Annotated in this window: 55 protein-coding genes, 1 tRNA gene, 1 pseudogene and 1 riboswitch (1 of these 58 running past the window's edge); of the genes and pseudogenes, 27 read left to right on the forward strand and 30 right to left on the reverse strand. The window is 66.4% G+C overall.

Going from position 1 to position 55586, the window contains the following annotated elements:
* Positions 1-84 precede the first annotated feature (84 nt).
* On the reverse strand, positions 85-1941 hold the full coding sequence (locus H8S47_RS10335) for an AsmA family protein (protein WP_187503793.1): 1857 nt from the start codon (positions 1939-1941) through the stop codon (positions 85-87).
* 209 nt (positions 1942-2150) lie between these two features.
* Positions 2151-2309, reverse strand: a complete 159-nt coding sequence (locus H8S47_RS10340) for a DUF1674 domain-containing protein (protein WP_107963485.1) — start codon at positions 2307-2309, stop codon at positions 2151-2153.
* Between the two features lie 104 nt (positions 2310-2413).
* Here H8S47_RS10340 and H8S47_RS10345 point away from each other — a divergent pair, with 104 nt between their 5' ends.
* The 6 genes from H8S47_RS10345 to H8S47_RS10370 all read left to right on the forward strand — a co-directional run bounded on the left by H8S47_RS10345 (position 2414) and on the right by H8S47_RS10370 (position 10006).
* The gene (locus H8S47_RS10345; protein WP_187503794.1) at positions 2414-3691 is read left to right on the forward strand and encodes an RsmB/NOP family class I SAM-dependent RNA methyltransferase; all 1278 of its coding nucleotides are present in this window, start codon (positions 2414-2416) and stop codon (positions 3689-3691) included.
* A gap of 172 nt (positions 3692-3863) precedes the next feature.
* Complete coding sequence (gene rpe, locus H8S47_RS10350) at positions 3864-4520, forward strand: ribulose-phosphate 3-epimerase (protein ID WP_187503795.1); 657 nt, start codon at positions 3864-3866, stop codon at positions 4518-4520.
* A gap of 17 nt (positions 4521-4537) precedes the next feature.
* Positions 4538-6253 carry a heparinase II/III family protein gene (locus H8S47_RS10355; RefSeq protein ID WP_328805491.1) on the forward strand — a complete coding sequence of 572 codons (1716 nt, stop codon included), beginning with the start codon at positions 4538-4540 and terminating at the stop codon, positions 6251-6253.
* Positions 6254-6446: 193 nt separating this feature from the next.
* Entirely contained in the window at positions 6447-8021 is a 1575-nt protein-coding gene (purH, locus tag H8S47_RS10360) for a bifunctional phosphoribosylaminoimidazolecarboxamide formyltransferase/IMP cyclohydrolase (protein ID WP_187503796.1), read from the forward strand.
* A 270-nt stretch (positions 8022-8291) separates the two neighbouring features.
* The gene (locus H8S47_RS10365) at positions 8292-8630 is read left to right on the forward strand and encodes a P-II family nitrogen regulator (protein ID WP_056053652.1); all 339 of its coding nucleotides are present in this window, start codon (positions 8292-8294) and stop codon (positions 8628-8630) included.
* 23 nt (positions 8631-8653) lie between these two features.
* Entirely contained in the window at positions 8654-10006 is a 1353-nt protein-coding gene (locus tag H8S47_RS10370; protein ID WP_235982775.1) for an ammonium transporter, read from the forward strand.
* A 724-nt stretch (positions 10007-10730) separates the two neighbouring features.
* Here H8S47_RS10370 and H8S47_RS10375 read toward each other — a convergent pair.
* The 3 genes from H8S47_RS10375 to recQ are packed head-to-tail and all read right to left on the reverse strand — an operon-like array spanning position 10731 to position 13320.
* On the reverse strand, positions 10731-11129 hold the full coding sequence (locus tag H8S47_RS10375; RefSeq protein WP_187503798.1) for a hypothetical protein: 399 nt from the start codon (positions 11127-11129) through the stop codon (positions 10731-10733).
* Positions 11126-11554 (reverse strand): protein tyrosine phosphatase family protein, encoded by a 429-nt coding sequence (locus H8S47_RS10380; protein WP_187503799.1) that lies wholly within the window; start codon positions 11552-11554, stop codon positions 11126-11128. The genes H8S47_RS10375 and H8S47_RS10380 overlap by 4 nt, the downstream gene beginning before the upstream one ends.
* Positions 11551-13320: a DNA helicase RecQ gene (gene recQ / locus H8S47_RS10385; RefSeq protein WP_187503800.1), complete on the reverse strand. Its 1770-nt coding sequence runs from the start codon at positions 13318-13320 to the stop codon at positions 11551-11553. The genes H8S47_RS10380 and recQ overlap by 4 nt, the downstream gene beginning before the upstream one ends.
* A 126-nt stretch (positions 13321-13446) precedes the next feature.
* On the opposite strand from recQ, the gene H8S47_RS10390 reads away from it, so the two are divergent.
* Both H8S47_RS10390 and H8S47_RS10395 read left to right on the forward strand, forming a co-directional pair.
* Complete coding sequence (locus H8S47_RS10390; RefSeq protein ID WP_187503801.1) at positions 13447-14421, forward strand: aspartyl protease family protein; 975 nt, start codon at positions 13447-13449, stop codon at positions 14419-14421.
* Between the two features lie 94 nt (positions 14422-14515).
* Entirely contained in the window at positions 14516-15589 is a 1074-nt protein-coding gene (locus H8S47_RS10395; protein ID WP_187503802.1) for a type I restriction endonuclease, read from the forward strand.
* A 735-nt stretch (positions 15590-16324) separates the two neighbouring features.
* On the opposite strand, the gene H8S47_RS10400 is transcribed toward H8S47_RS10395, so the two are convergent.
* Positions 16325-18154 (reverse strand): ABCB family ABC transporter ATP-binding protein/permease, encoded by a 1830-nt coding sequence (locus H8S47_RS10400; protein ID WP_187503803.1) that lies wholly within the window; start codon positions 18152-18154, stop codon positions 16325-16327.
* Between the two features lie 121 nt (positions 18155-18275).
* On the opposite strand from H8S47_RS10400, the gene H8S47_RS10405 reads away from it, so the two are divergent.
* On the forward strand, positions 18276-18506 hold the full coding sequence (locus tag H8S47_RS10405; RefSeq protein ID WP_187503804.1) for a hypothetical protein: 231 nt from the start codon (positions 18276-18278) through the stop codon (positions 18504-18506).
* Between the two features lie 73 nt (positions 18507-18579).
* On the opposite strand, the gene H8S47_RS10410 is transcribed toward H8S47_RS10405, so the two are convergent.
* The 5 genes from H8S47_RS10410 to crtY all read right to left on the reverse strand — a co-directional run bounded on the left by H8S47_RS10410 (position 18580) and on the right by crtY (position 23653).
* Complete coding sequence (locus H8S47_RS10410; RefSeq protein WP_187503805.1) at positions 18580-19527, reverse strand: phytoene/squalene synthase family protein; 948 nt, start codon at positions 19525-19527, stop codon at positions 18580-18582.
* Positions 19528-19696: 169 nt separating this feature from the next.
* Positions 19697-20278 (reverse strand): LOG family protein, encoded by a 582-nt coding sequence (locus tag H8S47_RS10415; RefSeq protein WP_187503806.1) that lies wholly within the window; start codon positions 20276-20278, stop codon positions 19697-19699.
* 104 nt (positions 20279-20382) lie between these two features.
* A complete protein-coding gene (locus tag H8S47_RS10420; RefSeq protein ID WP_187503807.1) occupies positions 20383-20658 on the reverse strand; it encodes a hypothetical protein in 276 nt (91 codons plus the stop codon).
* A gap of 356 nt (positions 20659-21014) precedes the next feature.
* Complete coding sequence (locus tag H8S47_RS10425) at positions 21015-22493, reverse strand: phytoene desaturase (protein ID WP_187503808.1); 1479 nt, start codon at positions 22491-22493, stop codon at positions 21015-21017.
* Positions 22490-23653 carry a lycopene beta-cyclase CrtY gene (gene crtY / locus H8S47_RS10430; RefSeq protein WP_187503809.1) on the reverse strand — a complete coding sequence of 388 codons (1164 nt, stop codon included), beginning with the start codon at positions 23651-23653 and terminating at the stop codon, positions 22490-22492. The genes H8S47_RS10425 and crtY overlap by 4 nt, the downstream gene beginning before the upstream one ends.
* 492 nt (positions 23654-24145) lie before the next feature.
* On the opposite strand from crtY, the gene H8S47_RS10435 reads away from it, so the two are divergent.
* A complete protein-coding gene (locus H8S47_RS10435) occupies positions 24146-24706 on the forward strand; it encodes a GNAT family N-acetyltransferase (protein ID WP_187503810.1) in 561 nt (186 codons plus the stop codon).
* Here H8S47_RS10435 and H8S47_RS10440 read toward each other — a convergent pair.
* A complete protein-coding gene (locus H8S47_RS10440) occupies positions 24690-24902 on the reverse strand; it encodes a hypothetical protein (protein ID WP_187503811.1) in 213 nt (70 codons plus the stop codon). The genes H8S47_RS10435 and H8S47_RS10440 overlap by 17 nt on opposite strands.
* Positions 24903-25086: 184 nt before the next feature.
* Complete coding sequence (locus H8S47_RS10445; RefSeq protein ID WP_187503812.1) at positions 25087-25377, reverse strand: hypothetical protein; 291 nt, start codon at positions 25375-25377, stop codon at positions 25087-25089.
* A gap of 188 nt (positions 25378-25565) precedes the next feature.
* On the opposite strand from H8S47_RS10445, the gene H8S47_RS10450 reads away from it, so the two are divergent.
* The 7 genes from H8S47_RS10450 to thiC all read left to right on the forward strand — a co-directional run bounded on the left by H8S47_RS10450 (position 25566) and on the right by thiC (position 33916).
* On the forward strand, positions 25566-26384 hold the full coding sequence (locus H8S47_RS10450; protein ID WP_187503813.1) for a sterol desaturase family protein: 819 nt from the start codon (positions 25566-25568) through the stop codon (positions 26382-26384).
* On the forward strand, positions 26326-26739 hold the full coding sequence (locus H8S47_RS10455) for a DUF2141 domain-containing protein (RefSeq protein WP_328805498.1): 414 nt from the start codon (positions 26326-26328) through the stop codon (positions 26737-26739). Before H8S47_RS10450 ends, H8S47_RS10455 begins: the two co-directional genes overlap by 59 nt.
* Before the next feature lie 69 nt (positions 26740-26808).
* Positions 26809-27672 (forward strand): MipA/OmpV family protein, encoded by an 864-nt coding sequence (locus tag H8S47_RS10460; RefSeq protein ID WP_187503814.1) that lies wholly within the window; start codon positions 26809-26811, stop codon positions 27670-27672.
* A gap of 660 nt (positions 27673-28332) precedes the next feature.
* The gene (locus tag H8S47_RS10465; RefSeq protein ID WP_187503815.1) at positions 28333-29352 is read left to right on the forward strand and encodes a ferritin-like domain-containing protein; all 1020 of its coding nucleotides are present in this window, start codon (positions 28333-28335) and stop codon (positions 29350-29352) included.
* Positions 29353-29429: 77 nt separating this feature from the next.
* Positions 29430-30446: a ferritin-like domain-containing protein gene (locus H8S47_RS10470; protein WP_187503816.1), complete on the forward strand. Its 1017-nt coding sequence runs from the start codon at positions 29430-29432 to the stop codon at positions 30444-30446.
* Positions 30447-30524: 78 nt separating this feature from the next.
* Complete coding sequence (locus H8S47_RS10475; RefSeq protein ID WP_235982777.1) at positions 30525-31403, forward strand: outer membrane protein; 879 nt, start codon at positions 30525-30527, stop codon at positions 31401-31403.
* Positions 31404-31835: 432 nt separating this feature from the next.
* A riboswitch (TPP riboswitch) is annotated at positions 31836-31945 on the forward strand.
* 39 nt (positions 31946-31984) lie between these two features.
* Entirely contained in the window at positions 31985-33916 is a 1932-nt protein-coding gene (thiC, locus tag H8S47_RS10480) for a phosphomethylpyrimidine synthase ThiC (RefSeq protein ID WP_187503817.1), read from the forward strand.
* Between the two features lie 3 nt (positions 33917-33919).
* Here the strand turns inward: thiC and H8S47_RS19230 are convergent.
* The 5 genes and pseudogenes from H8S47_RS19230 to H8S47_RS10505 all read right to left on the reverse strand — a co-directional run bounded on the left by H8S47_RS19230 (position 33920) and on the right by H8S47_RS10505 (position 35954).
* Positions 33920-34845: pseudogene (locus tag H8S47_RS19230) on the reverse strand (5'-nucleotidase).
* An 85-nt stretch (positions 34846-34930) separates the two neighbouring features.
* Positions 34931-35122, reverse strand: coding sequence for a type II toxin-antitoxin system RelE family toxin (locus H8S47_RS10490; RefSeq protein ID WP_187503860.1), 192 nt, complete (start codon positions 35120-35122; stop codon positions 34931-34933).
* 58 nt (positions 35123-35180) lie between these two features.
* Positions 35181-35399 (reverse strand): type II toxin-antitoxin system RelB family antitoxin, encoded by a 219-nt coding sequence (gene relB / locus H8S47_RS10495; protein WP_187503818.1) that lies wholly within the window; start codon positions 35397-35399, stop codon positions 35181-35183.
* 43 nt (positions 35400-35442) lie between these two features.
* A complete protein-coding gene (locus tag H8S47_RS18880) occupies positions 35443-35709 on the reverse strand; it encodes a Txe/YoeB family addiction module toxin (protein ID WP_328805493.1) in 267 nt (88 codons plus the stop codon).
* Positions 35706-35954: a type II toxin-antitoxin system Phd/YefM family antitoxin gene (locus H8S47_RS10505; protein WP_187503820.1), complete on the reverse strand. Its 249-nt coding sequence runs from the start codon at positions 35952-35954 to the stop codon at positions 35706-35708. Before H8S47_RS10505 ends, H8S47_RS18880 begins: the two co-directional genes overlap by 4 nt.
* A gap of 319 nt (positions 35955-36273) precedes the next feature.
* On the opposite strand from H8S47_RS10505, the gene H8S47_RS10510 reads away from it, so the two are divergent.
* On the forward strand, positions 36274-37170 hold the full coding sequence (locus H8S47_RS10510; protein ID WP_187503821.1) for a hypothetical protein: 897 nt from the start codon (positions 36274-36276) through the stop codon (positions 37168-37170).
* Between the two features lie 66 nt (positions 37171-37236).
* Here H8S47_RS10510 and H8S47_RS10515 read toward each other — a convergent pair whose 3' ends face one another.
* Both H8S47_RS10515 and ung read right to left on the reverse strand, forming a co-directional pair.
* Positions 37237-37536, reverse strand: coding sequence for an alkylphosphonate utilization protein (locus tag H8S47_RS10515; RefSeq protein ID WP_136188845.1), 300 nt, complete (start codon positions 37534-37536; stop codon positions 37237-37239).
* Positions 37533-38231: a uracil-DNA glycosylase gene (gene ung / locus H8S47_RS10520; protein WP_187503822.1), complete on the reverse strand. Its 699-nt coding sequence runs from the start codon at positions 38229-38231 to the stop codon at positions 37533-37535. The genes H8S47_RS10515 and ung overlap by 4 nt, the downstream gene beginning before the upstream one ends.
* Positions 38232-38428: 197 nt before the next feature.
* Here ung and aguB point away from each other — a divergent pair, with 197 nt between their 5' ends.
* Positions 38429-39277: an N-carbamoylputrescine amidase gene (gene aguB, locus H8S47_RS10525; RefSeq protein WP_187503823.1), complete on the forward strand. Its 849-nt coding sequence runs from the start codon at positions 38429-38431 to the stop codon at positions 39275-39277.
* 51 nt (positions 39278-39328) lie between these two features.
* Here aguB and H8S47_RS10530 read toward each other — a convergent pair whose 3' ends face one another.
* Positions 39329-40936, reverse strand: coding sequence for a peptide MFS transporter (locus H8S47_RS10530; RefSeq protein WP_187503824.1), 1608 nt, complete (start codon positions 40934-40936; stop codon positions 39329-39331).
* A 109-nt stretch (positions 40937-41045) separates the two neighbouring features.
* On the opposite strand from H8S47_RS10530, the gene H8S47_RS10535 reads away from it, so the two are divergent.
* Positions 41046-41621, forward strand: a complete 576-nt coding sequence (locus H8S47_RS10535) for a nitroreductase family protein (RefSeq protein ID WP_187503825.1) — start codon at positions 41046-41048, stop codon at positions 41619-41621.
* A gap of 37 nt (positions 41622-41658) precedes the next feature.
* Complete coding sequence (locus tag H8S47_RS10540; RefSeq protein ID WP_056053547.1) at positions 41659-42015, forward strand: GntR family transcriptional regulator; 357 nt, start codon at positions 41659-41661, stop codon at positions 42013-42015.
* Between the two features lie 222 nt (positions 42016-42237).
* Here the strand turns inward: H8S47_RS10540 and H8S47_RS10545 are convergent, their stop codons facing one another.
* Positions 42238-43056 (reverse strand): arylamine N-acetyltransferase family protein, encoded by an 819-nt coding sequence (locus H8S47_RS10545; RefSeq protein ID WP_187503826.1) that lies wholly within the window; start codon positions 43054-43056, stop codon positions 42238-42240.
* Positions 43057-43298: 242 nt separating this feature from the next.
* Positions 43299-45011, reverse strand: a complete 1713-nt coding sequence (locus H8S47_RS10550) for an acyl-CoA dehydrogenase (protein ID WP_187503827.1) — start codon at positions 45009-45011, stop codon at positions 43299-43301.
* A 46-nt stretch (positions 45012-45057) separates the two neighbouring features.
* Here H8S47_RS10550 and H8S47_RS10555 point away from each other — a divergent pair, with 46 nt between their 5' ends.
* Positions 45058-46062, forward strand: coding sequence for an L-threonylcarbamoyladenylate synthase (locus H8S47_RS10555; protein WP_187503828.1), 1005 nt, complete (start codon positions 45058-45060; stop codon positions 46060-46062).
* Between the two features lie 133 nt (positions 46063-46195).
* Here the strand turns inward: H8S47_RS10555 and msrA are convergent, their stop codons facing one another.
* On the reverse strand, positions 46196-46738 hold the full coding sequence (gene msrA, locus H8S47_RS10560) for a peptide-methionine (S)-S-oxide reductase MsrA (RefSeq protein ID WP_187503829.1): 543 nt from the start codon (positions 46736-46738) through the stop codon (positions 46196-46198).
* Positions 46739-46797: 59 nt separating this feature from the next.
* On the opposite strand from msrA, the gene galE reads away from it, so the two are divergent.
* Both galE and H8S47_RS10570 read left to right on the forward strand, forming a co-directional pair.
* Positions 46798-47796, forward strand: coding sequence for a UDP-glucose 4-epimerase GalE (gene galE, locus H8S47_RS10565; protein WP_187503830.1), 999 nt, complete (start codon positions 46798-46800; stop codon positions 47794-47796).
* A complete protein-coding gene (locus H8S47_RS10570) occupies positions 47793-48626 on the forward strand; it encodes an HpcH/HpaI aldolase/citrate lyase family protein (protein WP_187503831.1) in 834 nt (277 codons plus the stop codon). The genes galE and H8S47_RS10570 overlap by 4 nt, the downstream gene beginning before the upstream one ends.
* Here H8S47_RS10570 and H8S47_RS10575 read toward each other — a convergent pair.
* The 3 genes from H8S47_RS10575 to folK all read right to left on the reverse strand — a co-directional run bounded on the left by H8S47_RS10575 (position 48606) and on the right by folK (position 49883).
* A complete protein-coding gene (locus H8S47_RS10575; protein WP_187503832.1) occupies positions 48606-49100 on the reverse strand; it encodes a phosphatase PAP2 family protein in 495 nt (164 codons plus the stop codon). The genes H8S47_RS10570 and H8S47_RS10575 overlap by 21 nt on opposite strands.
* 179 nt (positions 49101-49279) lie before the next feature.
* A tRNA-Lys gene (locus tag H8S47_RS10580) sits at positions 49280-49355 on the reverse strand.
* A gap of 21 nt (positions 49356-49376) precedes the next feature.
* A complete protein-coding gene (gene folK, locus H8S47_RS10585; RefSeq protein ID WP_187503833.1) occupies positions 49377-49883 on the reverse strand; it encodes a 2-amino-4-hydroxy-6-hydroxymethyldihydropteridine diphosphokinase in 507 nt (168 codons plus the stop codon).
* Positions 49884-49905: 22 nt separating this feature from the next.
* Here folK and H8S47_RS10590 point away from each other — a divergent pair, with 22 nt between their 5' ends.
* Entirely contained in the window at positions 49906-50640 is a 735-nt protein-coding gene (locus H8S47_RS10590) for a uracil-DNA glycosylase (RefSeq protein WP_187503834.1), read from the forward strand.
* A 131-nt stretch (positions 50641-50771) separates the two neighbouring features.
* Here the strand turns inward: H8S47_RS10590 and H8S47_RS10595 are convergent, their stop codons facing one another.
* The gene (locus tag H8S47_RS10595; RefSeq protein WP_187503835.1) at positions 50772-51809 is read right to left on the reverse strand and encodes an MBL fold metallo-hydrolase; all 1038 of its coding nucleotides are present in this window, start codon (positions 51807-51809) and stop codon (positions 50772-50774) included.
* A 68-nt stretch (positions 51810-51877) separates the two neighbouring features.
* Here H8S47_RS10595 and H8S47_RS10600 point away from each other — a divergent pair, with 68 nt between their 5' ends.
* Positions 51878-52453, forward strand: a complete 576-nt coding sequence (locus H8S47_RS10600) for a DUF4337 domain-containing protein (protein ID WP_187503836.1) — start codon at positions 51878-51880, stop codon at positions 52451-52453.
* A 58-nt stretch (positions 52454-52511) separates the two neighbouring features.
* Here the strand turns inward: H8S47_RS10600 and H8S47_RS10605 are convergent, their stop codons facing one another.
* Positions 52512-53504, reverse strand: a complete 993-nt coding sequence (locus H8S47_RS10605; protein WP_187503837.1) for an aldo/keto reductase — start codon at positions 53502-53504, stop codon at positions 52512-52514.
* The gene (locus H8S47_RS10610) at positions 53479-54753 is read right to left on the reverse strand and encodes a dicarboxylate/amino acid:cation symporter (protein WP_187503838.1); all 1275 of its coding nucleotides are present in this window, start codon (positions 54751-54753) and stop codon (positions 53479-53481) included. Before H8S47_RS10610 ends, H8S47_RS10605 begins: the two co-directional genes overlap by 26 nt.
* A gap of 68 nt (positions 54754-54821) precedes the next feature.
* Here H8S47_RS10610 and glmM point away from each other — a divergent pair, with 68 nt between their 5' ends.
* Positions 54822-55586, forward strand: the 5' portion of a protein-coding gene (glmM, locus tag H8S47_RS10615; protein WP_187503861.1) for a phosphoglucosamine mutase. Its footprint extends 576 nt past the window's final position; 765 of the gene's 1341 nt are visible here — the first part of the coding sequence; the start codon lies at positions 54822-54824; its stop codon lies beyond the right edge, outside the window.

A 55586-nucleotide genomic window follows, 5' to 3' on the forward strand; every position in this document is an offset into this window, starting at 1 on the left:
GGATACGGAACAGCGGTTCCTCTTACCTCCCCCTCCGACTGGCAAGCGCCAGCCACCTCCCCCTGGCGGGGGAGGATCAAGAGGTCACCGCAACACGCGCCCCGCGAGCCCCGAACAATCCGCATCCCCCGCGACCGGCCCCTGCTTCCCCGAAATCGCCCGCCCGATCGCCTTGAAGATATTCCCCACCGACTTCACCTCCGGCGGGATCGTCACGGCCGGTCGCTCGATCGTCCCCGTCAGATACGCCGACCCCGGCAACCGCAGCAGCGCATGCTGTTTCGGCGTCCCGGTCAGTCGAATATCCAGCGTCTCCCCCGGAAACACCACGCTCCCGGCCCCGCGCAACTGGCTGGCGGTGGTATCGACGATCATCGGATCGACCCGCCCGCGCCCGCCCGTCACGTCCAGCTTCAACACCACGCATCGCAGACCCGCGCGCTCACCATCCTTCGCCAGCAACGCCCGCGCCGCATCGAACCCCAGCGCGGCGGCAATCCCCTGCGGCAACTGCCCATCGCGCGCGACGAACCCGATCGTCCCGTTCGACCGCCCGACCGCCGCGCGGATCGTCTCGCCCGGCCCCTTCAGCCGCACCCGCGCGCTGACGTTGCCGCTGAAATCGCCGCCGCCGCCCGCGATATCCTGAACGCTGCTCCCGCGCAGCCTGAGGTCGATATCGACCGTCGGCACTTTCCGGTCGCCGCGCTGGTCGACCGTCACCTTGCCCGTGACGTTGCCATGCGGCAGTCGCGCGACCAGATCGCCGAGCGTCAGAAGTTGATGATCGATCGCCAGCGTGCCCTTCGCGGACAGGATCGGCGACGAACCCTTGGCGCTGACGATCCGCCCAATCCGAAACCCCATCCGCGCGTCCGTCGTATCGATCTTGCCGATATCGATCCGCGTGTTGGGCACCAGCCGCGGGCCGATCCGACGTTCCAGCGCGGCACCCTCGGCCTTGCCCTCGTCCGAGGCGAGGTCGCCGAAGTCGAACTGGCGCGACACGATGTCGCCGTCGACCTTGCTGCGCCCCGCCTGCTTGTCGACCGACACGTGACCGGAAAAATCCGACCGCCCGACCACGCCCTTCAATTGCGTGATCGTCCATTTCGGCTGGTCGTGACGGACATGCGCTCTGAACGACACCGGCTGCGTCCGGAACAGCCCCGCCTCTATCACCGCGTCGATCAGCTTCAGATCGGACGCGCGTGCCGTGACGTCCAGCGTCATCGCATCGGTATCGAGCGGCTTGTCCATGAGGCCCTTGGCGGTCACCGACAGCTTTTCGCCATCGATCGAAGCGGTGAACGGCCAGGGTTTGCCATGAAACTTCTCGACCGACGGCCCCGCGACGCCGATCCGCACCGCAGCGCCGCGGATCGTCCCACTCCCGTCCGCCCGGACCCCATGCACCGGATCCGACGCGAACCGCGCCTTGACGAAGCGATCCTCCTTGTCGTCGCGATACTCGATCACGCTGTCGCTGATCGTCAGCCCCTCGAGATCGGTCGAACTGCCGCCGCCCTTCGGCTTGCCCGGCCGCTCCCAGTTGGTCCGACCGTTCTCGTCGCGCACCAGCACCAGATGCAGCCCGCGCGCCTTCACGTCGCGCGGCCCGAACGCACCTTTCAGCAGCGCGAGCCCCGAAAACGTTGCCTCGGCCTCACGCAGATCGACGAAATCGCCCTTGCCGGCCCAGTCGGCCTGCGGGATCCGTACGTTCGTGATCCGGATCGTCGGATTGAACCCGAACGCGTCGACCCGCTCGATCCCGCCGATCGTCACCGGCCGCCCGAACCGCGCGGTCAACTGCCGCTCGATCACGCCCTTCAGCGATCCCCACGGAAACGCGGCAAGCCCCACCAGCCCCAACACGAGCACGCTCGCGACAACGATGCCGGTGACTTTAACCCAGCGTTTCTCGAAGAATCCCCTCATCATAGCGGCGACGCGCCGCCGGGGAAATCGTTCCGCCTGCGTCAGGACCGCTGCCGCAGATTACGTCCGTTCGCCCTAGCCACTGCACCACCCCGGCGGAGGCCGGGGCCCAATTGGGCAACGTCGCTAACGACGGACAGCGCTACGTTACGACCACCTTGCCACTTGGGCCCCGGCCTCCGCCGGGGTGGTAAGGTGGGTCGAGCGCCTCAGAAATCGATCGCCATGCCCTTCAGCTCCCAATCGCCATAGCGCGTAGGATCGCGCGGCTCGGGGTCCTTGTCGGGCACGATCGCCTCGGGCTTCGGCACCGGCGTATTCTTCGCGAGATATTCGGGTGGCTTAACGTGATCGGGGCGCTGGCCCATCGCGGCTCTCCGGATTTGCGTGTTGGCGTCGTAACCGCCACATGGGCCCTGTCGCGCCGCTTTGCCACAAGCCGCGCAGCAAACCGAACGCGAAGGACCTTCATATGCCCGACTATACCCACGCCCCCGAGCCGCTCGGCGTCCCCACCCGCCGGGCCGCGCTCCGCCTGCTCGACGCCGTCCTGCGTCGCGGCGAGTCGCTCGAATCCGCACTGCCGGCCGCAACCCGCGCGATCCACGGCCCCGACCGCGGCCTCGCGCACGCGATCGCCGCCGAGACGCTCCGCCGCCTCCCCGATCTCGACGCGATGATCGATTCGGTCACCAAGACCAATCTGCCCGACGATGCCAAGGCGCGGATGGCGCTGCGGATCGCGCTGGTCCAGGTGCTGATCCTCGGCACCCCCTCGCACGCCGCGATCTCGACGGTGTTGCCGCTGGTCGACGGTGGCCCGCGCAAACTCGTCCACGGCGTGTTCGGTACGCTGTTCCGCGCCAACATGCTGCTCCCCGAAGTGCCGACGCTGCCAGCCCCAGTCGAACTGCGCTGGGAAGCGGCGTGGGGCGAGGAGATGGTCGACGCCGCCGGCCGCGCGATCGCGCAGGTGCCGCCGCTCGACCTGACGATCGCCGATCCGTCCGAGACCGAAGGCTGGCGCGAGAAACTCGGCGGCGAAAGTTTCATGCCCGGGCATCTCCGCCTCGGCGACCATGATTCGGTCCCCGACATGGCGGGCTTTAGCGACGGCGCCTGGTGGGTGCAGGACATCGCCGCCTCGCTCCCCGCGCGGTTACTGGGCAAAGGGGAGGGCCATGTTCTCGATCTCTGCGCGGCACCCGGCGGCAAGACGCTGCAACTCGCGAGCGCCGGTTGGACCGTCACCTCGGTCGACAACTCCCAGAGCCGCATCAAGCGCCTCCGCGAGAACTTGTATCGCACGCATCTGAAGGCCGAGGTCGTCAACGCCGACATCCTCGAATGGGCACCCACCGAGCCCGCCGATGCGATCCTGATCGACGCGCCGTGCAGCGCGACGGGCATCTTCCGCCGCCATCCCGACGTCCTCCACCGCGTCCGCCCCTCGATCATCGCCGAAACCGCCGCGTTGCAGGCGCGGATCTTCGCGCGGGCGGCGGACTGGGTGAAGCCCGGCGGCACCCTGGTGTACGCCACCTGCTCGCTGGAACCCTCCGAAGGCGAAGCGCAGCTCGACGCGTTCCTGTCCGCCCGCAGCGATTACACGATCGCCCCGGTCGACCAGTCCGAACTCCCCGCTGGCATCACGCCAACGGAAACCGGCACGATCCGCACGCTCCCCGGCATGCTGGCGGACCAAGGCGGCTGCGACGGCTTCTTCATTACGAGACTGAAGCGCACCTAAAAATCCTCCCCCGCAAGGGGGAGGTGGCTGGCACTCGCCAGACGGAGGGGGAGGGGGCGACACCGCAGGTTGCGTGTTCCTCCCCCTCCGTCGTCTTCGACGACACCTCCCCCTGGCGGGGGAGGATCAAGAGGCCCTTCGCACCAACCGAATCCCGCGCTAGGACAAAACCATGCAACCCGTCCGCATCGCCCCCTCGATCCTCTCCGCCGATTTCGCCAAGCTCGGCGAGGAAGTCCGCGCCATCGACGCGGCCGGCGCCGACTGGATCCACATCGACGTGATGGACGGCCATTTCGTCCCCAACATCTCGTTCGGCCCCGCGGTCATGAAGTCGGTCCGCGGCGTCACCACCAAGCCGTTCGACGTCCACCTCATGATTTCCCCCGTCGACGCGTATCTCGACGCGTTCGCGGAGGCCGGCGCCGACTGCATCACCGTGCATTACGAAGCCGGCCCGCACATCCACCGCTCGCTCCAGCACATCAAGAGCCTCGGCAAGCGCGCGGGCGTCGTCATCTGCCCCGGCACGCCGGCGAAGATGCTCGACTATCTGCTGGACATGGTCGACCTCGTGCTGGTGATGAGCGTCAACCCCGGCTTTGGCGGGCAGAGCTTCATCCCGAGCCAGCTCAAGAAGATCTCGGCGATCCGCACGATGATCGAAAAGAGCGGCCGCGCGATCGATCTCGAAGTCGATGGCGGCGTCGACGCCGAGTGGGCGAAACGCTGCATCGACGCTGGCGCCGACGCGCTGGTCGCCGGCACCTCGGTCTTCCGCGGCGGCCCCGATCACTACGCCGCCAACATCGCCGCGTTGCGGGGGTGAACGAGCCGCGTGATCTTGTGACCGATCCCGCCCCCGACGGGATCGACGAAGGCCGCCGCCTGATCCGGCTCGGCGGCGACAAGGGGCTGTCGCTCGCCGACCGCCTGGCCGAGCGCTTCCACCGCCTGACGTGGCGCACCCCGCTCCACACGCTGCGCCTCAAGGGCCGCTACCCGCTGAAGCTGATTGCGGTCCCCGACGACCCCATCCTCGGCGACATCCCGCGCGGTACGATGTTGCTCGAAGGCGTCCTCTCGTTCCGCGGCGAAGCGCGCGATATCGAGACGCTCGATCTCGCCAAGCCGCTCCCCAAGCCGTTCGCCGAATACCTTCACAGTTTCGCCTGGCTTCGCGACCTGTCGACCGTCGCTACGCGTGCGCGTGGCGCACCGATCGCCGAATACCTCATGGGCCTCTGGCTGACCGCGCACGCCGACACGCAGGGCGGGATCGCGTGGCGCCCGGACATGTGGGGTCGGCGCATCCTCGCCTGGACCGCGCATGCGCCACTGATCCTGTCGTCGTCCGACCAAATCTACCGCTCGAAGGTGCTCAACGCGCTCGCAAAGGGCGCCCTCCACCTCGACCGCAATGCCGACAAGGCGCCGGCGGGCGCCCCCCGCATCGCCGCGTGGTGCGGAGTCGTCGCGGCCGGGCTGCTAATCCCCGGCGGAGAACCAAGGCAGGCGTTCGGTGAAGCCGGCCTCCTCCGCGCGCTTGGCACGGGCCTGTTCGACGATGGCGGCTCGGTCTCGCGCAGCCCGGCGATGCTGCTCGATTCGATCCAGCTGCTGACGCTCCTCCAGGAAAGCTACGCCGCGCGGAGCGCCGAACTCCCCGAGACGGTCGCGGTCACGCTCACTCGGATGGTCGCGGCGCTGCTCGGTGTTGCGCACGCCGACCGCGGCCTGTCGAGCTGGCAGGGCGGGGGGCCCACCACCGAAACGCAGGTCGCCGCGGTCATCGAAGCCAGCGGCGTCCGCACCCGCCCGCTCCGCCAGGCGCGTGACTGGGGTTATCAACGCCTCGCCGCCGGTACCGCGGTGCTGATCGTCGACGCCGCCCCACCGCCAATCGCCCGCCTCGTCGAAGGCGGCTGCGCCTCGACGCTCGCGTTCGAATTCTCCGATGGCCCCGCGCGGATCGTCGTCAATTGCGGCGGCGCCCGCGCGGGCATCGCGCAACTCCCGCCCGCGATGGTCGAAGGCCTGCGCTCGACTGCCGCCCATTCCACGCTGACGATCGCCGACAGCAACTCGACCGCGATCCTCACCGACGGCACGCTCGGGCGCGGCGTCGGCGAAGTCGAACTGAGCCGCCAGGAATCGGACGCCGCCAGCCGGATCGAGGCGAGCCACGACGGCTATGTCCGCCGCTGGGGCTTCCTCCACCGCCGCCAGCTGATGCTCACCGGCGACGGCCGCGAACTCCGCGGCGAGGATGCGCTGCTGCCGCAAGGCCGCAAGCGCCGCACCGGTCTCTCTCTCTTCGCGATCCGCTTCCACCTCGGCGAAGGCGTGCAGGTTTCCCCCACGGCAGACGGGCTCGGCGCGATCCTCCGCTTGCCCGGCGGCCCCCTGTGGCAATTCCGCTGCCGCGGTGGCGCGCTGGTGGTCGAGGACAGCGTCTGGATCGACACCGACGGCCGCCCGGTCGCGACCCAGCAACTGATGATCACCGGCGAAGCGGCGGCCGGCGGCGCGAGCGTGAGCTGGGCCCTGAAAAAGGCCTGACCTCTTCCCCCCTCCCTGAAAGGGAGGGGCCGGGGGTGGGTAGGCCAGCTCGCGCTCCAACGGTTGGACCACGCGGAACCCGACCCACCCCCAACCCCTCTCTTCCAGGGAGGGGAGAAGCACACCCCTCTGTTCCCCAACGTCAACCAACGCTAAGGCACCGCCGCACGGCGACCCCCGACGAAAGACCCTCATGACCAGCATCCCGAACACCCTCCCCATTCGGCGCGCGCTCCTGTCCGTCTCCGACAAGACCGGGATCGTCGATCTCGGCAAGGCGCTCGCGGGCCACGGCGTCGAGCTCGTCTCCACCGGCGGCACCGCCACCGCCCTCCGCGCCGCGGGCCTCACCGTGCGCGACGTGAGCGAACTCACCGGCTTCCCCGAAATGATGGACGGCCGCGTCAAGACGCTCCACCCGATGGTCCACGGCGGCCTGCTCGCGGTCCGCGACGACGCCGGTCACGCCGCTTCGATGGCCGAGCACCAGATCGGCGCGATCGACCTCGTCATCGTCAACCTCTACCCGTTCGAGGCCACCGTCGCGAAGGGCGCCGACCGCGACACCGTGATCGAAAATATCGACATCGGCGGCCCCAGCATGGTCCGCTCGGCGGCCAAGAACCACGCCTATGTCGCGATCGTCACCGACCCCGCCGACTATGCACTCGTCTCGGGCGGCACCACGACGCTCGACGACCGCAAAAAACTCGCCGCGAAGGCCTTTGCCACCACCGCCGCCTATGACTCGGCGATCGCGACGTGGTTCGGCACCGTCGACCAGGCCGAGGAATTCCCCGCCACGCTGCCGATCACGCTCAAGCGCGGCGACACGCTTCGCTACGGCGAGAACCCGCACCAGTCCGCCGCCTTCTATACGGCAACCGGCAACGTCCGCGGCATCGGCCAAGCCCGCCAGCTCCAGGGCAAGGCGCTCAGCTACAACAACCTCAACGACGCCGACGCCGCACTCGAACTCATCGCCGAATTCCGCGACGCCGACCCCTCGGTCGTCATCGTCAAGCACGCCAACCCCTGCGGCGTCGCCACCGCCGCGACGCTCGCCGAGGCTTATGCCGCCGCGTTCGCCTGCGACACGGTCTCCGCATTCGGCGGCATCATCGCCGTCAACCGTACGCTCGACCCCGAGACCGCACGCGCGATCACCGGCATCTTCACCGAAGTCGTCGTCGCTCCCGATGCCGACGAGGAAGCGATCGCGCTGTTCGCCGCCAAGAAGAACCTCCGCCTGCTGCTGACCGGCGAATTGCCCGACCCGGCCCGCGCGGGCTTGACGGCAAAGTCGATCGCCGGCGGCTGGCTCGTCCAGGGCCGCGACAACGGCACGCCGGGTGAACTGAAGGTCGTCACCAAGCGCCAGCCGACCGAGCAGGAACTGATCGACTGCCGCTTCGCCTGGACCGTCGCCAAGCACACCAAGTCCAACGCGATCGTCTACGCCAAGGACGGCAGCACCGCAGGGATCGGCGCGGGCCAGATGAACCGCCTCGAATCCGCGCGCATTGCCGCGTGGAAGGCGAAGGACGCCGCGGAGAAGGCCGGCTGGTCGACCCCGCGCACGATCGGCTCGGCGGTCGCCTCCGACGCGTTCTTCCCGTTCGCCGACGGCTTGCTGGCGGCGGTCGAGGCCGGTGCGACGGCAGTGATCCAGCCCGGCGGCTCGATCCGCGACGCCGACGTCATCGCGGCTGCGGACGAAGCCGGCCTCGCAATGGTCTTCACCGGCATGCGCCACTTCCGCCACTGAGTTCGCCGCGCCGGACGCTCACTAACCGTTCCCCCGCGAAAGCGGGGCCCAGGACCACAAACGCCATCGCTAGTAACCCTGGCCTCCCGCCTCCGCGGGAGAACAGTGTGCATGGCAAGGCTGCCCATAAAACGGGCACCTCCACCGCACTGCACAAGTTTTAACCGCAAATCGCCTCTCTACCCGCTCCCCAAGCACACCTTACTCCTCCACGCCGCAACTGGCACGCACATTGCGAGGCATCTCCCGTAACAAGGGGGAAGGGCCGCGATGAAACTCGTCATTGCCATCATCAAGCCGTTCAAGCTGGACGAGGTGCGCGAAGCGCTCACCACGATCGGCGTGGCCGGCATGACGGTCACCGAGGTCAAGGGTTTCGGCCGTCAAAAGGGCCAGACCGAGATCTATCGGGGGGCCGAGTACAGCACCAACATGGTGCCCAAGATCAAGATCGAGGTGGTCTGCGCCGCCAGCCTGTCCGACCGCGTGGTCGAGGCGATCCAGGCATCGGCGAACACCGGCGCGATCGGCGACGGCAAGATCTTCGTGCTCGACGTCGGCCAGGCAGTGCGGATCCGCACCGGCGAAACCGACGATTCAGCGCTCTGAGGGGGGACATGATGAAGCTTGATATGAAGACAGCCGCCGTCGCGGCGCTAGGGTTCGGAGCCGCGATGATCGCCGCCGCACCCGCCTGGGCACAAGCCGCAGCCGCACCGGTGGTGGCGCCCGTCGTTGCTACCGTGAACAAGGGCGATACCGCCTGGATGATGACCTCGACGGTCCTCGTCCTGATGATGATCCTGCCCGGCCTCGCGCTGTTCTACGGCGGTCTCACGCGGTCGAAGAACATGCTGTCGACCATGACCCAGATCGGCGCCGTCGCGGCACTTGCGATGCTGATCTGGGTGATGTGGGGCTACACGCTGGCGTTCGGTCCGGACGTGAGCAACCCGCTGCTTAGCAACTTCATCGGCAGCTTCGACAAGGCGTTCCTGAAGGGCGTCACGCCCGCCTCGCAGGCGGCGACCTTCACCGCCGGCGTCGAGATCCCCGAATATGTCTTCATCTGTTTTCAGATGACCTTCGCCGCGATCACCATCGCGCTGGTCCTGGGCTCGGTCGTCGAGCGCATGAAATTCTCGGCGGTGATGGTGTTCGGCCTGATTTGGCTGACGATCGTCTACTTCCCGATCGCGCACATGGTTTGGGCATCGAGCGGTTATTTCTTCAAGGCGGGCGCACTCGATTTCGCCGGCGGCACCGTGGTCCACATCAACGCCGGCGTCTCGGCGCTGGTCGCGGCGCTGATCCTCGGCAAGCGCATCGGTTATCCGAAGGAGCCGATGGCGCCGCACTCGCTGGTCATGACCGGCATCGGCACCGGGCTGCTCTGGGTCGGCTGGTTCGGCTTCAACGCAGGGTCGGCGCTCGAGGCGAACGGCTCGGCCGCGCTCGCGATGCTCAACACCTTCGTCGCCACAGCCTCCGCTGCGCTGTTCTGGATGCTTGCCGAGAAGCTCTCGGGTCACAAGGGTTCGGCACTCGGCTTCTGCTCGGGCATCGTCGCCGGACTCGTCGCGGTGACGCCGGCTGCGGGCAACTCCGGCCCGTTCGGCGCGATCATCCTCGGCGCGATCGCCTCGCTGATCTGCTTCATGGCGGTCTCGAAGCTCAAGCCGATGCTCGGCTATGACGACTCGCTCGACGCCTTCGGGATCCACGGCATCGGCGGCATGGTCGGCGCGATCGGCACCGCGGTGGTCTACGCCCCGTCGCTCGGCGGGCCCGGGGCTGCGGACTATGCGATGGGCGCCAAGCTCTTCGTGCAGATCCAGGCGGTGATCGTGACGATCATCTGGGCCACGATCGGCACCACGATCGCGATCTACGTCGCCAAGGCCGTCACCGGCCTGCGGGTCTCGCCGGAAGTCGAGCACGAGGGTCTCGACATCGGCGAACACGGCGAGCGCGCCTACAACTGAACACCTGATCGGTAGCGGGCCGAGCGAGCCCGCACCCACGACGTTCCTCCTGCGGACAACCTTGGCTCGGTGTGGCAACACACCGGGCCTTTTTTTGCGTCGACCGAAGTGGGACTTCGATCGAATGTGAGGGGGGAACGCACCTCCTCTATTCTCCCGTGAAGGCGGGAGCCCAGGACCAAGCAAAGCGGCGAGATTTAAATTCCCCTCCCGCTTGCGGGAGGGGTTAGGGGAGGGGCCGACGTACGTACTGGCGTCCGGCCTATGGGGCTAACCCCTCCCCCGACCCCCCCCGCGAGCGGAAGGGGAGCAGAAGAGTGCTGTCTCCCCGCATCGGTCGGCACTCAAGTCCTGTGCGCCAGCACCTCCCCGGCGGAGGCCGGGGTCCAATTGGCAAGGTCGATGTAACGAGGAACAGTCCTCCGTTATCGCCGTCCCCCAATTAGGCCCCGGCCTTCGCCGGGGTGGTACGAACACCCGCTATAACTCGCGCAAACACCCCCACCCGTTCGTGCTGAGTAGCGACCGAGTAGCTCCGCAAGGAGCGTATCGAGGGCGCGTATCGAAGGACAGGTTCCGCGCACCAACCTGTCCTTCGATACGCCGCTTCGACAAGCTCAGCAGCTACTCAGGGCGAACGGGGTGGGTGGAACTGACCGGCGAGGGGGTAGGCCGGGCGAGAGGCGCGGGCGCACAAAAGCAGCGAACCCAGCGAAAGCCCCCGCTAAACCCGAACGCTTTTCGGCGCCAATCGCCGGATATCCAGCACATCGACCTGCGCCAGCATCACAGCCCCCAAGGCCCGGTCCCCGGTCTCCACCAGTATCCCCTCCTGCGTAGCCCGCACCGTCCGCCACGAAACCTCGCGCACGGCCAACCGCTTCCCGATCCGCTTCACCGCCGCCACGCGCCCATCGTCGGCAACGGCAAGCGCCCCCCGGCCATCCGCCCCGACCACAGCCCCCGCCACCGCGAACCCGGCAAGCTGCGCCTGCGCCGCCTCCGCTGCTTCCTCGGGCGTCTCGATCTTCACGACCCGCCGCATCCGCACGACCACCCAGCTCAAGGCGCCCAGCAACACCACCACGGCAGCCACGACGCCGCCGACGATCGCAGGCGTCATCGCGGCCCTGCGAGCGCGTCCAGCATCGGTCGGATCCCGCGCAGGTCATACCCGGCGTCCTCGGCCTGCGCGAGCAGCAGGTTCGGATTCCGCCCAGCCTTCGCCGCCGCCAGCGCCCACAAATTGCAGCTCCGCGTCCCCGACCGGCAATACGCCAGCACCGGCCCGTCCGAATCCGTCAGCGCCTGCGTCATCGCGTCGATCTGCGGATGCGAGAACCCCGCATGTGTCACCGGAATCGAGACGTACTTGAGCCCGGCCGCTTCCGCCGCCGCGCGGATCGCGTCACCCGAAGGCTGACCCGCATCCTCGTCGTCGGGCCGGTTGTTGACGATCGTCTTGAACCCCGCCGCCGCGATCTCCGCGACGTGCTCGACGCCGATCTGCGGCGCGACCGAAATACTTTCGTTGATGTGCCGTATCATGCGGACTCGCGGATCACCTGGAGGAAGGCATCCCCATAGGCGTCGAGTTTCCGCGCGCCAATGCCTGAAAGCACCGCGAGCGCCGCCCGCGACGCCGGCCGCTGCGCCGCCATGTCACGCAGCACCGAATCGTGGAAGATCACATACGGCGGAACGCCCGCCTCCTTCGCCAGATCGCGCCGCCGCACGCGCAGCGCCTCGAACAGCGGATCGTCGACCGGGTTCGGCGTAGCGCCAACCGCCCCCTTGCGCCGCCACTCGCGCTTCGGCGGCACGACGATCGACACCGCCGCCTCGCCCTTGAGGATAGCCTTCGCCGCCGGCCCGAACTCCAGCCCGCCATGCGGATTGGTCCTGAGCGCATCTTTCAGCATCAGCGCACGCGACACCGGCTTCAGCAACGCGACCTCGTCGCCATCGACGATCCCGTATACCGACAACGCCTCATGCCCGTTCATCAGGCTCCGCTCCGACGAAACGCCGGTCAGAATACTCTCGATATACCCTACCCCGAACATCTGCCCGGTCCGGAACACCGCCGACAGGAACTTCCGTGCCGTCTCGGTCGCATCCACCGCATCGACATTACCGAGGCAATTGTCGCAATTCCCGCAATCCTCCAGCCGCTCCTCGCCGAAATGCTTGAGCAGGATCCGCCGCCGGCACCCCGCCGTCTCGACCAGCCCGCCCATCGCGGTCAGCCGCTGGCGTTCGCCCGCCTGCCGCTCGGGCTCGACCTCGCCGATCCGCTGCCGCGCACGCGCGAAATCTTCCGCGCCCCAGAACAGGTGCGCGATCGCCGGATCGCCGTCACGCCCCGCGCGCCCGGTTTCCTGATAATAGGCCTCGATCGATTTCGGCAGCCCGGCATGGCACACGAACCGCACGTCGGGCTTGTCGATCCCCATCCCGAACGCGACCGTGGCGCAGATCACCATGTCCTCGCTCGCGACGAAATCGGCCTGGTTCTTCGCGCGCACCTGCGGATCGAGCCCCGCATGATAGGCGCGCGTCGGCCGCCCGCTCCGCCCCAGCGCCTCCGCCAGCTTTTCGGTCGCCGCGCGCGTCTGCGCATAGACGATCCCCGGCCCCGGGATCTTCTCCAGGATATCCGCGATCTGCCGGTTGACGTTGTCGCGCCCCGAAATCGCATAGCGGATGTTCGGCCGGTCGAACCCCGATACGATCAGCCCCTCGCGGGAGATCCCCAGCTGCTCGAGAATATCCGCCCGCGTATGCGCATCCGCAGTCGCGGTCAGCGCCAGCCGCGGCACGTCCGGAAAGCTGTCGAGCAAAGGCCGGAGCAACCGGTAGTCCGGCCGGAAATCATGCCCCCATTCACTGACGCAATGCGCCTCGTCGATCGCGAACAAGCTGAGCTTGGCCTGCGACAGGAGATTGCGAAAGCTCTCGTTCGAGGCGCGCTCCGGCGCCACATACAGCAGGTCCAGATCGCCCGCCCGAAACCGTGCGATCGTCTCCTCACGGTTCGTATCGACGCTCGTCAAAGTCGCCGCCTTGATCCCCACCGCCGTCGCCGCCCGCAACTGGTCATGCATCAACGCGATCAGCGGCGACACGACCACGCACGTCCCCTCCAGCATCGTCGCGGGCAACTGATAACACAGCGACTTCCCCGCCCCGGTCGGCATGACGGCCAATGTCCGCTGCCCGGCCAGCACCCGGTCGACGACATCGCGCTGCACGCCGCGGAAATCGGGAAAACCAAAGATGCGCTGCAGATCGGGAAGAGGGTCGAGTGCCATTGCCAAGCGATCTAGGCGCGGCATGCCGCCCCGTCGAGGGCGCGCATACATTCATTCCCGCCCGGAAAATCGTTGCGACGGCGTCACGATGTGCGACACCGTTCGCATCGGTTCGGGAGGAATGGCGTGACAGGCTCAATTTTTCGCGGCGGTGTCGCGGCGTTCCTCTCGGTCGCGCTCTTCCCGATCGGAAGCCCGGCCTCCGCCGCTGACAAGGAAACGCCGGTTCGCGACGTGCCCATCGGTGGCATGATCGCCGCGACGATCAACGGCACGCCGGTTACGCTGCGCGTCGATCCCGGCGCTCCCGGGCTCGTCCTGATGACCACCGCCGCCGCCGACCGGCTCGGGTTGAAAGGCGGGGTGATGGAGCTCGGCTATTCGGTGGGCGGGCAAGGCGCGATGCAAGCTACGACTGTGCGGCCGATGACGCTCGGCGCCACCCGCGTGAAACGCCGGATCGGCTTTCCCAGCCGCAAGAAGGTCGCGATCGACGCGCGCTGGATCGGCCGTGCCTATGCGACCGTCGGCGATGGCAGCATGGGGCCGGGATCGCTCCCCGAATCCGTCGTGCGCATCGCCCTCCATGCGTCCCGCGCGGGCGAACGGACGGTTGCGCTGCCGATGGTCGATGGCGGCGGCGTGTTCGGGCGGCTGTCGGGCGAGTTCGCGCAGATCATCATCGGCGGCCAGCCCGTCCGAATCCGCTTCGACCCCTATCACCCGCGCACAACCGTCACCGCCAACGCCGCATCGCTGATCGCCGAGGCACAGCGCGGCACGCTCACCGGCAGTGCCGAACCGGTCGAGATCGCCTTCGGCATCGCGCGGCCGGTACGGACGATGACGCTCGCCACTCCGCTCGCGGTCGGGCCGCTGCTGCTGTCGACACTCGGCGTCCGCACCAGCGACGTCGGCAGCGCTGCCGCGATCCCCGAAGCCGACGCCGCACCGCCCGACCCCGACGAGATCGTCGTCACCGCCAAGGGCAAACGCGACCCCAAGCGCGACCGCCTGACGCTCGGCGCAGACCTGCTCGATCGCTGCTCCGCCATCGTCTTCGACAAACCCGCCAAGCAGATCAGCCTTACCTGCGCATAAACTCCGTCGATATCCGGCCAGTCTGCCGCGGTCCGATCATGGACCGCGACCCTTCGTCCCTGCATCCTCCCCCGTACAATCCGGGGGGACGCGCATGGAACTGAGCATCAGGCTGGCCGAGCTGCAGAAGCGCACGATCGAACACCGCGAAGTCCTGCTGACCGAGGAAGCGGCGAAGACCGCGCTCGTCATGCCGTTCCTCCAGTCACTCGGCTACGACGTGTTCAACCCGTCCGAGGTCGTCCCCGAATTCACCGCCGACGTCGGCACCAAGAAGGGCGAGAAGGTCGACTACGCGATCTGCGCGGGCGGGAAAGTGTCGATCCTGATCGAGTGCAAGCCGTCCTCGGTGCAACTCAACGTCAACCACGCGGGCCAGCTGTTTCGCTATTTCAGCGTCACCGACGCGCGCCTCGCGGTGCTCACCAACGGCGTCGTCTACCACTTCTATTCGGACATCGAGCGCCCGAACAAGATGGACGACAAGCCGTTCTTCACCTTTACGATGGACGCGATCAAGCCCGCCGACATTCGCACGCTCGAGAAATTCACCAAGGCCGCGTTCGACATCGACAAGATCGTCCAGGAGGCCGGCAACCTCAAGACGCAGTCGCTGATCCGCCTCGAACTGGAGAAGGAGTTCGCCGAACCCTCCGACGAGTTCGTCCGGATGATGGCGCAGCGCGTCCATGGCGGGCGCCTGACGCCGGCGATCAAGGACGGTTTCGCCAAGCTCCTCGCGCCCGCAATCGCCGCGCTGATCCGCGATTTCGTCAACGAACGCCTGTCGTCCGCCCTGAAGGCGTCGAGCCCGGTCGAGGATCTGCCCGTGGGCGCGTCCGACGATCCGTCCGACGGCGACGGCATCGTCACCACGCAGGAGGAGATTTCCGGCTTCCACATCATCCAGGCGATCGCCTCGCGCCTGGTCGACCCGAAACGCGTGATCGTCCGCGACGCGAAGTCGTATTGCGCGATTTTGCTCGACGACAACAACCGCAAGACGGTCGCGCGGATGCACTTCAACGGGATTACGACCAAGTATCTCGGGATGTTCGCGGGGAAGGACGAGACGCGGCATTTGCTGTCGGACCTGACGCACATCTATCAATATTCGAGCGCGATCGAGGCACGGTTGCGCGAACTGGATCCGTCGATCCCGGCGTAATGGATGCGGCGCCTAGCCCCCGCTCTCCTTCTTTCGTTCCCTCGCGAACGCGGGGGGCCAGGACCAGGCAACGCCATCGCTCGTGATTCCTGGCCCCCCGCGTTCGCGAGGGAACAGAGGAGATTGCCTGCACCGCGACGATCGCCTTTTGGGCTCCACCCCGGCACCCATCCCACACCCACCCCGGCGGAGGCCGGGGCCCAAGTGGAAAGGTGGCAATAATGACGCGCTGCCCTTCGTCAGCAACGTCCCCCAATTGGGCCCCGGCCTCCGCCGGGGAGGTGCCAAGGGAAAAGGGGCCGCTCGAACAACGCTAGCGCCATCGCGAGCACGACCCACTGCCCTCCGTCATGCCGCACTCGTTCCGGCATCCACCGTTCCGCATACCCACTGAGCGCAAGTCGCACGGCACGGTGGCCCCCGGAACTGCCCGGTTTCACGTCATCCAAGCAGCTACACAACCCCGGCGGAGGCCGGGGCCCAGTTGGAGAGGTCACAGTAACGGAGCGCCACCGTTGCCAGCAGCGCTTGCCAACCGGACCCCGGCCTCCGCCGGGGAGGGCGGGCTGGCTGAGAACACTCCCCCGTCATGCCGGGCTCGTTCCGGCATCCACCCGTCCCCGAACTCGAAACGCGCGAGAGTTTGCGGAACGGTGGTCCCCGGAACAGGTCCGGGGTGACGGCGTGTGGTATGGCGAGCGTTCGCCGTTACACCAGGTGCCTGAGGCTCACGCCCTACTCCGCCGCCAGCGCCCCGTCCGCTTCGCCAGCCCGCTCCTGCGCCTGCCGGTTCCACATCTCCGCATACACGCCGTCCTGCCGGAGCAGATCCGCATGCGTGCCCTTCTCGACGATCCGCCCCGCCTCCAGCACAACGATCTGGTCCGCATGCACCACCGTGGAAAGCCGGTGCGCGATCACGATCGTGGTCCGCCCGCGCTCGATCGCCTCCAGCGTATCGAGGATCTCCGCCTCGGTGCGACTATCCAGCGCGCTCGTCGCCTCGTCCAAAATCAGGATCGGCGGGTTCTTCAGCAGCGTCCTCGCGATCGCCACGCGCTGTTTCTCGCCACCCGACAGCTTCAATCCGCGCTCGCCGACCCGCGTCTCGTACCCGAGCGGCTGGCGCTCGATGAACCCCGCGATCGCCGCACCCTTGGCCGCAACCTCGACCTCAGGCATCTCCGCACCCTCGCGACCATAGGCGATATTGTACCCGATCGTGTCGTTGAACAGCACCGTATCCTGCGGCACGATCCCGATCGCGGCGCGCAAGGACGCCTGCCGCACCTGCGCGATATCCTGCCCATCGACGGTAATTCGCCCGCCCGTCAGGTCGTAGAACCGGTACAGCAACCGCGCGAGCGTCGACTTCCCCGCCCCCGACGGCCCAACGACAGCCAAGGTGGATCCGGCCGGCACGTCCAGCTCCAGGTCGCGCAGGATCGGCCGCCCCGCATCATACCCGAACGACACCCCCTCGAACCGCACATGCCCCGCGCTTACCGCCAGCGCAGGCGCACCCGGCGCGTCAACGACCGTGGCGGGCGTATCGATCAGGTCGAACATCGCCGCCATGTCGAGCGCGCCCTGCCGGATCGTGCGATACACCATCCCCAACAGGTCGAGCGGCCGGAACAGCTGTGCCAGCAGCGTCGACACGAACACCACGTCGCCCGCCGACGCCTCCCCGCGGCTCCACCGCCACACGACGAACCCCATGCCGCCCGCCAGCATCACATTGGTGATCAGCGCCTGGCCGAGGTTCAGCCACGCGAGCGAATTCTCGCTCTTCACCGCCGCCTCGGAATACGCAGTAATCGCGCTGTCGTAGCGCCGCGCCTCGCGCTCCTCCGCGCCGAAATACTTCACCGTTTCGAAATTCAGCAGCGAATCCACCGCATGCGCGACCGCCCCGGTATCGAGGTCGTTCATCCGCGCACGCAGCGCATTGCGCCAGTCGGTCACCATCCGCGTGAAAAGGATATAGCCGACGACCATCACCATCGTCGCGACGACCAGCGGCCAGCCGAACTTGGTCCAGAACAGCCCGAGCACCAGCACCAGTTCGAACACGGTGGGCGCGATGTTGAACAGCAGGAAATACAGCATCGTGTCGATGCTCTTCGTCCCCCGCTCGACCACCTTGGTGACCGCGCCCGTCCGCCTGGACAGATGAAAGTCGAGGCTCAGCGCATGCAGATGGCGAAACACCTGCGCCGCCAGCCGCCGCGACGCATCCTGTCCGACGCGCTCGAACACCGCGTTGCGCAGATTGTCGAACAGCGTCGTCCCGAACCGCGACGCCGCGTACCCGACTACCAGCAGCACGACGAGCGTCAGCGCCCCGCGATCGTTCCCCGCCATCCGGTCGACCGCGTATTTCAGCGTGAACGCGGCGCCGAACACCTGGATCAGCTTCGAGGCGATCACGAGCAGCATCGCGACGACGATCCGCGCCTTCAGCTTGGGCTGCCCCGCCGGCCACAGGAACGGCAGGAAGCGGCGAAGCGTCGGCAGCAAAGGCTGGTCCGCGCGGGTGGAGGTGTAGGTATCAGGGGGCATGGATCGATGCGATGTAGGCGCAGTCAAGCCCCGGTAAAAGCAGTTGGGGGAACAATCCTGCCGCTTCATCGCTTTTATCGGTACGTCCTGCCGCAACGGCGTGTCGCAACCGGAGAGTGAAATGGAACCGCTGTTCTACGTCATGGCGATCATGGGTTGCGGCGACGGCAATTTGAACTGCACCGAGGCGCGCGTGATCCCGGCGCGCTACGAGACGATGGCGCAGTGCCGCGCGGCACTCCCCGACCAGCTAGCGCAGAACACCGATGTTCCCTATCCGATGATCGGTGCGAACTGCCGTGCGAGCGGCGTGATCATGGCTAAGGCCGGCAAGGCCAAGCCGCAGGGCTAAACTGTTTCCCCGCGGAGGCGGGGACACAGACTGGACTCCCGCCTTCGCGAGAGAACAAACTAGACGCCGGTAGTTACCGTGGCCGCGTCCACAACCGTGCATCCCTCGGCGCCCGCGGATACAGCGTCTCCCGCCGCGCCGCCTCGCGCGCCGCCTTGGCGATAAACCCCAGCTTCTGCATCCCCGAGGTCGTCACCCGGTGGTCCCACGCATGCTCCCCCCGAGCGGCCACGGTCCGCCCGATCGCGCCATAGATCCCCGCCGCCGACAGCACCGCCCAAGCCGAGCGGAACGACAACGCCGGCGTCCCCTCGCGCGCACTCGCCTCGAACGCCGCAGCCCGATCCGCCATCCGCTTCGTCAGCACCGCGAGCCGCGAGCGGAACGGCGGCTTCATGTGCTGCCCCGGCGGGAAGTCCATCTCGACCAGCCAGTCCTCGGGCAGATAGCACCGCCCGACCCGGTCATCCTCCTCGACGTCGCGCGCGATATTGGCGAGCTGGAACGCCATCCCCAGGTCGCACGCGCGATCGAGCGTGTCCTCGTCGTCCGGGTCGACGCCCATCGCGATCGCCATCATGCACCCGACGACGCCCGCGACATGGTAGCAATATTTGTAGAGGTCGTTCTCAGACCGCGGCCGCCACTCGCGCGCATCCAGCGCAAACCCCTCGACCAGATCGCGCGCGAACCGCTTCGGCAGCCGGGTTTCGGCAGCGAATATACGCAGCGCATCGAACGCCGGTTCGCCGACATAGTCGCCCGCGAGCGCCTGCTCGGTCATCGCCGACAGCGCCACCAGCCGAGCCGGGGCGTCCTCGACGACGGTCATGCCATGCCCATGATCCTGCCCGTCCGCGATATCGTCGCACCGCCGGCACCACGCATACAGCAGCCAGGCACGCTCTCGCGTCGGCTTGTCGAACAACAGGCTGGCGGCAGCAAAACTCTTCGACCCGCGCGCGATCGACTCATGCGCGGTAGCAACGATCGCCTCGCGGGAGGGCAGGGGGGAGGTCATAACCTACCCTCCAACACAACCACCCCGGCGGAGGCCGGGGCCCAGTTGGGGTACAAGACTTGGCTGGCGGTGCGCGTCGTTACTGCGGCCTTCCCAACTGGGCCCCGGCCTCCGCCGGGGTGGCGGCGAGCTTCGGGGTGGCCGCAGGTGCTGGAGCGAGCCGTCAACTTCACAAATCCGACGCGTTCATCCGCACGATCGGCTGCGTCGGCACGTGAGCGGCCATCCGGTCGAGCAGCACGTCCAGCGTATCCGCCACGATCAGCAGATCCCGGTGCTGCGCCCGCAAAAACCCGACCTCGCCCATCTTTTCCCAGAACGCGATCAGGTGATCGTAATACCCAGCGGTATTCAGCAGCCCCACCGGATCCGCATGATAGCCAAGCTGCGCCCAGCTCAGCGCCTCCCACAGCTCGTCCATGGTGCCGGTCCCGCCCGGAATCGTCACGAACCCGTCGCTCAAGTCCGTGAACATCTGCTTCCGCTGATGCATGCCGGTCACGACGTGCAACTCGGTAAGCCCCCGATGCGCGACCTCCGCATCGACCAGCGCCTGCGGAATGACCCCGATAACCTCGCCACCACCCTCGAGCGCGCCATCGGCGATCGCGCCCATCAGCCCGGTCCGCCCGCCGCCATACACGAGGCCAATCCCCCGCTCGGCAAAAGCCAGCCCCAGCGCCCGGGCGCCCTCGATATAAGTTGGATCGGCCGGCGTCGCCGACCCGCAATACACAGCAAGACGTTTCATGCCGCCTCGCTACGAGATGCGAGCACGCGCCACAAGCATGCGAACATCGTCGAACCCGGTATCCGGACCGGCACCATGCACAGCCGATCCGGACGATCGGTCGATCAGCAAGCGCTCCGGCAAGCATCGCCGGCCGTTTTCGCCAGCGAAATGCAGATGCCCTGACCGAACGGGAGCCTGCCGCACAGCGAGATCGCCGCTGCCTGGGCGATGTCGCACCCCGTCTGGCAAATGCCGCCGACCTGTGCCGTCGCCGATACGCCGCTGCTTGCGGGTTCGATCGTCTCGCCCTTGAAATTCTCGCTGATGATGCTGGCGATCAGGCTCTGCTGATCGGCAGTCAGTGTACCCCATTCCTGCTGGTTCACGGTGATGGTCATATCGGCATCCTTCCACGTTTGAACGAGCGGCCGGATGAGGCGATACGTATGTTTCGCCGGCACCGCCGCTCGCAAGGAAGGCTAGCGGAAGGTCCGCAGGCGGCTATCGACGATCCGCCCATTTCGGTGGCCCGTCTCCTGGCGGCGCGGCGCGCACAGGCAAAGCGCCGCACAACCGCTCCGTTTCGGACATGGTAGGCGAAATGGGTTCACGCGGAGACGCGGAGACGCGGAGGTGTCGCCTTCCGGACAGCGCTCGCGCTGTCTTCACCCTCGTCCCGCAAATCGCTGGAGACACGGTCGCGACGCGACAAGCGCAACACCTCCGCGTCTCCGCGTCTCCGCGCGAACAAACCTTACTTCTCGCCCCCAAGCATCAACCGAGCCGTAGCCTTCGCACTCCCGACGACCCCCGGAATCCCCGCACCCGGATGCGTCCCAGCCCCCACGAAGTACAGGTTCGGAATATGCTCGTCGCGATTGTGCACCCGGAAATACGCGCTCTGCGTCAGCACCGGCTCCAGCGAGAACGCGCTTCCCAGATGCGCATTGAGATCCTGCGCAAAATCCTTCGGCGCGTACGAGAACTTGGTCACGATCCGCTCATGGATATCCGGGATCAACCGCCGCCCGATCTCGTCGAGGATGCGCTTCTCCAGGATCGGTGCGATCTCGTCCCAGTCGACCGGGAACTTCCCCATGTGCGGCACCGGCGCCAGCGCGTAGAAGGTAGAATGCCCCTCCGGCGCCAGCGAAGGATCGGTCACGGTCGGATGATGCAGGTACAGCGAGAAGTCCTCGCTCAGCACGCCGTGATCGTAGATATCCTCGAGCAGCCCCTTATAGCGCGGCCCGAACAGGATCATGTGGTGCGGGATGCCCGGCCAGGTGCCCTTGATCCCGAAATGCACCACGAACAGCGATGGCGAATATTTCTTCCGCTCGAGCGACCCGGTCTTGCGCTTGGCGCTGCGCGAGGTCGCCAGCAGGTCGCGATAGGTGTGCATGATGTCGCTGTTCGCCGCGATCGCATCCGCCTGACCCGACCAGCCGCTCGCGGTCGTCACGCCGGTCGCGCGGTCGCCAAGCGTCTCGATCGACGTCACCGGATCGTCGAGCCGCAACACGCCGCCCAGCCGCTCGAACTGAGTCACCAGCGCCGCGACCAGACGGTTGGTCCCGCCGCGCGCGAACCACACCCCGCCGTCACGCTCCAGCTTGTGGATCAGCGCATAGATCGCGCTCGTCGTCATCGGATTGCCGCCGACCAGCAGCGTGTGGAACGACAGTGCCTCGCGCAGTTTCTCCGACTTCACGAAGCTCGACACGATCGAATAGACCGACCGCCACGCCTGGTATTTCGCCAGCGCCGGCGCCGCCTTGATCATCGACCCGAAGTCGAGGAACGCGACGTGGCCGAGCTTCTCATAGCCTTCATGGAAGACACCTGCCGAATATTGCAGGAACTTCTCGTACCCCGCCCAGTCGCCGGGATGCAGCTTCTCGATCTCGGCGCGCATCTGCACATCGTCGTTGGTATAGTCGAAATTCGTCCCGTCGGGCCAGTTCAGGCGGTAGAACGGCAGCACCGGATCGAGCGTCACGTCCTCGCTCATGTCGCGCCCGCTCAGCGCCCACAATTCGCGCAGGCAATCGGGATCGGTGATGACGGTCGGGCCCGCATCGAACGTGAACCCGTCGCGCTCCCAGAAATAGCCGCGCCCACCCGGCTTGTCGCGGCTTTCGACGATCGTCGTCTGCACGCCCGCGGATTGCAGCCGGATCGCGAGCGCGAGGCCGCCAAATCCTGCGCCGATGACTATTGCGGTCTTCAAGAGCGTGCTCCGATAATGGCGCGAACGGCGCGCGAGATGGGGACTGGCGGCTTGCCGGTAAGGACTCGGGCCTTGTCGGTCATCGTCGACCGTCCGGCATAGAACCGCCCGATAAGTGCAGGCGACAGGCGGTAGAAGCGTTCGAGGATGCGGTAGCGTTCCTCCGGCTCGGCGGCGCGGAACAACATCGTGTCGAGCATCCGGTAGAAGCCGCGGCTTTGCCACGTCGCGCGCGCCATTTCATGCGTCGCGTCATGAAGGGTCGCGCCCGAGAAATCGCTGAGGTCGGCCAGCATCGCCGCGGTCCGCACCGCATCGGGCAGCGAATAGCCGGTGGTCGGGTGGAACATCCCCGCGCGCATGCCCGCCTTGGCGACATGCGCGCCGCCCGACCGCCAATACGCCTCGAAATCTCCGCCCATCGCGACCGGCAGCACACCCGATTCCTCGCGCTCTACGTTAGCCACGGACCAACCACGCTCGGCGACATATTCGTCGATCCGCGCGCCCAGCACGGGAATATCGAGATCGGGCGTGTCGCTATAATAGGTGTCCTCGACGAACATCCGCTCCGCGCTGAACGGCAGGCAGTAGACGAACCGATACCCGTCGATCTGCGGAATGGTGGCATCCATCACCATCGGCCGCGGGCTTGCGTGCGGCACGCTCAACGCCAGCTCGCGCCCGAGAAACTTCTGCCACGCGAGATCGAGCAGCGACAGGTCGCCCGGCCCGCGCGCGTCGATCACGCCGGTCGCCTCGATCCGGTCGCCATCCGCCAGCACCACCGCGGTCGGGCTCGCGCCCGACACCTTCCGCCCGAGCATCAGCGCATGCGGCGGCAGCACGCGGCACACCTCGCGGTCGAGCCGCTCGCTCTCGATCGAATAATAGGTGGCGTCGATCGTCCGTGCATGGTCCGGAAAGCGCACGTCGTAGCCCTGCCACGCATGCACCACGAGCGGCGCGACGATCCAGCGATCGCCTTGCGCCACGTCGCTGCCAAAGAACGACCACAGATGATTGCCGCCGACCACCGGCGCGGCGTCGATCAGCCGCACGTCCAGTGCCGGATGCCTGGCCTTGAGCGCCAGCGCGATCATCCCGCCGGCCAAACCCGCGCCAACGATCGCGACGTCGCAGGAGATCGTCGATGCCATGCCTCCGACTAGCGCAAAGCGAGAGCCTCGAAAACAACCTTTGCAAAGCAATCACACGCGAAGACAACCTGCGTTGCCGGGGCGGGCAGGGGGCCGGCTTACGATCCTGCCCCGCCAGGGGGAGGTGGCTGGCACTCGCCAGATGGAGGGGGAGGAAAGAGAAACCGCCATTCCGCGTCCTCGCCCCTCGCTGGAAGGGAGGAGGAAACCCGGCAACGGCTACTCCGCCCTGTAAGGAGAGGTGAACCTGCCCCCCTCCCTGGAAGGGAGGGGCTGGGGGTGGGTCGGCGTCCGCATAGTCGAACGCGCGTGGCTCAAGCCGGCAAACCCACCCCCGCCTCTTCCCTTCCAGGGAGGGGGGGAATGCCCGGCCACGGATACCCTTTTCATTCCCGGCAATGGAATCCGGCAACGAATACGCCTCTCACCCGGGACAGCGAGAACACTCCGCAACGGATACCCCTCCATCGCAATCGCCCCTAAGCCGTGCAAATGCCCACGCCCGCATCCGCCCCCACGCTCACCACCGCCCGCCTGACCCTGACCGGCCACGCCGCGACCGACCTCGAGGACTGCGCCGCGATGTGGACCGATCCGCGCGTCTACACGATGATCGGCGGCCAGCCCCGCCCCCGCGAGGACGTCTGGATCCGCCTGCTCCGCTCGATCGGCCAGTGGACGCTGTTCGGCTATGGCAGCTGGATCGCGCGCGACACCGCGACCGGCGCGTTGATCGGCGAGCTAGGCCTGATCGAGGCCCGCCGCGCGATCGAGCCCTCGATCGACGCCGCACCAGAAATGGGTTGGACCCTCACCGGCGCCGCGCAAGGCCAGGGCTATGCGTCCGAAGCGCTCGCCGCGATCCTCGCCTGGACCGACGCGCGCATCCCCGCGACGACCTGCATCATAGACCCCACCAACGCCCCGTCGATCCGCCTCGCCGAGCGCCTGGGCTACCGCCTGCGCACCACGGGCACCTACCGGGACGCGCCGATCCTGATCTTCGACCGCCGCGCGCGGGCGGCGGAACCCGCGGCTATTGCTGCGCGGTGACGACCGGCGTCTGCACCGCAGCGATCGGCATCGGATCGCCCGCGCGGTCGTAGAACGCCATCAACACCAGCCCCAGGGCCAATATGGTCCCGGCGATCACATAGATCAGCCCCTTGTGGTCCTTGCCGATATCCTCGCGAATATCCCGGCCGGTCTCGCCACCAATATCCCCGCGCGCGGCGCTGTGGTCTGCCATGCATCACTCTCCGATTGGCAGGTCATCCTGCTCTGGAGGTGAGGCTACCATCTTTCCGCCCACTGCATAGAGCCTATCGCACACCCAACAGATTCTCTGGAAAAGCAAAAAAGCACCGCGACGCGTGCAGCCTGTTGCAACAGGCTTGGTCGCTCTCGTCCGATTTGCGAGACGGCTTCCCGGCTTATTTAAGCCGCGCGGCGCACCATGCGTCGGTCTCGGGACGTTGCGAGCCCTTGCCGAGCCGGCTCATGAGATACGGTTCGTCTGCCGGAACCGATGTGGCAACGAACATGAACTTTTTCATGTCGGCCGGCGCTATGAAGCGCGAGCAGTGGCCGACCAGTTCGAGAGTATCCCCCACTGCACGGAGCGGCTTCGACACGGCGCTGTCTTTCGGCGGTCGCACGATCACCGGCGGCGCCGTCAGCCCCGGAGCACTCTGAAGAAATACTGTAAGCGCGATAAAGATCATGGCCGACACTAGCATAAGCGTTTCGCCACGCCAGCAGGTTCGGAGTCCGGGTGGATATCGACGGCTTGGACGGGAATGGAGGCGAACAAGTCGGCGCGTCCCTATCGATGCAGAAGCTTCGATTTCTGCATCACACTCACCCCACAACCCCCATTACCCAACACCCCATAATCCCCTATAAGCGCCTCATGTGGCTCGCCATCCTCCTCTCCGCGCTGGCAATGACCGCCATCGTCGGGGTCCGCTATCTCATCGTCTCCGGCGCGTTCGCCGCGGCCACGCGCGCGCGACATCCCGGGCTCTACCGCGGGCTCGACGCGCAGATGCGGCGCGAGATCTGGTGGAGCATCGCCTCCGCCGCGATCTACGGCATACCTGCAGGAATCGTCGCCTGGGGCTGGCAAAATCGCGGCTGGACGCAGATTTATACCGACGTCCACGCTTACCCGCTCTGGTACCTGCCGGTGTCGGTGCTCGCCTTCCTGGTCGCGCACGACACCTGGTTCTACTGGACGCATCGCTGGATGCATCGGCCGAAGCCCTTCAAGCTCGCGCATGCGGTGCATCACGCCAGTCGCCCGCCGACCGCGTGGGCGGCGATGGCGTTCCATCCGATCGAGGCGATCACCGGCGCCGTGATAATTCCGCTACTGGTCTTCCTGATTCCGATCCATGTCGGCTCACTGGGTCTGGTACTGACGATCATGACCGTTATGGGGGTAACCAATCACATGGGGTGGGAGGTTTTCCCCCGGTTCATGTGGCGGGGCGCACTGGGCGGCTGGCTGATCACGGCGAGCCATCATCAGCGCCATCACGAACAATACGGGTGCAACTATGGCCTCTATTTCCGCTTTTGGGATCGGCTCTGCGGCACCGACAAGGGACTCGGCGACTTCACCAAATCGCACGCGAAAGCTGCCGCCCGTGTCGCGTCTGCCGTTGACAGTGGCGGGCGCGCTGGCGTGGCTGACGCTGGCAGCAGCAGCCCCCGTCACGCGGCTTGACGTAGAGATCGACAATCTCCGCTCGGCAAAGGGCATGATCCGGATCTGCCTCACCGCGGATCCCGACAATTTCCCCGCCTGCGTCGACGATGCCAACGCGCTGACCCGGTCGCTGCCCGCCAGTGTCCACACCACCAGCTTCCCGGGGTTGCCCCAGCGCGGCTATGCGCTCGCGGTGATCCACGACGAGAACAACAACGCCAAGCTCGATACGCTCGCCGGCATCCCGCGCGAGGGTTACGGCTTCTCGCGCAACGCCGCCGTGCGGTTCGGTCCGCCACGCTTTTCCGCCGCCCGGTTCATGGTTGCCGGTGATGCCGAATTGCAACAGGTGAAAATGCGTTACATCTTCTGACCGATCCTAACGGACCGAAAACGGTTTCACCGCGTTGCGACGGGGAACCTTTTTGTCCGGAGCATTTCCTTGCGCGCATTCTCTCTCTTCACGTCTGCCGCAATCGCGGTGCTCGCGATCGCCACGCCTGCGCTCGCCCAGACGGACCCCAACCCGTCGCCGCCGATCACCGATCCCCGCGACAACAACCGCGTCACGGTCGCGCTCGGCGTGGTGTCGATGCCCGATTACGAGGGTGCCGACAGCAATTCCTTCACGCCCGCCGGTGCGTTCGTCGGCACGGTCCGCGGCCATGACTTCTTCCTCCGCGGCACGCAGCTTTATTTCAACCTGATCCCCAACACGGGCGAGGTCGGCACCAATTTCGAACTCGGCGTCATCGGCGGCGTCCGTCGCGATCGCACCGGCGACATCGACAACCGCCAGGTCCGCGCACTCGGCAAGATCGACACTGCCTATGAGCTGGGCGGCTATGTCGGCGTCGCCCGGACCGGCGTCATCACAAGCGACTACGACACGCTCACCGCGCGCGTCGCCTATGTCCACGACGTGTCGGGCACGTACGACAGCTACGTCATCACGCCGCAGGTGAACTACACCACGCCGCTGTCGGTGCGCACGCTCGTCTCGCTCGGCGTGTCGGCGGATTATGCCGGCAAGGGCTTCGGCCGCACCTATGCGGCGGTGACGCCGATCGGCTCGCTCGCCAGCGGCCTGCGCACCTACGACGTCAACGACAGCGGTTTCCGCCGCGTCAACGCATCGCTGTTCGTGGTGCAGAGCCTGTCCGGCGATCTCCGCCACGGCCTCGGTGTCGGTGCCGGCGTGCTCTACGGCCGCATGGTCGGCAAGTACAAGGACAGCCCGATCGTCGCCGACGTCGGCGATGCCGACCAGTGGCTCGGCGCCGTGGGCCTGACCTACACCTTCTGATCCAGGCGGCCCGACCAGCCCGATCTGATAGCGGCCAAACCGAAGACAAACCCCGGACCTCACGATCCTCCCCCGCAAGGGGGAGGTGGCTGGCCCTTGCCAGACGGAGGGGGAGGTAGCGCAAACGCCGGTTCCGTGTCCTCCCCCTCCGTCGCCTACGGCGCCACCTCCCCCTGGCGGGGGAGGATCGTAAGGCAGAGCTCCGACGAAAAACCCCTACCCTGAAGGGAAGGGGAAAGTAGACCGCAAGGCCTCAACCGCCAGCGACTTCCTACCGACGAGAGCCAGCCGGCCACTAAAACTGCCGCGGCCGACGCGACCCAAAGCTTCCGCGACGCCAGCCACTAAAGCTGCCGCAAAACCGCCGCGACCCGATCTTCCGAACGCTCCCGCGAACCCGCCTCGAGCGCCCGCGCAAGGCCACCCCGCCGCCGCTCCAAAACACCCCCACCCCACCTGAAATTTATTTCACGACGTTGCCGTTAATGCTGCGTCCATTTCCCCTTGGCGTCCGTTCCTCGAATTGGACGGCAGATTTTTGCCCGCAATAGAGCGCGTTACGAGTCGGGCCTTGGCGACAGGGTGTTGCTCTGATCGGTCCGGACTGTTCGATTGTTTCAATAACTCCGACGTCTGCAACAACAAGGGGAGGACCCTGATATGACCGAGAGCGTGCACCTGATCGAAGCCCTCGATGCGCGAGTGGAACGGCGCAGCGAGCGGCGTGAGTTCTTCAAAAATGCGCTAGGCGCCGCTGCGATCACCGCGGCCGGTGCGACCGCATTGTCGATGTCCAGCGTCGCGGCGGCCCAGTCCGTCACCGACGCCGACGTCCTGAACTTCGCGCTCAACCTCGAATATCTCGAGGCGCAATTCTATTCCTACGCCGCCTATGGCACCGGGCTCGACAACAGCCTGCTCGGCGGTTCCGGCACCCAGGGTGCGGTCCGCGGCGGTCGCCAGGTCAATTTCACCGATCCGATCGTCTCGCAATACGCCCGCGAAATCGCCCAGGACGAGATCGCCCACGTCAAGTTCCTCCGTACCGCGCTTGGCACCGCCGCCGTCGCGCAGCCGGTGATCGACGTCAGCGTCTCGCCGACCAGCGCCTTTTCGCTCGCCGCCCAGGCCGCCGGGCTCGTCCCCGCCGGCACCGCGTTCGATCCCTACGCCACCGACGAGGCGTTCCTGCTCGGCGCGTTCATCTTCGAGGACGTCGGCGTGACCGCGTACAAGGGTGCTGCCCCGCTGCTGACCAGCAAGGCGTATCTCGAGGCCGCCGCCGGCCTGCTCGCGGTCGAGGCGTATCACGCCGCGATCGTCCGCACGACGCTGTACGGCAAGGGCATCGCGACCCCGTCGCTGCGCACCTCCGCCGATGCCATCTCGCGCGCGCGCGACAGCCTCGACGGTGGCGGCGCCAACACGACGATCTTCGGTGCGAACGACATCGATCAGGGCATCTCGTCGTACAGCGCGACGCCGATCAACCTCGCCACCACGCAGGCCGCGGTGACCGTGTCGAACATCGTCCCGCTCGACAGCAACGGCGTCGCTTACAGCCGCTCGGTGAGCCAGGTGCTCAACATCGTCTATCTCAACAGCGGTGCGGCATCGGCCGGCGGGTTCTTCCCGAACGGCATGGCCGGCAACATCAAGACGAGCACTGCGGCAGCCTGATCGATCGGCCCGACCATATCGGCCCGATCACCTCAGCCCCGCCCAACGCTCATCTTCGCTATTCAGGGATTAACCCAATGACCGATCTCAATACCAAGCTCGAGATATTCGACGCGATCGCCGCCCGCCGTAACGAGCGCCGCGGCTTCCTCCGCTTCGCCGGCGGCTCGGCCCTCGCCATTGGTGGCGCAAGCCTGCTTGCGGCTTGCGGCAACGACGATGAAGATCTCGCACCCGCTCCCACGCCGACCCCTAGCCCGACCCCGGCCGCCACGATCAACGACGCGGATATCCTCAACTACGCGCTCAACCTCGAATATCTCGAAGCGCAGTTCTACGCGTTCGCGGCGTTCGGCGTCGGCCTGAACGCCAGCCTGCTCACCGGCACCGGTACGCAGGGTGCCGTCACCGGCGGCGCGCAGGTCCCGTTCCAGGATGCCGTCGTCCGTGAATACGCGCGCGAAATCGCGATCGACGAGGTCGCGCACGTCGCGTTCCTGCGTACCGCTCTCGGCACCGCCGCCGTCGCTCAGCCGGCGATCGACATCTCGGTCGGCACGGTCGCCGCACCGGGTGCGTTCACGGCCGCAGCACGCGCCGCCGGCGTCGTCTCCGCATCGCAGGTGTTCAACCCCTATGCCGACGACAACAGCTTCCTGCTCGGCGCGTACATCTTCGAGGACGTCGGCGTCTCGGCCTACAAGGGCGCAGCGGCGCTGATCGCCAACAAGACCTATCTCGAGGCGGCCGCCGGCATCCTCGCGGCAGAGGCCTATCACGCCGGCCTGATCCGCACGATCCTGTACCGCAAGGGTCTTCAGACCCCGTCGCTGCGCACCATCGCGGGCCAGATCAGCGACGCGCGCGACAGCCTCGACGGCAGCAGCGACATCGATCAGGGCATCACCGGTACCGATGCGACCATGTCGAACATCGTCCCGACCGACGCCAACGGCCTGGCCTATAGCCGATCGATCGCGCAGGTGCACAACATCGCCTATCTGACCAATACCGCAAAGATCGGCGGGGGCTTCTTCCCCAACGGCACCAACAACCGCACCGATGCACTCCGAACCAGCGGCGCCAACGCGTGATCGCCGTCACAGACTGAAACAGAAACCTCGGATCGCGGCGCATTCAGGAGCGCCGCGATCCTTGTTTGGGGAATGACCATGAAACACTTCACGACGCTCACCATGCTCGCCGGTCTCGCGACCGCGGGCATTTTTGCCGTTCCCGCCGCCGCGCAGGACATGACCACCGACCGTGATAGCAAGCCGTTCTCGGGCGTCTATATCGGCGCGGCCGGCGGCTACGACGTCCAGCCCAACGACGTCGGATCGTCGATCCTGTTCGATCGCAACGGCGACGGCAATTTCAACGACAGCGTCAACACGATCACCGGCGGCAACGCCTTCTCGCCGGGCTTCTGCAACGGCTCCGCCCGCACCGCCGTCGTCGATTACGGCTGCCGCAACGACGATGACGGCTGGTCCTATTACGGCCGCGCCGGCTTCGACGTGCAGAGCGGCCCGTTCGTGGTCGGCCTGGTCGGCGAATTCGGCAAGTCCGACATCACCGACAGCGTCGCCGGCTTCTCGACCACGCCCGCCAGCTACACGATGGCGCGCAAGCTGAAGTGGGAAGCTTCGGCCCGCGTCCGCGCCGGTCTCGCCGCGCGCAACACGCTGTTCTACGCCACCGGCGGCGCCGGCTATGCCAAGATCGACAACCTGTTCTTCACCACCAACACCGCCAACGCGTTCGCGGCCACCGGCTCGAACAAGCGCTGGGGCTATGTCGGCGGCGGCGGCATCGAGCAGAAGCTGACCCGGAACATCTCGATCGGCATGGAATACACCTATCACCAGTACAAGGACGACGAGGCTCGCGTCCTGGTCACCGCCGGCACCGCGCTTGCGGGCAGCCCGGTCCTGCTGGCGAACAACCCGTTCGTGCTAGCCCCCAACACCGCCGGCACCACCTTCCGCCGCAGTGATGAGAACTTCCGCTGGCACAGCCTCCGCGGCACCGTTTCTTTCCGGTTCTGAGGTAGCGCACCCTCCATCCCCGTTCGCCCTGAGCGAAGTCGAAGGGTAAGCCCCAAGCGCAGGTGCTTCGACTACGCTCAGCACGAACGGGCGAGGGGGGATGCCGATCACTAATACACGTCGAAAAGGCCGCAGCCCCAAACCAGGGCAGCGGCCTTTTCCTTTGTCTGCACAACCTCAATCCTCCCCCGCCAGGGGGAGGTGGCACCGAAGGTGACGGAGGGGGAGGACACGGAGCCGAGGTTTCCCTTACCTCCCCCTCCGTCTGGCAAGCGCCAGCCACCTCCCCCTGGCGGGGGAGGATCGCAAAAGGCACCACCTCCCACTCCCGTTCGCCCTGAGCGAAGTCGAAGGGTGTGCCCCAAGCGCAGGTGCATCGCCGATCAACACCACCAAGTTTGCCATTGCACCCCACCCCCATCCCCCTATGCTTACCCCACCCCGGGGGAGCGCTAATCCGCGCTTGAGAGGAAGGCAGGAGCCTTCGACCCGCTGAACCTGATCCGGTTGATACCGGCGGAGGGAGGGAGCGGTCGCCACAGAACCGCAATCCTTGCTCCGAGACCCGTAGGAGCAAGCGCATGGCCGATTACGAAGCACGCACCGAAAAGCCCGCAGCAACCGCAGACATCGGCGTCACCACCGGCCCGATCCGAGGCTCGCGCAAAATCCACGTCGCGGTCCCCACCAGCCCGGACGTCCGCGTCGCCATGCGCGAGATCGTCCTCGACCCGAGCTGCAGCGAACCCCCGTTACGCGTCTACGACACCAGCGGCCCCTACACCGACCCGCGCGCGAAAATCGACATCAACGCCGGCCTCCCCCAACTCCGCCGAGCCTGGATCGAAGCCCGAGGCGACGTGGAATCCTACGAAGCCCGCGAACTCCGCCCCGAAGACAACGGCCAGCTAGGCCCCGACCGCTCCGGCGGCGTCCCGCAGTTCCCCGCCGCCATCAAGCGCCCCCTCCGCGCGCGCGCCGGTGCCAACGTCAGCCAGATGCACTACGCCCGCCGCGGCATCATCACCCCCGAAATGGAATACGTCGCCACCCGGGAAAACCTCGGCCGAGCCATGCTGAAAGACTACGTTCGCGACGGAGAATCCTTCGGCGCAAGCATCCCCGACTACGTAACCCCCGAGTTCGTCCGCGACGAGATCGCCCGCGGCCGCGCGATCATCCCCAACAACATCAACCACCCCGAATCCGAACCGATGGCGATCGGCCGCAACTTCCTCGTCAAGATCAACGCCAACATCGGCAACAGCGCGGTCGCCAGCAACGTCGCCGCCGAAGTCGACAAGCTCGTCTGGTCGATCCGCTGGGGCGCCGACACGGTGATGGACCTCAGCACCGGCCGCAACATCCACGACACCCGCGAATGGATCCTCCGAAACTCGCCGGTCCCGATCGGCACTGTCCCCATCTACCAGGCGCTCGAAAAGGTCGGCGGCGTCGCCGAAGACCTCACCTGGGAGATCTTCCGCGACACCCTCATCGAGCAGGCCGAACAGGGCGTCGATTACTTCACGATCCACGCCGGCGTCCGCCTCGCCTATATCCCGATGACCGCGAAACGCGTCACCGGGATCGTCTCGCGCGGCGGCTCGATCATGGCGAAATGGTGCCTCAGCCACCACAAGGAGAGCTTCCTCTACGAGCGCTTCGACGAGATCACCGAGATCATGAAGGCGTACGACATCGCCTACAGCCTCGGCGACGGCCTGCGCCCCGGCAGCATCGCCGACGCCAACGACGAAGCGCAGTTCAGCGAACTCTACACGCTCGGCGAACTCACGCATCGCGCATGGAAGTCCGACGTCCAGGTCATGATCGAAGGCCCCGGGCATGTACCGATGCACAAGATCAAGGAGAACATGGACAAGCAACTCGAAGTCTGCGGCGAAGCACCCTTCTACACGCTAGGGCCACTCACCACAGACATAGCCCCCGGCTACGACCACATCACCAGCGGCATCGGCGCCGCGATGATCGGCTGGTACGGCACCGCGATGCTCTGCTACGTCACGCCGAAGGAGCATCTAGGCCTCCCCGACCGCGACGATGTGAAAGTCGGCGTCGTAACCTACAAACTAGCCGCCCACGCCGCCGACTTGGCAAAAGGCCACCCCGCCGCCCAGATGCGCGACGACGCCCTCAGCCGCGCAAGGTTCGAATTCCGCTGGAGAGACCAGTTCAACCTGTCGCTCGACCCAGACACGGCCGAGCAGTACCACGACCAGACGCTCCCGGCAGAAGGCGCCAAAACCGCCCACTTCTGCTCGATGTGCGGGCCTAAGTTTTGCTCGATGAAAATCACGCAGGAGGTGAGGGATTTTGCGGCGAAACAGAACGCGCCGGCGGATACGTTCCTCGCGGCGGACAGCGACCAAACCGACATCGACCGATCTGTCTTCGCCAAGGGCGCCCACGCCGAAGCCGAAAAGGGGATGGCTGACATGAGCGAGCGCTTCCGCGAAAAGGGCGGCGAAATTTACCTGCCGGCGGAGTGAGGGCTAGTTATTTCTAATGCCGAACGGAATATGAACGCATGGGGTGTCGGCAGCTGCAGGCGTTAAGTGGCCAATCTGGTCATCGAAGAATATCTGAGGCTTCATAACGTCTAAGATATTCTTCTTTTCTATGCCGCCGGTTAGAAATAGTTCGTCAACTTCAAGGCCAAGATATTTCATAGTATTTATTAGGCGCTCATGCGCCGGCGCATTGCGAGCTGTGATAATAGATATCCGAATGGCTTTTTCCGGATTGTTGACGTGCGACAGACCGTCTCCTTGGAGCTTTTGAATTTCCGATAACCGTTTCAATAGCGGCATCAGTGGGCCGTCCTTTAAAGGCGTGTCCTTTTTCTGAACTTCGTTGTGAAAAAATAACGGAAGACCGCCGTCAGAATATTTGGCTTCGGCCTCGTCATCGACAAGGACGCCGTCGAAGTCGAACGCTATTCGAAGTTGGGTAGCGTCATCCATGGCCATATCTGCAGCGCACGGTAAAACGTGCCCAGCAGGGTAGCCGCCCGCGACAGCTTCTTTGACTTCTTCTTTGTTTGTGCTGAGGTACAGGCAAGCATTAACTGCCTTCATGTACGGGTAGGGCGCCGAACCAGACAGAAAAAAGCCCGAGATATGTCAAGTTCATAATGAGACATTGCATCCATCATTCGTAGTCCAGCTTCCGGATCGTTGCGCGAAAGCATGACGACCTCAACGGGCGATTGTTCGGGAAATATCTTGTTGAGGTTTAACAGTCGTTTGATGAATGGGAATGCCGCACCGGGCGCGGGAATTTCAGCACGATGATCCGCTTGGAATGCGCGAAAAGCTTCCAGTCCCTCGGCTACGAAAATTGCATGCTCCTTTGAAAAATCAAAGAGAGCTGTCGATGTAACGCCTACAACCAGTTTATTCTCGATTGGATAGGACAATAGCCTCGATCCTTAGACGTCAATCTGACAATCTATTTAGGATTAATAAGGAAGTCCATGATTGACCAATTTTGGCATTCGGTTGTCAGCGATAAACTTCCGGGTGATGCGCTACGCGCACCACCAGCACCGTAACCCGTTGGTCCTCGATCCGCGCAACCACCCGGTAGTCCCCGATCCGCCAGCGCCAATATCCGGCATGCTCGCCAACCGGTGCGCTACCGATCTGGCGCGGGTCGTCGAGCGGAGCGATCCGTTCCTCCAACGTCCTGACGATCCGAGCTGCGACCTACCGGTCCAGCTTGCGCAGTTCCTTTGCCGCCTCGGGCAGGAACTCAATCGTCCAGACCAAGCTCTGCTTTCAGCGCACTGAGCGGGATAGCGTCACCCTCACGGAAATCGCGTAACCGGTCCTCTGCAAGATAGAAGTCTTCAAGATCGTCGAGATGCGCCTCGATCGCCGCCTGTGCATAGAAGGTCTTGCTCCGCCCGGTGCGCGCGGCAAGCGCTTCCAGTCGCCCTTCGGTCTGCTCGCTCAATCGAACTGCCAACATCATCACTGCCTTTTCTACAGAACAGTAGACTGACCGATACGCCTCAATAATGATACCGGCACTGCGCAACCTGCAAGGTCTGCGCATCGCCGGTTCCCGTCACGCGGTACACCAGCCGGTGCTCATGGTTGATCCGGCGCGACCACCAGCTCGACAGATTGCCACCGAGCGGTTCGGGCTTGCCAGTGCCCTTGAACGGATTACGTCGGCATTCCTCGATCAGCGTGTTCAGTTTGTCGATTATCTTGGCGTCGTGATCCTGCCAGTGACGATAGTCCTCCCAAGCCGTGGGCCAGAAGGCTACGTTCACGGGAACGATATCGCCTCGGCTTCGCCGGCCTCGAACCCGCGGACCGCCTCCAACAAGCGTTCGGCGTTCTTGGGTGAGCGCAACAGATAGAGCGTCTCCTCCATCCCGGCCCATTCGCTGGCGGAGATAAGCACGACATTCTCACCGCGCTGCCGCGTGATCATCACGGGGGCTCGGTCGGCCACGACCTTGTCGAGCACGGACTTCAGGTTCTCGCGTGCTTCGGAATAGGTGACGGTCTGCATGGGTGAAACATGGACCGCCGTTGTCCAATGTCAAATCTCCAATGAGGCCATCGACTTTCAACGAATGGCGGCTTTTGTGAAAAGTGACCGCCCGACTTTGCACATCCGTCCAACGCACCGCGTGATGGATGCCCCGAGACAACACCCCGCACAAATCGGTCCTACACGCGGCCCCGCGCTGTCCTACACGGCCCCGATCTGATCCGCTCCCGCGATGACCAAAGCATCAGACCCACGCGGCCGTCCGGTCGTCGCACCCGCCGTCGCCCCGGCTCCCAACGGCGCGATCGACTTTGCCGATTGCGAACCTGCCCGGGCAATGACAGCTCCGATGCCGCAGCCGGAAATGGCGATGTCCGACCGCGCCGTCCCCGCGCTCGCCCCCGCCGCCAACGCCAACGCCAACGTCCCGCAGACCTGCATCGTCGAGGAGGACGATCCCCGCGCGATCCTCGACGGGTTTGATCCCGCCGATTACGTCTGGGTCCCCGTCCCACGCCAGCGCCGCCCCGACGGCTGGAGCCACGCCAAGCAGCGCATCTTCATCGAACACCTCGCCGACACAGGCTCGGTCACCGCCGCCGCGACGCAGGTCGATATGTCGGTCAACAGTTGCTACGCGCTGCGCCGCGCGCCCGGTGCCGAACAGTTCGCCGTCGCCTGGACCGCGGCCGTGCAATCGGGCGTCACGCGGCTCGCCGATCTCGCGCTGGAGCGCGCGATGAACGGGGTGGAGGTGCCGGTGTTCGACAAGAGCGGCCACCGGATCGCGTGCCGCTATAAATACAGCGACCGGATGATCATGTTCCTCCTGCGCGCGCACATGCCCGAACGCTACGGCCACGCGCACCGCACGATCTCGGCTCCGCACGACCGTGACCGGCCCGAAGCGCCGCGCATCGCCTCCGTCGCGCAGGCCATCGCGCTGCTCGGACCGGCCACGCCCGATCATCCCGAGGCACTGCTTACGGAGCAAGCCCTGTGCGACCGGCTCCAGGACATCCAGGATCTGGGCGGTGCCGATTTCGTCCTGCCGCAGGACGCGTCCGGCCAGATCCTCCGCGACCGATCGCACCGCATCGAGGAGCAGCGCGTGGCCGACATAGAGTTCGACCGCCGCCTCGAATGGGCAAAGATCGGCGTCGCCCCGCCGCCGACCGGCTATCCGCCGTCGCCTTACGGCAATCACGACGACGACGACTACGATGACGAGTGACCGCGTGTTGGCCTAACCCGGCCTAATCTTCTTTTCGATTAATCCCGCAGGATCAACGCGAAAGCCTCAACGCTTCCGAACGAACTCCGCGCGTAGCACCAGCCCCTTGATCCCCTCGTACCGACAGTCGATCTCCTGCGCGTCGCCGGTCAACCGGATCGACTTGATCACCGTCCCGCGCTTCAAAGTCTGCCCCGCACCCTTCACGGTCAGGTCCTTGATCAACGTAACCTGATCGCCGTCCGCCAGCACGTTCCCAACCGAATCGCGCACCACCACCGCGCCGTCATCCGCCGCCACCGCGGTCGCCGCACCGCCCGCAACCCACTCGCCGGTCGCCTCGTCATACACGTATTCGTCGCTCATCGATCGGTCTCCGGCAGCGCCCAGTCGATCGGCGCGCGCCCATGGGTTTCGAGAAAGGCGTTGGCCCGGCTGAACGGCCGCGATCCGAAGAACCCGGTCCGTGCCGCCAGCGGCGACGGGTGCGCGGACTGGATCACCAGATGCCGCCCGCCCTTGCTCACATCGTCGACGAACGCCGCCTTCTTCTGCGCATACGCCCCCCACAGCAGGAACACGACCGGTTTGTCCTGCGCGTTCACCGCCGCGATCACCGCATCGGTAAACCGCTCCCACCCGCGCTTCTGGTGCGACGCCGCCTCGCCCATTCGCACGCTCAGCACCGCGTTGAGCAGCAGCACGCCCTGTGCCGCCCAATGATCGAGCATGCCGTGCGACGCCCGCGGGATCCCGAGATCCGCCTCCAGCTCCTTGTAGATGTTCACCAGGCTAGGCGGCGTCCGCACACCCTTGCGCACCGAGAAGCTGAGCCCATGCGCCTGCCCCTCGCCATGATACGGATCCTGCCCCAGGATCACGACCCGCACCTGATCGAGCGGCGTCAGTTCCAGCGCGCGAAACCGGTCGGCATCTGCCGGAAACACCCGAGCTCCCGCCGCCCGCTCACCCTCCAAAAACGCGTCGAGCGCCCGCATGTACGGCGCCTCGAACTCAGGGGCGAGCGCCTGCCAGCTTGGGGGAAGGGAAGGGGGTGTCATGCCGCGCGCCATGTCGGACAGGCAAGCCGCGTGTCAATCACCCCTCTTGTTCCCCCGCGGAGGCGGGGGCCCAGGATCTCGCAGGGCAACGCCCGTAACCCTGGACCCCCGCCTCCGCGGGGGAACGGCGACCGAGCGGGTCTCGATGCGAAGCGAAAGGCTCGCACATCGCGTCCCCCCTCATTATATGCGCCACCATGACCGAGATCACCGTCGCCGCGCTGCAGCTGGGCTTCACGCCCAACATCGACCGCAACATCGCCAACGTCTCGCGCCTCGTCCACGAGGCCGCTGCCAAAGGCGCGCAGGTGATCCTGCCGCCCGAGCTGTTCGAAGGCGAGTATTTCTGCCGCGTCGAGGACGAAGGCCTGTTCGCCAACGCCGCCCCTGTCGGCGAGCACAAGGCCGTGCTCGCGATGCAGGCGCTCGCCGAGGCGCTCAAGGTGACGATCCCGACCAGCTTCTTCGAGGCGGACGGTCCGCATCATTACAACAGCCTCGCGATGATCGGCCCCGACGGCAACGTGCAGGGCGTCTACCGCAAGAGCCACATCCCCGACGGCCCCGGCTACGAGGAGAAGTTCTACTTCCGCCCCGGCAATACCGGATTCAAGGTGTGGCCGCATCCGGCAGGCAAGCTCGGCGTCGGCGTCTGCTGGGATCAATGGTATCCCGAGACCGCCCGCGCGATGATGCTGATGGGCGCCGAAGTGCTGTTCTACCCGACCGCGATCGGCAGCGAGCCGCATGATACCAGCCTCGACACCGCGCGGCTCTGGCGGCGCGCCATGGTCGGCCACGCGGTCAGCAATGTCGTGCCGATCGTCGCCGCCAACCGCGTCGGCGTCGAGCACGGGCAGACCTTCTACGGCACCAGCTTCATCGCCGACGAGCGTGGCGATATCCTGGCGGAGCTAGGCCGTGAGGACGAAGGCGTGATCACCGCGACGATCGACCTCGAAATCGTCAAGCGCCACCGCGCCGCTTTCGGCTTCTTCCGCGATCGTCGCCCCGACCTGTACGGACGCCTCGTCCAGGACATCTGATACTCCGCACGAACCGCGTCGAACGCCCGCCCCGCAAAGGGGGGGGCGGCTTCACCCCCGCGGGACCTGCTCGCCGCGCGTATCGAGCCCGGCGGCACCCGGCTCGCCCAGTTCGTTCTGCCCGGCCATCGCGTGGTCGACCGAACCCAGCTGGTCGAGGTGCATCAGCCTGGTGACGAACGGTGCGAGTACCAGCACGACCGCGCCGATCCCGATCGCGACCCAGCCGATCCGGCCGTACACTTCCAGCACCCGTTCGACGCCGGCGCCCTCGCCGCCGGTCGCCTGTGCGATCAGCCCGGCAAGGAAGTTCCCGCCCGCCGTCGCGAGGAACCACGTGCCCATCATCAGCCCGGTCATGCTCGGCACCGACAGACGCGTCATCGACGACAGACCGATCGGCGAGAAACAGAGCTCCGCCATCGAGTGCAGCATGTAGAGCAGGACGACGAAGATCGCTGGCGTCAGCCCCTGTGCCGGTGCGCCAAGCGTCAGCGCGAAGAAGCCTGCACCGACCAGGATCAGCCCGATGCCGAACTTGAACGGCGCGCTCGGCTCACGTCCCGCCCGCCCGAGCCGCGTCCAGATCGCCGCGAACACCGGCGCCAGCGTGATGATGAAGAACGGATTGACCGACTGGAACACCGAGGCGGGTATCGACCAGCCGAACACGACGCGGTCGACCGACTGGTCGGTGTAGACGTTCAGCGACGACCCGGTCTGTTCGAACAGGGCCCAGAACAGCGGCGCGAGCGCGATCAGGAACAGCGCGGCGAAGATCCGGTCGCGGTCGACGCGCGGCAGCTTGGCGACCGCGGTCCACAGGATGTAGCCGACCGTCGCGAGCGATGCGACGATCAGCGCGGTGCCGACGACGCCCTGGCTGCGCACCAGCCACCACGATACCGCCACGCCTGCGAGCCCGCCGAGATAGATCAGCCATTCGACCGATAGCCCTGCGATCGGCTTCGACGCCAGCTTTTCGGGGGCGGGGGACTCGCCGACGTCATAGAGTTCGCGCCGGAACAGCACGAACACGACCAGACCCAGCGCCATGCCGATCCCGGCGGCCCCGAAGCCGTACGACCAGCCGACCGTCTCGCCGAGGATCCCGACCGCGATCGGGCCGACGAACGCGCCGGTATTGATCCCCATGTAGAAGATCGAGAACGCACCATCGCGGCGCATGTCGTCGCGCGCGTAAAGCTGGCCGACGAGCACCGAGATGTTCGCCTTCAGGAAGCCCGTGCCGACGATGATGAAGGCGAGGCCCAGATAGAAGCCGTTGAGCGCGGAGCCCTGTACGCCCTGCGGTGCCTCGACGACCGCGAGCAGCAGATGGCCGAGCGTGATGAACACGCCCCCCGCGAGCACCGCCTTGCGTGGTCCCAGGAACCGATCGGAGAGATAGCCGCCGATGATCGGCGTGATGTAGACCAGCGAGGTGTACGCGCCATAGATCGCATAGGCCGGCTGCTCGGCGAACAGGAAGTGCTTGGTGAGGTACAGCACCAGGATCGCACGCATGCCGTAGAACGAGAAGCGTTCCCACAGCTCGGCGAAGAACAGCATGAACAGCCCGCGCGGGTGCCCGAAAAACGTCTTTGCATCGGCAGGAACGCCGCTGCCCCTGCTCGCCTTGGGGATTGCGCTGGCCATGTGGTGGTGATGCTCCGTGTGTGCGCCGCTGACGGGCGCTTGATGGCGTGCAACTTAACGACAAAGCCCGGACTGTAAATATCAGACGCCAAAGCCTATCTGCCGAGGCATGCTCAACGACCGCTCGACGCCGCTCTCGCTTCTCGCCACCCGCCGCTCGGGCAAGCCGCGCGACCTGATCGCGCCGGGGCCAGACTCCTACCAGCTGGCGACGATCCTGGAGATCGCGGCGCGGACACCCGATCACGGCAAGCTGGCGCCGTGGCGGTTCGTGGTGGTCGGTGACGAGCGGCGCGCGGCGCTGTCGAGGCTGATCACCGACGCCTATCTCGCCGAGCGGCCCAATGCGTCGCGGCTGGAACTGGAATCGCTCGACCAGTTCGCGCAACAGGCGCCGACTTTGGTCGTTGTCCTGTCGTCGCCGAAGGAGAGCAAGATTCCGGTGTGGGAGCAGGAATTGTCGGCGGGGGCGGCGTGCATGAACCTGCTCCATGCGGTCCATGCCGAAGGTTTCGCGGGCGGCTGGCTGACCGGCTGGGCGGCGTTCTCGGATACGGTACGCGATGCGTTCGGGTCCGCGTCGGAGCGGATCGCCGGGTTCATGTTCATCGGCACGCCGTCGCGCGCGCTCGACGAACGCCCCCGCCCCGATATGGCACGCCTCGTCTCGCACTGGGGATCGTGAGACTCGACTAATCGCCCGATTGCTGTATTAGAACAGCATGACAGCGCTCAGCAGCGACGACAGCCCCGTGTACATCCGCCTCCGCAGCACGATCGCGGCGGGGATACTCCGTGGCGACTATCGTGCGGGCGACCAGTTGCCGTCGGTACGCGCGTTCGCCGCCGAGCAGGGGGCCAATCCGCTGACGGTCGCCAAGGCGTATCAGAGCTTTCAGGACGACGGCTATGTCGAGGTCCGGCGCGGCGTCGGGATGTTCGTGATGCCGGGTGCGGCGGAAGCGTTGCGCGTGGCCGAGCGCGAGAATTTCGTGACGACGCAGTGGCCGCGGATCTTGGGGCATATCGATCTGCTGGGGTTGGATGCGCATGACCTGCTGGAGCGCGAGCGGGCCTGAAACCCCTCCCGTCATTCGTTCTGCATTCCCTTGTTCCGTCCTACGTCCTGTCCCCTTCCGTTCGTCCTGAGTAGTCGTCGAGTAGGCGCGAAGCGGCGTAGCGAGAGGACGTATCGAAGGACAGGTTGGCGCGCGGAACCCATACTTCGATACGCGCCCTCGATACGCTGCTGACGCAGCTACTCGGTCGCTACTCAGCACGAACGGCAGTGGGGTTGAACTTCAGAACAATCCCAGCGCGGCGACATCCTCGACGCTCAGGTCGATCCCGAACAACAGGCTCATGCGGATTCGGTACACGCGCGGGTCAGTGATCTCGCCGACGGTTGTGTCCGTGCCGGAACGCCGGCGATAATTGCGCCCGATCAGCGACGCGAACCCGTTCGGGAGGACGATGCTGGCGATCGCGGTGTGCGTAAAACGGCTGGACGGCGCGGTCGAGGTCCAGTGGTTCGACAGCGCGAGATCGGCGTCGAACACGGTGGCCAACGTGAAGCTGTATTGCGGCTGAAACCCCTCACCCGATCCGCGGCCGTCGGTAGTCATGGGATCACCGTCGCGGAGCAGCATCCAGCCTTGCTCGGTCGATTCCAGCCGGAAGCTCGCGCCATCGGGGGCTGCCGCCTCGGCGCCGTCGGCGAGCGGGAGGACCGGCGTATAGCTGCCGCCGAAGCCGGTGTCGGCAATCCAGTCCTGCCCGTCGATCGTCACCAGCGCAAACGTATGCGTCTGCGGTGGCGGCACGTCGGTCGCGGCATACCAGACACGCGCGAGCAGCGGGCGAGCGGTGAAGCCGAGTTCAGTGAGGGCATCGAGGAACAGCCGGTTATGTTCGAAGCAATAGCCGCCGCGGCGGGCGGTCACGAGCTTGGCGAAGACCGACTCGCTGTCGATCGCGATGCCGCGGCCGAGGACGACGTCGAGATCCTCGAACGGGATGGCGAACCGGTGCGCCTGCTGGAGCCGGCCGAGACCGATCGAGTCGAGGGTCGGACGCGCCGGCATGGCGACGCGGGTGAGGTAGGCTTCGAGATCGAACATCAGGCAGGGTTTCCCATAATTCCCCTGCCCCCATACCGTTTGCCGCGAGCAGCCGTCGAGTAGGGCGACGCGACCTTCAATCCTCCCGCGCCAGGGGGAGGTGGCTGGCGCTTGCCAGACGGAGGGGGAGGTCGGGTAGAACCTCTGTTCCGTGTCCTCCCCCTCCGTCGCCTCCGGCGCCACCTCCCCCTTGCGGGGGAGGATTAGAGGGACGCTGGGTCCGGGCTTTCGTCAGGGGGCGATCAGGCGGCGAAGAGTTCCGGCTCGATCGAGTAGAGGACTGCCGCGCTGGCGTTGGCGGCGGCGTTGAGGCCCATCGCTTCGGGGACGATCTGGTCGAGGTAGAAGCGCACCGCCGCAGTCTTCATTCTGCCGAAGTCGTCGGTGCCGGCGACGCTGCCCTGGCGTTCCATCAGCCAGCCGCAGGTGGCGACCGATAGCATCGTCAGGAAGGGATAGCTCGCGGCCAGCTTGTCGTCGGCGTTCGCGGTGGCGAGTCTGCGCCCGATCGCTTCGCAGGCATCGACCAGTGCCAAGAGGCGTTCGTCCTTCGCTTCCGCCCGGATGTCGGCGATCAGCGCGGCGAACGCGCCGCCATTGTCTAACCCCAGCTTGCGGCCGACCAGGTCCGCCGCCTGGATGCCGTTCGTGCCTTCGTAGATCGGGGTGATGCGGGCATCGCGGAAATACTGTGCGGCGCCAGTTTCCTCGACATAGCCCATGCCGCCATAGACCTGGATGCCTAGCGAGGCGACCTCGTTGCCGAGATCAGTGCCGTGCGCCTTGGCAAGCGGCGTGACGAGTTCGAGCCGGTTGCGCGCGGCGTGGTCGCCGAGATTGGCGCGGTCGACTTGGCCCGCCGCGTAATAGACGAGCGCGCGCGCCGCCTGGGTCTGCGCCTTCATCCGCATGAGCATGCGGCGGACGTCGGGATGCTCGACGATCTTGACCGACTCCTTGTTCGGCGAACCGGCCCGGGGGGACTGGACGCGGTCGAGCGCGTAGGCAACCGCCCCTTGGGTGGCGCCCTCGGCGACCTGGACGCCCTGCAGGCCGACGTTGAGGCGCGCGTTATTCATCATCGTGAACATCGCGCGGATACCGCCGAGTTCCGCGCCGATCAGCTCACCGACGCAGTCGTCGTTGTCGCCGAAGCTCAAGACGCAGGTGGGCGAGGCGTGGAGGCCCATCTTGTGCTCGATCGAGACGACGCGGACGTCGTTGAAGTCGCCCGGCGTGCCGTCTTCGTCGAGGCGGTACTTGGGGACGAGGAACAGCGAGATGCCCTTGGTGCCCGCCGGTGCGCCCGGTGTCCGCGCGAGGACGAGGTGGACGATGTTCGGCGCCATGTCGTGGTCGCCGAACGAGATGTAGATCTTGGTGCCCTTGATGCTCCACTTGCCGTCACCGAGGGGAGTCGCCGTCGCGCGCAATGCGCCGACGTCGGAGCCCGCCTGTGGCTCGGTGAGGTTCATCGTGCCGGTCCACTCGCCGGTCGCGAGATGGGGCAAATAGAGCGCCTGCTGCTCGGGCGAGCCGTGATGCTGGAGCGCCTCGATCGCACCGACGGTCAGCGTCGGGCAGAGCGCAAAGCCCATATTGGCCGAGCCGAGCGTGTCGAGCACCGCGGTCTGGATCGCGAACGGGAGGCCCTGCCCGCCCCACTCCTCCTCGACGCCGATCGTGCCCCAGCCGCCCTCGACATAATCCTTGTACGCCTGCGCGAAGCCGTCGGGCATGACAACGCCGTCCGGGGTCCACTTCGCGCCGACGGTGTCGCCGGCGCGGTTGAGCGGGGCCCATTCGCCGGCGGCGAACTGCCCAACCCCTTCGAGGACCGCGTCGACGACGTCGTCGCTGGCGGCGGCATAGCGCTCGGTCGCGGCAAGTTGGTCGATCCGCACGACATGGTCGAGCAGGAATCGCTGTTCGGTGGTTGCTGGGGTGAAGGCCATCGCATCCTCTTATCGCTACGGTTTGGACCCGCTATAGGCCTGTGAAATGGTCCGTCCACACCCTGTGATTTTACCTTACGGCACGGCGGCGATCGCCGAGGCGGCTACGTTGATTCGCGGCGGGGGTATCGTCGCGGTGCCGACCGAGACGGTATACGGACTCGCGGCGGACGCCACCAACGCCCAGGCAGTGGCGCGGATCTACGCCGCCAAGGGGCGCCCGAGTTTCAATCCGCTGATCGTGCATGTGGCGGATCTGGCGGCGGCCGAGCGGATCGCGGTGTTCGATGCCGAGGCGCGCGCGCTGGCGGCGGCGTTCTGGCCGGGGCCGCTGACGTTGGTGCTGCCGGTGCGGGAGGATTCGGGGATCGCTTCGCTGGTGACGGCGGGGTTGGTGACGATCGCGATCCGGGTGCCCCGGCATCGCGCCATGCAGGGGTTGATCGCCGCTTCGGGCCGGCCGTTGGCAGCGCCCTCGGCCAATGTGAGCGGGGGGATCAGTCCGACGACCGCGGCGCATGTTGCGAGGAGTTTGGGGGGGAACGTGCCGTTGATCATCGACGATGGGGCTACCGAGGCTGGGCTGGAGTCGACGATCGTGGCGGGGCGGACGGTGTTGCGGCCAGGGCCGATCACTGCCGAAGCGCTCTTAGCGCACCTCCCCGGCGAAGGCCGGGGCCCAATTGGAACGTCGGATGTAACGGAGCACGACTTACACCCTGATTGTCCCCCAATTGGGCCCCGGCCTTCGCCGGGGGGGAGTGCGATTACTGCGCCCGGTCAACTTGAAAGCCACTACGCGCCGAGCAAGGCGCTTCGGTTGCATGCGACAGAGGCAAATTCTGGCGAGTGGCTGATCGGTTTTGGTGACGTTGCGGGCGACGTGACCCTATCCGCCTCAGGAAATCTCCTCGAGGCGGCCGCGAAGCTGTTCGATCTGCTCCACGCCGCCGATGCGAACGAGAGCCCGAAGATCGCCGTCGCACCGATCCCGTTCGACGGCATCGGCGAAGCGATCAACGATCGTCTTCGCCGTGCTTCGCATCGTTAAAAGAAGATCGGTTCACGCGAAGGCGCAAAGGCGCGAAGAGGTTTCAAGCGTTTTGATAGGCCGGGACGGACTATCCACGCTCTACATCTTTGCGCCTTCGCGCCTTCGCGCCTTCGCGTGAACCCATTCTGCCTTACGCGTTCACCGCCGCCTTCGACCGCGCCGCGAAGCTCTTGCGGAGCTTCTGCAGCTTGGGCGGAATCACCGCCATGCAATACGGGTTCGAGCGGCCCGACGTCTCCCAGTAATCCTGGTGATAGCCCTCGGCCTCGTACCACGTATCCATCGGCTCGATCGTCGTGACGATCGGCTTGGGCGAAGCCACCTGCGCCCGCTCAAGCGCGGCCTGCATCTCGGCCTTCTGCGCGTCGTCCGCCGGGAACATCGCCGAGCGGTACTGCGTACCGACGTCGTTGCCCTGCCGATTCAGCGTCGTCGCGTCGTGCGTCGCGAAGAAGATGTCGAGCAGGTCGCCAATCTTGAGTTGCTCGGGGTCGAACCCAATCCGGATCGCCTCGGCATGACCGGTGTCGCCGCCGCAGACCTGCTTGTAGGTCGGGTTGGGCACGGTCCCGCCGATATAGCCGCTCTCGGCGCTCTCGACGCCGATCACGTCCTTGAACACAGCCTCGGTGCACCAGAAGCAGCCGCCGGCCAGCGTCACATAATCCGTCATAACGATCTCCTTTCCGCCAATGTAGGAAGCCGCTACCGCGCAACAAAGAGGAGACGCGTATGATCGACGGTAAGGTTATGGTCACCGGCGGCGCCGGTTACATCGGCAGCCATGCGGTATTGGCGCTGCTCGACGCAGGCTATGACGTCGTGGTGCTCGACAACCTCGTCACGGGATTCGACTGGGCGGTCGACCGCCGCGCGGCACTGGTCGAGGCAAACGTCGCCGACGATGCGAAGGTCCGTGCGGCGATCCGCGACCACAACGTCCGCGCGATCATGCATTTCGCCGGCTCCGTCGTGGTGCCCGAATCGGTCAGCGATCCGCTCAAATATTATCGCAACAACACCGCCGCGAGCCGGGCGCTCATCGAGAGCGCCGTGGTCGAGGGCGTCCCCCACTTCATCTTCTCGTCGACTGCCGCGACCTATGGCACACCCGAGAAGGTGCCGGTCGCTGAGGGCGATCCGACCGTGCCGATCAACCCGTACGGCATGTCGAAGCTGATGACCGAGGCGATGCTGCGCGACGTCGCCGCGGCGCACCCGATGAACTACGCCGCTCTGCGCTACTTCAACGTCGCCGGCGCCGATCCGCAGGGGCGCAGCGGGCAATCCACCGTCGGCGCGACGCACCTGATCAAGATCGCGGTCGAGGCGGCGACCGGCAAGCGCGACGCGGTCGGTGTCTATGGCACGGATTTCGATACGCCCGACGGCACCGGCGTGCGCGACTACATCCACGTCACCGACCTTGCCGCCGCGCACGTCGCCGCGCTCGACGTGCTGATCGCCGAACCGACCAAGAGCCACACGCTCAATGCCGGCTACGGCAAGGGCTTCTCGGTGCTCGACGTGCTCGACGCGGTCGACAAGGTTACCAATCGGACGATCGAGCGTCGCTTGGAAGGGCGCCGCGCGGGCGATCCGGCGATGCTGATCTCGGACAATCGCGCGATCCTGGAAAGGCTCGACTGGACGCCGCGCCACGCCGATCTCGACGGGATCGTCCGCGATGCGCTGGCGTGGGAGCGCGCGCTGGCGGAGAAAGGCCGGTGAGACTTCGCTCGCTGCTGTTCGTGCCGGGCGATCGACCCGAGCGGATGGTCAAGGCGCTCGGGCTGGGCGCGGACGCGCTGATCCTCGACCTGGAGGATTCGGTCGCGCCGGGTGCCAAGGTGGCGGCGCGAGAATGCGTCGCGACGTTCCTTGCCGAGCCTCGGACGATACCGTTGTTCGTGCGGATCAACCCGCTCGATTCGGGGCTCGCGGACGACGACCTCGCGGCCGTGCTCTCGGCCAATCCGGATGGCATCGTGCTGCCGAAGGCGGAGGGCGCCGTGAGCCTTGCCGCGCTCGATGCCAGACTTAGCGGCAAGATCGCCATCCTGCCGATCGCGACCGAGACGCCCGCGGCGATCTTCGCGCTCGGCAGCTATGGCGGCGTCACGGATCGGCTCGTCGGGCTGACCTGGGGCGCGGAGGACCTGCCTGCGGCGATCGGCGCGGCGACCGCGCGCGAGGCGGACGGGTCGTACACCGCGCCGTATCAGCTCGCGCGGTCGCTGACGCTGTTCGGCGCGCATGCCGCGGGCGTGGCGGCGATCGAGACGGTCTATCCCGATTTCCGCGACCTAGACGGACTTGCCGCCTATGCCGCGCGCGGTCGTCGCGACGGGTTCACGGGGATGATGGCGATCCACCCGAGCCAGGTCGCGGTGATCAATGCGGCCTTCACGCCGTCGGACGAAGAGCGCGCGCATGCCCAGGCGATCGTCGACCTGTTCGCCGCCAATCCGGGCGCGGGCGCTCTCCAGTTGGATGGCAGGATGGTCGACGCGCCGCATCTGAAGGCGGCGAAGGCGCTGCTAGCGCTCGCCGCCGATTGAGGTGCGCACGCGGGCGGTGGCGAGCCACCACGCCAGCGCCCATAGCGTGCCGAAGCTCCACCCGGCCAGCACGTCGCTCGGCCAGTGTACGCCGAGATACACCCGGCTGCACCCGATCGCGCCGACCAGCAGGATCGCGATGACGAGCATGTACGCCCGCGTCGCACGATCCCGCGTCACCTGCGAGGCGAGGCCGGCGAGCGTCAGATAGACGATCGCACTGTTCGCCGAATGTCCGCTGGGGAAGCTCATATGCGTGACCGTGACGAGGTGCGGGACAATATCGGGGCGCGGACGCGCGACGTGCAGTTTGACCAGCTCGACGATGATGTTGCCACTAACGCTGGCTGCGACGATCGCGATCGCGGTCAGCCAGAGCCGCTGGACGATCAGCAGCCCGGCGACGATCACCACGACGATCGTTAGGACGATGCCGCCGCCGAGCGCGGTGACGTCCGCGGCGACCTTCGGCAACCAGGACGGACCACCCCAGGCGCGAAGGCCGAGGATGATCGACCGATCGAACGCGAACGGCCAATGGCCAACTGCGAGACCGACCAGGAGGATGAGGACGATGCCGACCGCCGCGACCGACGCGCCGGCGAGAACCGCGGGCAGGCGTCGCCGCGCGCCTTCGGGCGGCGTGCCGTCGATGGTGGGTCCGCCGGGGCTCGAACCCGGGACCTCTCGATTAAAAGTCGCTTGCTCTACCAACTGAGCTACGGACCCCCGCCATCGTGGACCGCGCACCTAATCGCGTGGCCGCTTTCGGTCAACCGATTGCGCCAATTGCCGTATCGTTCGCCCGCTCAGCGGATCGCGCCATGTCGGGACGAGGCCTGCGAGCGGGCCGAGCACGAAGCTGCGTGTGCGGAAAGCGGCGTGTGGCACGGTGAGTCCGGGCGAGGACCAGGCGCCCCCAGACCAGAGGATGATGTCGAGATCGATCACGCGGCTGCCCCAGCGGCGGCCGGGGCGGCGCCCGAAGCTGCGTTCGATCCGCTTCAGGCGGACGAGCAGGGTGGCGGGGTCTTCCGTAGACGCGATCAGCGCGACGGCGTTGGCGTAGCAGCGGTTCGAGGGCCCTAGCGGCGCGCTGGCAGCGGTCGGCGAGCGTGCGAGGACATTGCCGAGTGCCTCCAGCGCGGCCGAAATCTCGCGCTGAGGGCTTCCGTGAAGGCCACGTCGGTTCGAACCGAGCGCGATCGCGTAGGTTGCGGCCTGCGCGATCGGCGGTAGCGGGGTTGCAGGCGACATTTGGTCCGCCTAGCGCAATCCCATGGATTCCACACCTTACACCACCGAGCTTCCCGAAACCGTCGAAGAGGCCGGCGAGGTCGACGTCACGGCCGTCTTCGCGCCCGTCTCGGCACTCCCCGAGACCGAGCCGCCGCATGACTGCCCGCTCTGCCCCCGCCTGGTGGCGGTGCGCGAACAGCTGCGGATCGAGTTCCCGACTTGGTGGAACGCGCCCGTCCCGGCGTTCGGCGATCCTGCCGCGTGGCTCGGCATCATCGGCCTCGCGCCCGGCAAGCATGGCGCGAACCGCACGGGCCGCGCGTTCACCGGGGATTATGCGGGGCAGTTCCTGTTCGAGACGCTTGGGCGGTTCGGGCTGGCGACGGGCACGTACGGCGCGAAGGCCGAGGACGGTCTGGGGCTCGACGGTGCGATCATTCTCAACGCGGTGAAATGCCTGCCGCCCGAGAACAAGCCGACGCCGGAGGAAATCCGCACCTGCCGGCCGTTCCTGGAGACGCAGGCGGATGCCGTGCCGACCGCCCGCGTGTTCGTGGCGCTGGGGCATATCGCGCACCAGTCGGCGGTGAAGATGCTCGGCGGGCGGCTACCCAAGGCACGCTTCGCGCATGGCGCCGAGCATGTGATGCCCGACGGTCGCATCCTGATCGATAGCTTCCACTGCTCGCGCTACAACGTGAATACGGGCGTGCTGACCGCGGAGATGTTCGATGCCGTTTTCGAGCGGGCGCTGGCGTTACGCGGTACGGTCTGAGGCGCCGCCTTGCTCCCCTCCCTGAAAGGGAGGGGTTGGGGGTGGGTCGGTTTCCGGATCGTGGAACGGTTGCAGCTTGAGCGGGCCTACCCACCCCCAGCCCCTCCCTTCCAGGGAGGGGAGACTGGCGGTTATTCGATGACCCAGGCCTCGCCGGCCTCCGGCGTGCGGAAGCGGTCTGCCGCGATGTGTTCGCGTTCCAACGCTGCGCGGAGGTGCTCCGGTGGTTCGTTGATACCCTCGGACGTCAGCTCGAACGTGCCCCAGTGGACCCCGATCGCATACGCCGCGTCGAGCTGTTCGAACGCCGTCACCGCTTGGTCCGGGCCGATGTGGTTGTCTGTCTCGTGCCCTTCGAAATGATACGCGCCGATCGGCAGGATCGCGAGCCGGACCGGACCCGCCGCGCGCGCTTCGATCGCCCAGCGCATATCGCCCGGCCCGGTGTCGCCCGCGAAATACAGATTGCCGCCGGGCAGCGTCACGGTGAAGCCCGCCCATAATGTCTTGTCGCGGTCGCCGGGGTCGTATTCGCTCCAGTGATGCGCGCGCTCGACGATCACGTCGATGCCAGGGCGCAATGTCACGCGCCCGCCCCAGTCGCGCGCGAGTGCGCGGACGCCGTTGCGGGCGAGGATCTGGTCGTTGCCGAGACCCGTCACGATCAGTGGCTTGTCCCGGTGCCAGAGCGTTCGCATCGCGGTCATGTCGAGATGGTCGCGGTGGTCGTGGCTGAGCAGGATCAGGTCGATCTTGGGCAGGTCCGCGAGACGCACGCCGGGTTGGCGGACGCGCTTCACGCCGAGGAACTGGACCGGCGACGAGCGCCCGAGCCACATGGGATCGGTCAGAATATTGAGCCCCTGGGTCTGCACCAGCACGGTCGAATGGCCGATCCAGGTGACGCGCATCGTCTGCCCGTCGATGCGCGCGGGGGGCCGCGACGGGGTTACGGGAACCTCGGGCCAACTCCGATAGGGCGGCTTCACCAGATTGCGGAGCAGCGCGACAGGTCCCTGCTTCTGTTCGCCGCTACTGCCCTGCACGCCGTCAGGGTTGAAGAAGCGCGTGCCGTTGAAGTGATCGCTCGGGGCAACGGTCTCCACCGACGGCGCCGCGCAGCCGGCGAGTAGCGCGAGAACGGGCAATATCGAGCGGGTGCGGATCATGGCGCGCTGACGGATATGTCACCCGATCATCAGGGTCCAGTCACGCGCGGAGGGCCACAGCGGCGAGCATGGGCGATGATTTCGAAGTGCGCGGGTTGCATGAACGACTGTCGGAGGAACGAGCCGCCAGTGGTGAGGCGCTCGACCAGCGGATCGCGTTGTTCACCGCGATCCTGGCGACCCTGGCCGCCGTCACCAGTTTTCTCGGCGGGCATACGCAGAACGAGGCGTTGCTCCACAAGAACGAGGCGGTGCTGATCAAGGCTCAGGCGTCGGATGCGTGGGGGTATTACCAGGCCGAGGATCTAAAGCGGCATATCGCGCAGATGGAAGTCGATCTCGCGCCGCCCGCGTCCGATGCGAACCAAATGTCCGCACACCGCGCCGATATCGCGCGGTACAAGGCGCGGGGGGCTGGGCTGAAGTGGGAGGCGGAGGCGCTCGACCGACAATCGGCGGCGGCGAACGCGGAGTCGGATGAAGCGCTGCGGCCGCATATGAAGCTCGCGCTGGCGGTCACCGCGATCCAGGTGGCGATCGCGTTGGCCTCGATTACCGCGCTGACCGGACGGCGGTGGTTGTTGTGGGTCGCGGGAGCCGCCGCCTTGGTGGGCGCGCTGCTGGCTGGGCTCGCCTGGCTGTAGCGGGGAGATCGTTTTCGACGACCGCGAACGACGATCCGCCCCGCTCGGCGCGAGGACGCTAGATTCGCGTCATCGACAGCGCCTTCTCGCCGTAGCGCGGCCCAGCCGTCCCGCCCCGCGGCGCCGCCGCATCCAGCTTCGCCAGATCGTCGGCCGACAGCGTGATGTCCGCCGCCTTCATGCTGTCCTCCAGCGTGATCCGTCGTTTCGACCCAGGGATCGGCACGATGTCGTCGCCCTGCGCCAGCAACCACGCGAGCGCGATCTGCGCAGGCGAAGCGTCATGCGCATCCGCAATGCCCTTCACCACCGCGACCATCTCCATGTTCTTGGCGAAGTTGTCCTCCGAATAGCGCGGGTCGTTCCGCCGGTAGTCGCCCTCAGGCAAGTCCGACCGCGCCGTGATCTGCCCCGTCAGGAACCCGCGGCCGAGCGGTGAATACGGCACGAAACCGATCCCGAGTTCGCGACACAGCGGCAGGATCGCCTCCTCGACGTCGCGCTCCCACAGCGAATATTCGCTCTGCAACGCTGCGATCGGATGCGTCGCCGCCGCGCGACGGATCGTGTCGAGCCCCGCTTCCGACAGCCCAAGATGCCGCACCTTGCCCTCGCGAACGAGCTCGGCCATCGCGCCGACCGTATCCTCTATCGGCACGCCCGGATCGACGCGGTGCTGGTACAACAGGTCGATCGTCTCGACCCCGAGCCGCTTCAGCGATCCCTCGCAAGCTCGCCGCACATTGGCCGGTGTCGAATCCACCCCGGTCATCCCATTCTCGTCGTAGCGGAACCCGAACTTGGTCGCGATCACGACGCCGTCGCGCTTGCCGCGGATCGCCTTGCCGAGCAGTTCCTCGTTGACCAGCGGGCCATAGATCTCGGCGGTATCGAACAGCGTCACGCCAAGTTCGATCGCGCGGTGGATCGTGGCGATGCTCTCGTCGGTGTTGGCCTCGCCGTACATGCCCTTGCCGATGCCGGCCATCGGCATGCAGCCTAGCCCGAGCGCGGAAACCTCGAAATCAGGGCCGAGCGTGCGATATTTCATGGGATATCTCCTGAGCGCCGTCCCCGTGATCGGACCGCGCAGACACGGAGATGGTGACGGCGGTATCCATAGTCACGTTGCCGACGGTCCGAAACAGGTCGGGCACCGTCTCGACCGCGATGAGCAGCCCCAAAGCCTCGATCGGCACGCCCATTGCGAGCGAAACCGGCGCGACCGAGGCGACGAAACTGATCGTCCCCGGCAGCGACACAGAACTCATCGTCGTGATCGCCGCGGTCGCGACACCCGCCGCCAACTGCGCCGGACCGATCGGCACGCCCAGCCAGTGCGCGACGTAGAGCGCGACCGCGAGGTTCATCGCCGGGCTGGTCGCGCGGAAGATCGCGACCGCCAGCGGCAGAACGATGCCCGCGGTGGCAGGCGACGCACCGAGATCGACCGAGCCCTTGAGCATCGCCGGCAGCGACGCGAGCGAGGACTGCGTGCTGATCGCCACCGCCTGCGCCGGTGCGACCGCCCGCGCGAACCGCCCGAGCGACACGCGCCCGCCGATCATCCCGACCGGATACGCCGCGAGCAGCACGATGAAGCCGATCGCCGAGACGCAGACGATATAGTGCAGCAACGCCCCGAACGCCGCAGTCCCGGTCCGTGCGCCGACGCCGTACGCGAGCGCGAAGATCCCGATCGGCGCGAGCTTCAGCACCCAGCCGATCAGCACCAGCAGCGCATCGACCACCGCTTGGAAAAACCCGGTCAGGATCGCACGCTGTGCCGATGGCAGCCGCGTGATCGCGAACGCGAACGCCAGCGCGAACACCGTCAGCGAGAGGAACGAATCGCTCGCCGCCGCCGCGACGATGTTGGTCGGCACGATCCCGTCGAAGAATGCGCCGATCCCCGGCACGGTGCCGATCGGTGCCGCCGTCGTCAGCGCCGCGCGCAATGCCGTGCTGAGGCTCTCTGGCAGCGGGAACAGGTCGAGCAGCAACGGCATGACGAACGCCGACATGATCGTCGTGCTCCACAGGATGACAACGATCATCAGGATCGCACGGCCGGTGATCCGTCCGGCCCGCGCAGCCTCGGCCGTCGCACCGATGCCGGTGACCAGCAACCCGACGATCAGCGGCACGATCACCATCTGCAATCCGTGCAGCCATGCCGAGCCGATCGGCTGCGTGACCGCCGTCACCGCCAGCGCGTTCGCCGGCGACCAGGCGGCCGCGGCGATGCCGATCGCGATGCCGCCGACCAGGGCTGTAAGAATCCGTGTAGCCTGCGACATGCTCGCCCTTCGTGTTCGACCGCGCTATCAACGCGTCGAACACCGATACGGGACGGAAAGCGCGCGCGATGGCAAGGAAATATTTCGGCACCGATGGCATTCGTGGCGCCACCAACGTCTCGCCGATGACGGCGCAGATGGCGATGAAGGTCGGCATGGCTGCTGGCGCGTACTTCCAGCGCGGCGATCACCGCCACCGCGTCGTGATCGGCAAGGACACCCGGCTGTCGGGCTACATGCTCGAATCCGCGCTGGTCGCGGGCTTCACCAGTGTCGGCATGGACGTCGTCATGGTCGGGCCGATGCCGACGCCGGCTGTGGCGATGCTCACCCAGTCGATGCGCGCGGATATCGGCGTGATGATCTCCGCCAGCCATAATCCGTACGCCGACAACGGCATCAAGCTGTTCGGCCCCGACGGCTACAAGCTGTCGGACGAGGCCGAGGCGGCGATCGAGGCACTGATCGACGGCGACATCCCGCTCGTCACCTCCGACCAGATCGGCCGCGCGCGCCGCATCGAGGACGCGCAGGGCCGCTACATCCATTTCGCCAAGTCGACTTTCCCGGAGAATCTGCGCCTCGACGGCATGCGGATCGTGCTCGATTGCGCAAACGGCGCCGCCTACAAGGTCGCACCGTCGGCGCTGTGGGAACTCGGCGCGGATGTGGTCGCGATCGGCGTGACGCCCAACGGCACCAACATCAACGATGGCGTCGGCTCGACCGCCCCGCAGGCGCTCGCCGAGGCCGTCGTCGCGAACGGTGCCGACATCGGCATCGCGCTCGACGGCGACGCGGACCGCCTGATCGTCGTCGACGAGACCGGCACG

The organism is Sphingomonas albertensis, assembly GCF_014358075.1.
Lineage (GTDB): Bacteria > Pseudomonadota > Alphaproteobacteria > Sphingomonadales > Sphingomonadaceae > Sphingomonas > Sphingomonas albertensis.

Excerpts from the sequence above, each read along its gene's own strand:
- H8S47_RS10610 (WP_187503838.1), bottom strand. The coding sequence starts at position 54,753 with ATGTCGCAGGCTACACGGATTCTTACAGCCCTGGTCGGCGGCATCGCG.
- H8S47_RS10510 (WP_187503821.1), top strand. The coding sequence starts at position 36,274 with ATGACAGCTCCGATGCCGCAGCCGGAAATGGCGATGTCCGACCGCGCC.
- H8S47_RS10445 (WP_187503812.1), bottom strand. The coding sequence starts at position 25,377 with ATGATCTTTATCGCGCTTACAGTATTTCTTCAGAGTGCTCCGGGGCTG.
- H8S47_RS10605 (WP_187503837.1), bottom strand. The coding sequence starts at position 53,504 with ATGAAATATCGCACGCTCGGCCCTGATTTCGAGGTTTCCGCGCTCGGG.
- H8S47_RS10400 (WP_187503803.1), bottom strand. The coding sequence starts at position 18,154 with ATGCCCCCTGATACCTACACCTCCACCCGCGCGGACCAGCCTTTGCTG.
- H8S47_RS10465 (WP_187503815.1), top strand. The coding sequence starts at position 28,333 with ATGACCGAGAGCGTGCACCTGATCGAAGCCCTCGATGCGCGAGTGGAA.
- folK (WP_187503833.1), bottom strand. The coding sequence starts at position 49,883 with ATGTCGCCTGCAACCCCGCTACCGCCGATCGCGCAGGCCGCAACCTAC.
- crtY (WP_187503809.1), bottom strand. The coding sequence starts at position 23,653 with ATGGCATCGACGATCTCCTGCGACGTCGCGATCGTTGGCGCGGGTTTG.
- H8S47_RS10340 (WP_107963485.1), bottom strand. The coding sequence starts at position 2,309 with ATGGGCCAGCGCCCCGATCACGTTAAGCCACCCGAATATCTCGCGAAG.
- H8S47_RS10600 (WP_187503836.1), top strand. The coding sequence starts at position 51,878 with ATGGGCGATGATTTCGAAGTGCGCGGGTTGCATGAACGACTGTCGGAG.
- H8S47_RS10435 (WP_187503810.1), top strand. The coding sequence starts at position 24,146 with ATGCCCACGCCCGCATCCGCCCCCACGCTCACCACCGCCCGCCTGACC.
- aguB (WP_187503823.1), top strand. The coding sequence starts at position 38,429 with ATGACCGAGATCACCGTCGCCGCGCTGCAGCTGGGCTTCACGCCCAAC.
- H8S47_RS10530 (WP_187503824.1), bottom strand. The coding sequence starts at position 40,936 with ATGGCCAGCGCAATCCCCAAGGCGAGCAGGGGCAGCGGCGTTCCTGCC.
- H8S47_RS10370 (WP_235982775.1), top strand. The coding sequence starts at position 8,654 with ATGAAGACAGCCGCCGTCGCGGCGCTAGGGTTCGGAGCCGCGATGATC.
- H8S47_RS10515 (WP_136188845.1), bottom strand. The coding sequence starts at position 37,536 with ATGAGCGACGAATACGTGTATGACGAGGCGACCGGCGAGTGGGTTGCG.
- recQ (WP_187503800.1), bottom strand. The coding sequence starts at position 13,320 with ATGGCACTCGACCCTCTTCCCGATCTGCAGCGCATCTTTGGTTTTCCC.
- H8S47_RS10545 (WP_187503826.1), bottom strand. The coding sequence starts at position 43,056 with ATGTTCGATCTCGAAGCCTACCTCACCCGCGTCGCCATGCCGGCGCGT.
- rpe (WP_187503795.1), top strand. The coding sequence starts at position 3,864 with ATGCAACCCGTCCGCATCGCCCCCTCGATCCTCTCCGCCGATTTCGCC.
- H8S47_RS10405 (WP_187503804.1), top strand. The coding sequence starts at position 18,276 with ATGGAACCGCTGTTCTACGTCATGGCGATCATGGGTTGCGGCGACGGC.
- H8S47_RS10420 (WP_187503807.1), bottom strand. The coding sequence starts at position 20,658 with ATGACCATCACCGTGAACCAGCAGGAATGGGGTACACTGACTGCCGAT.
- msrA (WP_187503829.1), bottom strand. The coding sequence starts at position 46,738 with ATGACGGATTATGTGACGCTGGCCGGCGGCTGCTTCTGGTGCACCGAG.
- ung (WP_187503822.1), bottom strand. The coding sequence starts at position 38,231 with ATGACACCCCCTTCCCTTCCCCCAAGCTGGCAGGCGCTCGCCCCTGAG.
- H8S47_RS10595 (WP_187503835.1), bottom strand. The coding sequence starts at position 51,809 with ATGATCCGCACCCGCTCGATATTGCCCGTTCTCGCGCTACTCGCCGGC.
- purH (WP_187503796.1), top strand. The coding sequence starts at position 6,447 with ATGACCAGCATCCCGAACACCCTCCCCATTCGGCGCGCGCTCCTGTCC.
- H8S47_RS10535 (WP_187503825.1), top strand. The coding sequence starts at position 41,046 with ATGCTCAACGACCGCTCGACGCCGCTCTCGCTTCTCGCCACCCGCCGC.
- H8S47_RS10505 (WP_187503820.1), bottom strand. The coding sequence starts at position 35,954 with ATGCAGACCGTCACCTATTCCGAAGCACGCGAGAACCTGAAGTCCGTG.
- H8S47_RS10475 (WP_235982777.1), top strand. The coding sequence starts at position 30,525 with ATGAAACACTTCACGACGCTCACCATGCTCGCCGGTCTCGCGACCGCG.
- H8S47_RS10375 (WP_187503798.1), bottom strand. The coding sequence starts at position 11,129 with ATGACGCCTGCGATCGTCGGCGGCGTCGTGGCTGCCGTGGTGGTGTTG.
- relB (WP_187503818.1), bottom strand. The coding sequence starts at position 35,399 with ATGTTGGCAGTTCGATTGAGCGAGCAGACCGAAGGGCGACTGGAAGCG.
- thiC (WP_187503817.1), top strand. The coding sequence starts at position 31,985 with ATGGCCGATTACGAAGCACGCACCGAAAAGCCCGCAGCAACCGCAGAC.
- H8S47_RS10440 (WP_187503811.1), bottom strand. The coding sequence starts at position 24,902 with ATGGCAGACCACAGCGCCGCGCGCGGGGATATTGGTGGCGAGACCGGC.
- H8S47_RS10410 (WP_187503805.1), bottom strand. The coding sequence starts at position 19,527 with ATGACCTCCCCCCTGCCCTCCCGCGAGGCGATCGTTGCTACCGCGCAT.
- H8S47_RS10550 (WP_187503827.1), bottom strand. The coding sequence starts at position 45,011 with ATGGCCTTCACCCCAGCAACCACCGAACAGCGATTCCTGCTCGACCAT.
- H8S47_RS10555 (WP_187503828.1), top strand. The coding sequence starts at position 45,058 with ATGGTCCGTCCACACCCTGTGATTTTACCTTACGGCACGGCGGCGATC.
- galE (WP_187503830.1), top strand. The coding sequence starts at position 46,798 with ATGATCGACGGTAAGGTTATGGTCACCGGCGGCGCCGGTTACATCGGC.
- H8S47_RS10450 (WP_187503813.1), top strand. The coding sequence starts at position 25,566 with ATGTGGCTCGCCATCCTCCTCTCCGCGCTGGCAATGACCGCCATCGTC.
- H8S47_RS10335 (WP_187503793.1), bottom strand. The coding sequence starts at position 1,941 with ATGAGGGGATTCTTCGAGAAACGCTGGGTTAAAGTCACCGGCATCGTT.
- H8S47_RS10415 (WP_187503806.1), bottom strand. The coding sequence starts at position 20,278 with ATGAAACGTCTTGCTGTGTATTGCGGGTCGGCGACGCCGGCCGATCCA.
- H8S47_RS10590 (WP_187503834.1), top strand. The coding sequence starts at position 49,906 with ATGGATTCCACACCTTACACCACCGAGCTTCCCGAAACCGTCGAAGAG.
- H8S47_RS10540 (WP_056053547.1), top strand. The coding sequence starts at position 41,659 with ATGACAGCGCTCAGCAGCGACGACAGCCCCGTGTACATCCGCCTCCGC.
- H8S47_RS10470 (WP_187503816.1), top strand. The coding sequence starts at position 29,430 with ATGACCGATCTCAATACCAAGCTCGAGATATTCGACGCGATCGCCGCC.
- H8S47_RS10380 (WP_187503799.1), bottom strand. The coding sequence starts at position 11,554 with ATGATACGGCACATCAACGAAAGTATTTCGGTCGCGCCGCAGATCGGC.
- H8S47_RS10365 (WP_056053652.1), top strand. The coding sequence starts at position 8,292 with ATGAAACTCGTCATTGCCATCATCAAGCCGTTCAAGCTGGACGAGGTG.
- H8S47_RS10395 (WP_187503802.1), top strand. The coding sequence starts at position 14,516 with ATGGAACTGAGCATCAGGCTGGCCGAGCTGCAGAAGCGCACGATCGAA.
- H8S47_RS10345 (WP_187503794.1), top strand. The coding sequence starts at position 2,414 with ATGCCCGACTATACCCACGCCCCCGAGCCGCTCGGCGTCCCCACCCGC.